Origin of the sequence: Vibrio nereis NBRC 15637, from assembly GCF_001591105.1 — a bacterium.
Taxonomy (GTDB): domain Bacteria; phylum Pseudomonadota; class Gammaproteobacteria; order Enterobacterales; family Vibrionaceae; genus Vibrio; species Vibrio nereis.
In genome coordinates this window covers 1-56,269 of the sequence record NZ_BCUD01000002.1, presented here as the reverse complement: position 1 = coordinate 56,269, position 56,269 = coordinate 1, and the positions used below count along the sequence as shown (strand labels likewise).

Here is a 56,269-nt window from a genome sequence, read left to right as displayed (position 1 = left end):
AAGGAGGATGTCGTGGCTCCAGTAATTTTTGGGCCAGCCGCCTTTCTTCTTCAACTCGGTAACAAACAATTCGGGCGTGTTTAATGAATGCCATACCGAAGGGAGAAACACCGCGCGGTGAGTATCATCTTCGAGCAGCAGTCCGTCAATATTGGGTTGGAGAGTATTCAGTAAGGCTGGCTCACCTTCGTTTGGCATTGGCACAAGTGGAGATAATATGGAAATTTCTAGGCTCAAATTCGCTCTATCTTCCGTGGTAAGTGGGGGAAAGCGTCTGTCTCTAAATGCGCTCGCGTAGGCGTTCTTGCACGCGTTTTGCCACAATGGTTCACTCGCTTCTAACGAACCGATACAACCACGCAGTTTCCCGTGGTGCAGTAAAGTGACAAAGCAGGCTGCGGGTAGCAAAAGCTCGTCACTGTCGGGAGGCTTGGGTAACAGCAATCCTTTGCCAAGCAAGGCGTTGTCTAACACTGCCCAAATTAGATTCAGTAAGGTGTCACGGGCATTTTTGCTCAAGTTAGTACAAGACGAAACTGGCATAACCCACCACCTTTTTGATCAGTTTCGGAGAACGTTGTTCATGATGCGCAATAATGTCGCCAGAATTGTTATGCGTGACACACTTGATCTGCCAGTGCTGTTCTTTCGCATATTTCAGCAGGCCATTGATGCTGTAACAGCCACAAGCCTGATCAGGGTGAATATCGGTGTTTAGCGCTAGGATATGATCAATAGTGATTGAATCAATGTTGTTGGCTTCCACATAAGGGTGGTAGTGGCTGAGATCGCTACTCACCACAATCAAGGTATCAGGTTGTTGAGCTGCGATTGCCAATATTTGGCGAACGTTTTCAGCGTCAGAACGACCAACTACGATAGGAAGCAACGTAAAATCGTCGAGGCAATATTGTAAAAAAGGTAACTGGACTTCCAAAGAATGCTCCCAATGATGGGCTTTGGCAGATTCGACCGCCAATTTCTCGCGAGTTAGGGATTTGGCGAGCTGCCTATCTATGCTGACTTCGCCCATGGGAGTAACAAAAATATCACTATTTGGTACGGCGCAGCCTTCTAGAGCCACATAATGGCTAGGTCCGAATAAAATGACGCGAGAGAAAGGCCGCTCGGCATTGTTGATTAAGCGGTACGCTGCCGCTGCCACCAGACCAGAGTAAAAATAGCCCGCATGCGGAACAATCAATGCTTTGGGTATTATCGAATCGGAAGGTTCAGCGGCGAAATACTCGGCCATCAGATGCCTGAGATCGGCACTTGCACTGGGGTAAAATTGGCCTGCGACGGCGGCTTCCCGGTATCTCATTTTCTTCCCACGCGATTTGCATCAACTATACTTCCAGTGTAGGTCATCAGATGGCAAATTCACTATGCAAAGTACTCCTCCTGACTATTTCCCCACCAAGTACTGGCACCAACTAGACGATGGCCGAGTGTGCTGCGATGTGTGTCCACGCAAATGTACCTTACGTGAAGGAAAACGTGGCGCGTGCTTTGTACGCATGCACAAAAACGGCGAAATCGTGCTAACCAGTTATGGGCGATCGTCTGGCTTTTGTATTGATCCGATAGAGAAAAAACCGCTCAATCATTTCTTTCCGGGGTCGAGCGTGCTCAGCTTCGGTACGGCAGGTTGTAACTTGAGTTGTCAGTTCTGTCAAAACTGGGATATCAGTAAGTCGCGTGAATTTGATACCTTATGTGACTCAGCCATGCCAGAGGTTCTCGCGCAATCGGCGTCAAGATATGGCTGCAAAAGCTTGGCGTTTACTTACAACGATCCGGTTGTGTTTATGGAGTACGCCGTCGATGCCGCCCAAGCTGCGCGCGATTTGGGGCTGAAAAGCGTGGCGGTGAGCGCAGGTTATATGTGCGAAGCACCAAGAGCAGAGTTCTATCGCTATATGGACGCGGCCAACATTGACCTAAAAGGATTTACCGAACACTTCTACCACAAAATCTGCCATGGTCATTTGCAGCCCGTTCTTGAGACTATTCTCTACTTGAGGCATGAAACCGACGTATGGTTTGAGCTGACTACCTTATTGATCCCCGGAGAGAATGACAGCGACCAAGAGCTCAATGCGATGTGCCAATGGATCGCGGAAAACTTAGGGCCCGATGTACCACTGCATTTCAGTGCCTTTCACCCCGATTTTAAAATGCTCGATAAACCGCGTACACCTCTTAGCACCTTACTGCGCGCTCGCACTATCGCCCTTAACCACGGCTTGCATTTTGTCTATTGTGGCAACGTTCATCACTCCGAGTCTGACTCGACCTATTGTCCTAACTGCGCCACACGGGTGATTGAGCGAGACTGGTATAAGCTTGGCGATTATGCGCTGGACGATAAAGGCCACTGCACCCATTGCGGGCACAAAATACCGGGCCGATTTTCTGGGCCAAGGGATAACTTTGGCCCCCGCCGTATACCCGTAGCCATTCATCAAAACTGATTTTTACTGGGGTTTCTGAAGCGCCTACAGAGTGAGAGCCAACGGCTTATCTCTTATCCAAAGCGGCTGCATTAAGCACTTCAGGGTGACTATTGATCTGATTTATGATCGTGTGCACGAAGGGGAGGACAAATGTCCTCCTTTTTGCTGGCCCCTACGCCATAAGATGAGCACTTCAAAACACAATAATAAAAGGACATCGTCATGGACTTATTTGCCCTACTCGATATCAATAACACCCTAGTTAACATCCCGATTGGTGGCGGTTACGCAATGAGCTGGATTGAAGCGTTCGGCACCGTGTTTGGCTTGCTGTGTATTTGGTTTGCGAGCCAAGAGAAAACCATCAACTACTTGTTCGGCTTACTGAATGTCACCCTATTTGCCGTTATCTTCTTCCAAATTCAGTTATACGGACTCCTTCTTCTTCAGCTGTTTTTCTTCTGCGCCAATATTTACGGCTGGTATGCGTGGACAAGGCCAAACGCTGAGGGTGAAACGCTGGAAGTTCGCTGGTTAAGCAAACAAAAACTGATAGTGACAGGGTCTATTTCTATCGCGGCTATAGGCTTGCTCACACTCTACATTGACCCATTTTTCTTGGCGTTGGCGAACATTGCGGTGGATACGATGAACGTGTTTGGCGCGAACTTGGCCACCCCTGCGCTAGAACCGGATGCGTTCCCATTTTGGGATGCGACCATGACAGTATTGTCTGTCGTTGCACAAATTTTAATGACACGTAAGTACGTAGAAAACTGGATGCTGTGGGTTGTGATCAACATCATCAGCGTGGGTATCTACGCTACGCAAGGCGTGTACGCCATGTCTGTTCAATACGCAATTCTTATGTTTATTGCCGCTAACGGCACGCGTGAATGGGCACGCAGTGCGAAGCGCAATGGCGATAAAACCCTGGTTCAAGCAACAGCTTAAAGGTTAATTATATGGCTAAACAACCACATATCGGAGTCGATGAAACCCAAGTAGCACCACTGGTGATTGTTTGTGGTGAACCGGACCGAGCGAATCGTATTGCAAATCTGTTTGATGAGGCAGAGCTGATCTCTGAAAACCGTGAATACCGAGTATTTACAGGTAAGTACAAAGGTAGGGCAGTTTCCGTGTGCAGTACCGGGGTCGGTGCGCCGTCGATGATTATCGCTGTCGAAGAGTTAAAACAGTGCGGTGTGACTCATGTGGTTCGTGTGGGATCGGCGGGGGCGATGCAATCAGGTATCGAACTGGGTGAGCTGATTGTGGCTGAAGGCGCGGTCAGAGACGAAGGTGGCTCTAAAGCGTATGTCGAGCCATCTTATCCGGCATATGCCAGCTTCTCGCTGTTGAAAGAGTTAGATGGCTGGTTGTCTCAGCAAGCCACGCCATATCACTTTGGTACTGTGCGATCTCACGACAGCTTTTATACCGATGATGAAGACGCGATTTGCCAATACTGGAACAAAAAAGGCGTGCTGGGGGCAGATATGGAAACTTCCGCGCTTTATGCCGTCGGCCGATTGCGCGGCCTGAAAGTGGCTGCCATTTTGAACAACGTGGTGCTCTACCAACAGGATGTGAAAGAAGGCATTGGTCAGTATGTAGACGAAGTACAAGTGACCATGGCAGGAGAAAAACAAGCCTCTGTGGCGGCGCTCGAGGCGTTGATTGCTCAAGTCTAGACGGCGGTAAGACAGTTTTGTTACCAATGATAAAAGCGGCAGGGCACTGTCGCTTTTTGTTTTTCTGGCAAGGTTTAAAACCAGTGGGATACGCTCTGGAGTATAAATAAGTGTTTACTCATTATTATCTTGCGCAGAGCCACTTTTTTAACATATTAATCTGAGCACTTAATGATTCAATTGGTATTATTCACGAGTTCCTGTCTAGAGAAGATTGTATGAAAATCAGTCCTTACCCTACTGGCCGTTTTAAAACCCATTTAGAGCAAAAAAGTGCGGAGTTTCGCGATTTGATTTACCAATGCCAAGTGAGCACTCGCTACTTTGATACTGGCGAAGAAATCTTGCGCCAGGGCGAGCAGTTGCACTACATGTATGTGGTTCCGGTTGGGCGGGTATCGATGAGTATTATCGCCGCGAACGGCCGACGTTTTCAGTTGGGTGAAGCAAACTGTGACTACCACATTTATGGGGAAATGGAATACTTTACCCAAACGCCATGTCAGTGGAATGTGGTGGCAGACGAACACATGCAAGTGGATGTGATTTGTTTGCAGAAGCTGACTGATGCCTTGTATCGGAACCCTGAAATGATGGTTTTCTTTGCTTCTGCATTGGCCGAAGATTATCAAGACTCAATGAGTATCTACACCAACCGTTTGTTGCACTCTATTTCTTACAACATTGCTTACGACTTGCTGACCCAAAAGCAAACCAACACGCTGTTGGGTGGCTTTGAGAAAGTAAACCAAGAAGCGGAACGGTTTGGCACGTCTGGGCGTGTTTACCGCCGAGCGGTGAAAGAGCTGATGGATAAAGGGCTGATCTGCAAAGGAGAGCAAGGGTTAGAGATCTTAGATGAAGTTGCCCTTAAAGCCTTCTTAGACGCGTATGAGTAGAAAGTTTGGGACAATACGATATGGAATAGCACGCCAGTGACCGAAAGCCACTGGCGTTATTGTTTGTGTCACATTGTTTGCACTACAGTTTGTCTTCACTACAGTGTTTAGCCACTGGCTTGTGTCAGAGCCTGCTCGGTCTCAAGGTCAAACAGGTGACAGTGCGTGGTATTGAAACTGAGCATCACAGGCTCGCTATCTTTTACTAGTCTATCGGCGTCAAACGGGATACGAGCAATCATCTTATCGCCACCGAGTTGAAAGTAGAGGTAGAGCTCGTTGCCCATGGATTCCACCACGCTTAAGGTATGGCTTTGCGTGTTAACGTCGGTAGCCAAAGCATCATGGTTTGCTAAGCGAATATGTTCTGGGCGGATACCGAACCAGACCCATTTCCCGCGATGCTGACGTGCCAGAGATTGCTTCTCTGGTGGCAGTTGCCAAAGTGTGCCGTTTTGGCTAATCACATGCATCACATCATCCACTTCATCAATACGTGCTTTGACGATGTTCATCGCGGGTGAGCCGATAAATCCTGCGACAAACTTGTTGGCTGGGTAGTGATACAGGTTCATTGGCGTATCCACCTGCATGATCTCGCCTTGGTTGAGCACGCAGATGCGGTCGCCTAAGGTCATGGCTTCGACTTGGTCATGCGTTACGTAAATCATGGTGGCGTTTTGCCCTTCGGCTTTTAAATCGTTGTGCAGTTGAGCAATGCTGACTCGGGTAGACACACGCAGTTTGGCATCCAGGTTAGACAGGGGCTCATCAAACAAGAACACATCGGGTTTGCGGACCATAGCGCGCCCAAGTGCGACACGTTGCCTCTGCCCGCCTGACATCTCGCCCGGTTTGCTGTCCAGCAAGTGTTCAATCTCTAGAGTTTTCGCCGCTTCAGCAATGCGCTGTTCGATTTCGTGCTTTGGCAGTTTTTGTTGCTTGAGACCAAATGCCATGTTCTCGTAGACCGACATATGCGGGTAAAGCGCGTAGTTCTGAAACACCATCGAGATGCCACGGTCTTTAGGTGGTAAATCATTAACACGCTTATCACCGATGTACACTTCACCGTTAGAAATCTCTTCTAAACCCGCGATCATTCGCAATGTGGTCGATTTTGCGCAGCCCGATGGACCAACAAACACCATGAACTCGCCTTCACGGATATTTAGGTCAACGCCATGCACTGCTTTGAAACCGTTTGGGTAGGTCTTTTCTACCCCTTTTAACGTGACTTCAGCCATTGTCAGTCCTTAAATCAATTCATTAAATGCGTGAGCGTCAAAGTGCGCTACCGAAGGGATCACCAAATCGGCGATCGGCTCCAGCTCGCTTCTTAGCGCGGTTCCGGTTAAAACCCCGACCTTCTTGGCTCCTGCGTTGTGGCCAAACTCCATATCTGACACGGTATCACCAAACATGATCACCTCATGCGGTTCGATGCCACATTGCTGGCAAAACGCGTTAAGTAGCGCGGGGGCAGGTTTAGGCTCGATATCCCCGTCGGAATAGCCAATGTAATCAAACAGGTCGCTCAGCCCTGATTGCGCTAAGGTGTACAAGGTCGAGTCCTTGGTGTCCGCCGTCGCGATGCCTAAAATCATGCCTTGTTGCTTTAACGATCCCAGCTTTTCCGTGATCCCTGGCAGGGCAGCAATCCAGTCTGGGTTATCTTCCACTTGATCATTAAACGCGGCTTTGGTCACGCGGGTAAATGCTTCCAGCGATACGTCCGGTTGCAGCATCTCAAACCAAGCTAACGCCGTGTCTTCTACGGGGTTTGACGCCAGTAAACCGTGGTTATGTACTATGTTACCTTCCACGCCGATGGCAGAGAGTAGCTCGACTATCGTGACAGTTTGATGGCCGCGATTCGCATCACTGTAGTTTTTGATTTGTTCGCAAGCGCTGCGAGACACGTTCAGCCACATATTGTGAAATTCCAGTAACGTGCCGTCTTTATCAAACAATAGTGCTTTAAACTTCATCACTATTTAGTTGCTCCATAAGTTCGCCCCAAGTGTTCACTAAAGGCGTGTTGAATATTGATTGGTTGCCGTTAAATACCGCGTTGATACAGCCTTCTAATTCACCGCGTTCTGCATCGCTTTGGGTGCGGCGAATGTCGATGCGGCACCATAGGTAGCCTTGCTCGACATGGATGTGAGTAGGCGTTTGAGAGAGGGGAACACGCGCGGTGACTTCGCCATCCACGACCACTTCTGCAAGGTAATCTTTTGAGGTGTCTGTGACGGATAGTGCGTAGTCCAGCGCTTGGCCTTGTGAGTCTTGCCCCGGTATCAATTGACCTTGGTTAATCTCAAATTGCAGCCCACAGCGGCGCTCGAAATACACGTGACCATTGCGCAGCCCAGCTAAAATGCCTTCGCCACTTAAACCATGACTGAAAACAAAAGTAGAAGGGTCGCCGTAAATAGAAGGTTCGTCTGCTTTGGGGTTGCGCTCGTGTGGTTCTAAATGAGAATCGCTGCCGCCAATCGCGGTGATTTTATGGCCGCAGTTCCACATCTCATTGAGTACAAGCAGTGCTTGCTCGGTAGCTTTGGGCGAGGTTGACCACGTTGGGTCACAACACACTTCGAAGCTGGATACTTGGCTTAGAGCCATTTCATCATAGTGCCAATGCCATGGCTTCATCATGGGGTGATTGATGCCGATAGACGTGTGGTCGGGCTTAGCCAGCGCAAGGCCTGCTTCGATAGTCGCTTGGCTTGAGTGCTCAATGTTTCTGAGATCGAGCGACTTAACGCCACCATGCACATTGAAGTGGCCTAAGTCGGTGGTGACTTCGACGCCCGGCAGAAATAAGCACTGCTCAGACACGGGTAATTTAGGCTGCGAGATATTGTGCTCGGTGAAAAAGAAGAAATCGAGCCTTTGTGCTTCGACGATGGCTTTCGCGGCTTCTAACGTATTGTGTCCATCTGAAAGTTGGGTATGGGCGTGCAGATCACCGCGATACCAACGCGATTCATCGTTAAGAACGGCGCTGTAATCGAATTCGATCTCATGGCTGCTGGTCACGGTATGGGCTAGCTCAAGCTCAGACGTTGTGTGAGGTTGGTTAAAGCTAACCTCAACCTGATACTGCATAGCGCGTTCAGTGCGAAATTCACCTTCAAGGTTATAAAGTTCGAGATACCACTCTCCGGCTACAATCGAGCCGTCAATAGCGCCTAAACCAGAATGACATGCTTGGATATCCAGCGATTTATTCGGTTTCTCAAGTAGCACTTTGCCGCGAAAGTGATCGTTCGCATCGTACACGGCGGCATAGAGAAAGCCTTTTGTTACCGTGGTGCCGGTAATCACGACAGAGTTGGCATCGGCTGGAACATCAAAATGAAGACGGACTCTGCCGAAAGGTAATTCACCTTGAAATTGGGTCATAATAGTCACCAAATTCGTCCGTTGTCGGACTGGGTCAAAGATAGCCCACCGCTATGATTCATAGAGCTAACCGGTGGGCCATAAAAGGATTATGAGCGGTTGGCTTTATCCAATGCGCGTTGTGCTTTCTTCGCCGCCCTTTTGAGCGCTTTTTCTGCTGGCACGTTCTGGATTTGAATCTGGTCTGCCGCTACTTTCAGCGCGTCCATGATTTTACCGTTCGTTGGGTCCAAGAAGTCTTTAGACGCGAAGCTCGCTTGTTTAAGAGGAATCAATGCTTGTGGATTCTTCTGAGTAAACGCCTTGTATTCTGGGACATTTTCTACGCTCATACGCACTGGGATGTAGCCCGTGAACATCGACCACGCTGCGGTGTTTTTCGCGTTGGTGTAGAACTCCATAAATTCAAATGCGCCTTTGGCGGCTTCTTCATCGGTGCTCTTTGGCATCACAAACACTTGTGCGCCCGCTTGTGGAGCCGATGGGTTTGAACCCCAGCCCGGTTGCGTGGTGGCCGCCAGTTTGGTGAAGTCCAAATCACCCTGGTCACCGGAGGAACCTGTGTAACCAAGCGCGTTGCCTTTCATTACATCGTCAATGGTTTTGTACCAGTATTCCCAGCCTTGGCCGCCGTAGTGAATACGCATGATCTGGTCATCGTGAATCCATTTGCGGAAGCTGTCCCACACCTCGACCCACTCTGGCGAGTCAATTAACACTGTTTTGCCATCATCGCTGATCACTTTCGCACCATTAGAAAACGCCGCATCAATCATGTTGTGCTGGCCCCACATTGGTTCCCAGCCATAAAAGGTGGGGTTGCCTTTATCGTCGCGCTTGGTGACTTTCTCTGCCACTTTCGCCACGCCTTGCCAGGTGCTCAAGTCTTGCTCGGTAAAGCCGTGCTCGGCCAATACATGCTTGTTGTAGTAAAACACTTGTGTGGTGCCGTAAGCGGGTAGGCCAATCACGCTGCCATCTTCAGCCGTAACTTGATCTCTAAAGGCACTTACAAAATCAGCAAAGTTAAATTCGTCATCCATGTAGGTGGAAAGGTCACGGCTTAAGCCACGGCCGTGCATCGCTTCGGCACGTCCTGAATCAAGCAACACCAGTTCCGGCGCGGTTTTAGACGCTAAACCGGCTTGCAGCTTTTGGTAGGTTTCTGTGTAGTTACCTTGCAGTGCTGGCTTGATCTCGTATTCATTCTGGCTTGCGTTGAACTCTTCGATCAGTTCCACCATCATTTGTTGTGGCTTAGTGCCACCTGAATACCAGAAGTTGACTTCTGTTTTAGCCAGTACGCTACCAGAGAACATTGAAGCGCCAGCACACACTAGTGCGAGAGTTTTTAATTTCATTTCCGTTTACTCTTTTACGCCGTTATCGGCGATACCTGAAAGAATCGTCTTTTGACAGATGACGAATAGAATTAACAAAGGCAGTACCGCGATGGTGCTCGCCGCCATAATTTGCGACCAGTTCAAACCGTAGTTGCCTTCAGCGATAAAGTAGTGACGAATACCAGTCGCAATCAGGTTGAGTTCCTGAGAGGTAATAACCAGACTCGGCCACATGTAACTGTTGTAGTTGGTGATGAAAGTGATAAGGAATAAGGTCGCAACTGCGGCACGGCACTGTGGCAGCATGATGACCCATAGGATTTTGAGTTCTCCCGCACCGTCGATGCGCGCGGCTTCAATCAGCGACGGGTGAATTTTGATAAACACTTGGCGCAGGTAAAACACACCAAAAACAGAAGCGGCGTTGGACACCACTAACCCTAAATGAGAGTCCAGTAAGCCGAGTTTTGCCAAGGTGATGTAAGACGGAATGTATGTCACTGCGCCGGGCAGCATGTAACAGCCCATGACCACAAAGTAGAGTAGGGTTTTAGAGCGAAACTTGAGCTGCGTGAGCGCGTAGGCAAACATCGCTGAGTTCACGATCACCAGCAAAGTGGTGAATAGCGCGACGCTGAAACTGTTAAAAATGTACAGGCCGAATGGCGCGCTCTGAAATGTCTCAATAAAGGTTTCCCAACGAAAATGCTCTGGGATTAAGTTCAGCGGATTAGCAAAAATCTCGTCGTTACTTTTCAGTGAACCCGAAAGCATCCACAAAAACGGAAACACCATCATCGTGCCGCATGTGGCGAGAAATAGGTGCTTTGCCCACATTCTCATCGCCTGAGTGTTAATGGTCGCGGTTTGCTTTTGCTCCGCGGTTTTTACTGCATCTACAGCTTGTGTGGTTCTGCGTGGCTGCGCGTTTATAGCCTCGCGCATGACCGGATTTGAATCCATTACATGAGTTGTCATAACGATATCCTTAGTAGTACACCCAGCGCTTGCCGATGTAAGTGTTCACTAGTGCTAGTGCCCCTGTAATGATGAAGATCACCAATGAGGTAGCGGCCGCTGGTCCCATTTCGTAGCGTTCAAAAGCTTGCTGATAGAACAAGTACAATAAAGTTCGTGTGTCACCACCCGGGCCGCCTTGCGTCAATATCTGGAACTGGTCGAAGGCTTGCACCGCGGTGATGATGTTGACCACCACCAAAAAGAAGGTGGTTGGCGAGACCAATGGCAGGGTGATTTTGAAAAAACGGGTGAGGCTGCTGCATCCATCAATTAACGACGCTTCATACAAAGATTCAGGGATCTTGTTTAACGCGCTGATGTAAAACAGCATGGTCCAGCCAATCGCCTGCCAAATGGTGACAATGATCACCGCGACCATGGCTGTATCGCCCTGTTCAAGCCATGCAATTTTGTCAAAACCGGCCGACATCAATAGTTGGTTTGCCAGACCGGATTTGGACTCAAATACCCAAGACCAAACAATAGACACCGCGACTGTCGGGGTGATCCAAGGTGAAAAAATCACCGCGCGATAAAACTGGCTGCCAGCAAAGTTTTTATGCAGCAACAGCGCGAACATTAGACCCAGCAACACGGTTGGAATAACCACGCCCAGCGAGAACCAAAAGGTATTGAGTAGAGCTTGGGTGAACTCAAAGTCTTCGACCATGTATTGGTAATTTTCTAAGCCAATAAAGTCATATTCGGGTGAAATGTAATCCCAATCGGTAAAGCTAATGTAGATAGAGTAACCAAATGGCACCAACCAGAAGGCGGCTAACGGTACCAATAAAGGTGCAGTAAAAAGCAGTACCTTAAAGCGGTTTGTCATCTGTTGAGCGAAAGCACTCATGGCGACCTCGTCTGTGTTTTGTATGCGGTTAAATTAAGCGAGCAATGTGACAAGTCTGTGGGTCTGTTCGTCATATTTTTTATGGCTACCCATAAGAAAATCTTTATGCTCTCTCGTCATCTTCTGTTTGGTGGTGCAGCCAATCACAAAAGAAATTTACTTTCGCGCTACGGTTGTTTTTCGTGATCAGATAGTGGCTTGACTCAGCAGGCATCAAGGCATCTACCGCCAGCACCAAATCACCATTCTTGAGCAGCTCGGAGACAGCCAACGAGCGCACTAGCAACACGCCAATACCTTGTTTGACCGCTTCAAGAGCATGTAAGGAGTTACTGATTTCGAGCTGAACCTTGGGCAAGGTAACGTCAAACTGGTTATGGCTAAGCCACTGTAGCCAGTTTTCTTGGTAGCCTTTGACTTGCACTGCGGGCAGTTGAGAAAAATCTTTTGCATCCAATTGATGTTGATAGTGCTGTTTAAACTCAGGGCTGCATACCAGTTGCCAATGTTCTTGAAATAAACGCTCTGAGTGGCAGTCTTCACTGTCTACCTTTCCGTTGGTCAGCTCGATATCGACGTTTTGACAAGGAGTGGTAGAGGGCCAATCAACGAGCTGAATATCTAAGCGAATAAACGGGTACTTGTGATAAAAGTGCGGCAGTCGTGGTAGCAACCAGTTGTGACACAAGGTGTGGTTGACCCGCAGGCTCAGTACGTCCGATTCCTTCTCGCCAAATAAGGTTTGAGTTTGCAGTTTTAGATGGGTGAGCGAGCCGGAAACAATCGGCTGATATTGCTGGGCGGCCGAAGTGAGCTTGACCCCTTTTTGGCTACGCTCAAACAGCGTGGTGCCGAGAAAAGCTTCTAAACTTTTGAGTTGTTGACTGACGGCCGCTTGGGTCACGCAGAGTTCGCGCGCCGCGGCACCAATAGAGCCCAAGCGAGCGACAGATTCAAACGCGACTAGGGCGCGCAGAGGAGGTAGCATGGTTTCACCTGACTGAAATAAAAGTGAAAAGTACGTCAGTCAGGTTGCAGTTTTTCGATGTTTAGATGACAGATTAGTGACTAATAGACGTAGAGAAAATATTGATAATGGCCGTGCCAAGTAAAATAAACCCCATGCCGATGATGGCGTAAACATCCAACTTTTGCCCGTACACTAGCCAACCAATCGTCGCGACCAGCACAATTCCTGCACCACACCATATCGCGTATGCCACGCCTAAAGACATACTTTGCACCGCAACCGAGAGCAGATAAAAAGCCAATCCATAACCTACTAATACGCATAACGTGGCGGGCAAAGAGGTGAATTGATTGGTTTTGGGTAGCCAGGAGGTGGCAAAGACTTCCAGCACAATCGCCAAAGACAAAGTAACAAAAGGAGCAGATGACAGCATAGATAACTCAAAAATAAGGTAATAAACCGATGAAAAGTAGCGCAACTTTATTGCAAGTTTGTGTCTGATGTCGATAGAAAAACTCATCGCCTTTCTAAGATTATGTACGGCACTCGCAACGTTCGTAGCAACAAATTGGGCGTGATTCATAAAAATGAACCACAATGGTAATAATTAGCATTGAGTCATCAGGCTCGGTGAATCACCGATGCGTTATGGAGCGATCTGGCACATAACCGCTCATGAGTGAATTGCACGATTATATACGTGGTGAAGGGTTGAAATACCTCAACGTCTCCGAAAGCCCATAAGGCGTCGGATGTGGAATAAGGAGAGACTATGAGAGGCGTTGCTTTGCATTTTACCCTGGAAGAGTTCCAGGATCGCTTAACAAAAGTTCGGCAGTCAATGGAAGAGCGGGAGCTGGACGTTCTGCTCATTCACGATCCGTCTAATATGGCCTGGCTGACGGGCTACGATGGTTGGTCATTTTATGTGCCTCAGTGTGTGGTTGTTGGGCCATCTGATGAGCCAATCTGGTTCGGCCGCTGCCAAGATGCGAATGGCGCGTATCGCACCGCCTATATGTCGGCAGAAAATATTACTTACTACCCGGATCACTATGTGATGAATCCGCCGCTCCACCCAATGGATTTTCTGGTGGAATCGGTATTAGCACCGCGTCTGTGGGACCGCGGGCGTATTGGTGTCGAGAAAGACAATTACTATTTCAGTGCTACCGCGTACGAATCTTTGCTGACGCATCTTCCCAATGTGCAGCTTTTGGACGCGACAGGCTTGGTAAACTGGTGTCGCGCGGTCAAGTCGGATCAAGAGCTGGCGTACATGTACCGAGCAGCGCGCATTGTAGAGAACATGCATCGTGTCGCGTTTGAGATGATTGAACCCGGTTTACCAAAACATCACTTAGTCGCGGAGATCAACCGTCAGGCAGTACTGGGGCATGAAGATCATTTTGGAGACTACACCGCGATTGTGCCGCTACTACCGTCTGGATCTGATGCATCCGCGCCACACCTCACTTGGGACGACAGACCGTTTAAGAAAGGCGAAGGCACCTTCTTTGAAATTGCGGGCGCGCACCGCCGTTACCATTGCCCACTGTCTCGTACCATTTTCCTTGGTGAGCCGGATGATAAATTTAAACGGGCAGATGAAGCGCTCACTCGCGGTCTTGAAGCGGGGTTAGAGGTGGCCAAGCCGGGTAATACTTGCGCCGATATTGCCAATGCGCTCAACCAAGTGCTAGATAAAGCCGGTTTTTCACGCGAAGGCGCGCGCTGCGGGTACCCAATCGGATTAAGTTATCCGCCTGATTGGGGCGAACGAACCATGAGCCTGCGTGACACCGATAAAACCATTCTCGAAGAAGGAATGACGTTCCACTTTATGCCAGGGCTCTGGTTTGAGGACTGGGGGTTGGAGACGACAGAAAGCATTGTGATTACTCGATTGGGCGCGAAGACACTGTGTGATTTCCCGCGTCATCTATTTGTTAAACATTAGTTTTTGTTAAATATGAATCTGCTAAGCACTAGCTTGTTAGGCATAGGGGAAGGTAAATAGGCCAATAGAAAGGAGGGCTGCATGCAATTGGATCGCTACGACATCAAGATTCTACAAATTCTTCATGACAATGGCCGAATCACCAAATCTCACCTTGCCGAAGCTATCAATCTGTCGATTAGCCCATGTTGGGAGCGCGTTAAAAAACTGGAAGAAGCAGGCATCATCGAAGGCTATGGCGCGAAAGTGAATACCGATGTGTTATTTAAACGCACGTCTGTGCTGGTGGAGATTTCACTCAAAGAGCACAATGCGCAAGCCTTCAAACGCTTTGAAGAACTAGTACGTCATTCTCCTGAAGTCACGGACTGCTATGCCACTGGTGGTGGCATAGATTACATCCTCAAAATCCAATCAGAAGACATCGACCAATATCAGCGACTTATTGATAACTGGTTGGACTCTGAAGTCGGTATTGAGCGTTATTTTACCTATATCGTAACCAAAACCATCAAACGTGACGCAGGCACGCTCGAAATCAAGCAAAACACCTTGTCTTAGACATTGCCACCTATCGTATGTGCTGGCAGAAAAATCGTATGTTTAGCGCATGCAGAAAAGAAAAAATGCACAGCGTTCTCGCTTGTCTCAGAAATTTTTTAGCCCCAACCACCGCTACAGTTTACTTAAGGGAAACCGTGGTGGAGAAGGTCAATGACAGCAAAACATAGTTTACACGCCGACGAACTTAAAGCGTCACATGACATGATGGCAATTATGGACGATGTTCGTTTGGTGCGCGGTTTGGCTTACGTCGGTGGTAAATGGATTAGCGGTGACGCGTTTTTCCCAGTACACAATCCTGCTGATGGTACGGTCATCGGTTATGTCACCAAAGTATCTCAGCAACAACTCTATCAAGCGATTGATGAAGCCGACCAAGCCTTTCGTCAATGGCGAAAAATGCAAGCAGAAGAACGCGCTGAAATTCTCATGCGTTGGCACGATCTGATTTTAGAATCAAAACAAGATCTTGCTCGTTTGATGGTTATGGAGCAAGGCAAAACATTAAGTGATGCTTTGGGTGAAATTGACTACGGTGCATCTTTTGTTCGTTGGTTTGCAGAGGAAGCACGCCGCAGCTATGGCGAAACCATCCCAAGTCATATTCCGAATGCGCAGCTATCGACGGTACGCGAACCGATTGGTGTCGCAGCACTGATTACACCATGGAATTTTCCTAATGCGATGGTCACCCGAAAAGCCGCCGCGGCACTAGCGATAGGCTGTCCGGTGCTCATCAAACCTGCCAGTGAAACGCCTTTCTCAGCATTGGCCTTGGCAGAATTAGCAGACCGAGCTGGCTTTCCACCTGGTGTATTTAACGTGATCACTGGCGATGCGGTGATGGTGTCACAAACCTTGTGTCACTCCGATAAAGTCAAAGCGCTCTCGTTCACAGGTTCAACTCGAGTAGGTAAGTTGCTGCTGCGTGACGCGGCACAAACCGTGAAGAAATGCAGTATGGAGCTCGGTGGTAATGCCCCTTTCATCGTGCTGCCAGATATGGATGTCGAGCAAGCAGCCAAAGCCGCCGTGGATGCCAAGTTTCAAACCGCAGGACAAGACTGTTTGGCCGCAAACCGTATTTTCGTCCCCGAAGATAAGTACGAAGCGTTTTTGGAAGCGTTTGCCAAAGAAATGAGCCACATCGTTTTAGGCAATGGTTTAGATGAAAAAACCACCATGGGGCCGCTGATCAATCGCACTGCGGTGGATAAAGCGCATGATTTGGTGCGTGACGCACTCGACAAAGGTGCGCGATTGGTAGCGGGCTACCACCAGCCCGTACCAGGCGAAAACTTCTTCGCGCCGACATTGCTAGCCGATGTCACCCCAGACATGGCGGTATATCGCGAAGAGAATTTTTGTCCTGTGGCAGGCGTATTGCTTTACCAAGACTTAGATACCGTGATTGAAATGAGCAACGACACTGAGTACGGCTTAGCTGCCTATGTTTATGGCCACGATATTCACCAAATTTGGCGCTGCATGCGTGGTTTGGAGTTTGGCATGGTGAGCGTGAACTCCGTCAAGATGACTGGCCACCCTATCCCATTCGGCGGTGTGAAACAGTCAGGGCTTGGACGAGAAGGCAGTCGCCACGGCTTTGAAGAATACAGTGAAATCAAATACTGCTGCTTAGGCGCTTTACCAACCGTCAGTGGCAGTTAAGGCACGAAATATGGATATCCAATTATTCGAGGAGAAGGATCATGAGCAACAAAACCCAACAACTTTTAGAGATCGACCGTCAGAGAGTATTTCATGCCTCAACCCACCTGAAGCAGTATGCGGCTGGGGAGCTTTCGGGAAGAATTATCTCGAGCGGAAGCGGAATACGCATCACCGATTCAGAAGGCATCGAGCTGATAGACGGCTTTGCCGGGTTGTATTGTGTGAACATTGGCTATGGCAGGACTGAAATGGCCGATGCCATTTATGAGCAAGCCAAAGAGCTGGCGTACTACCACACTTACGTCGGCCATACGAACGAAGCGCTAGTCACACTGTCAGACCGCATTATCAAAATGGCGCCTGAAGGCATGAGCAAAGTCTACTACGGCATGTCGGGCAGCGATGCGAACGAAACCCAGCTTAAGTTGGTTTGGTATTACAACAATGCTCGTGGTCTACCAGAGAAGAAAAAAATTATCTCCCGTGATCGCGGCTACCATGGCTCAAGTATCGCTTCGGGTTCAATGACAGGGCTGCCTCTGTTCCACGCACATTTTGATTTACCGCTTGAGCGTATCAAACACACCATCGCGCCATATTATTATCGCCGTGAAGACGAGAGTATGTCTGAGCTCGAATTCTCTCAATATTGCGCAGATCAACTCGAAACGATGATCTTGGAAGAAGGCCCAGAAACGGTAGCAGCAATGATTGCAGAACCAGTGCTCGGTACTGGCGGTATTGTGCCACCACCAGCAGGGTACTGGCAGGCGATTCGCAAAGTACTCGACAAATACGATGTACTCTTGATTGCGGATGAAGTGGTCTGTGGCTTTGGTCGCCTCGGCTCCGATTTTGGCTCACTGCACTACGACATGAAACCGGATCTCATCACGGTAGCGAAAGGGTTAACCTCAGCGTATCAACCGCTGTCTGGCGTGATCGTCGGTGAACGAGTTTGGAGTGTGCTAGAAAACGGCACCGACCAATGGGGCGCTATCGGACACGGTTATACCTACTCCGGTCACCCAATGGGAGCGGCAGCCGCGAACTGCAACCTCGATATCATTGAACGTGAAGGCTTGGTGCAAAACGCAGCCGAGGTCGGCGCTTACCTGCAGCAACGTATGGCGGAGACGTTTAACGATCATCCATTGGTCGGTGATACTCGTGGCGTTGGCTTGTTGCATGCGTTGGAGTTTTCTTCAGACAAACTCCGCCGAGCACACTTTGATCCAAACTTGAAAGTAGGTCCGCAAATCGCGGCAGCCTGTTTAGAGCAAGGCTTAATCGCTCGCGCCATGCCACATGGTGACATCCTCGGATTTGCTCCACCGCTTATCGCGAATCGTAATGACATCGACACTATTGTCGACAAAGCGCACCAAGCGGTCAATAAAGTGATGGATAACCTCGTCACGTCTAAACAGTGGCAGCCAAAATCCTAGAGCGCAATTGACCAAAACCACCTAAAGCGTGGTTTTGGTCTTGTTAGATACCTAATAGCATGGCGACCTGTTAAACCAGCTGAGAGAGGCTTTGCGTCGAGTCGACATTGCAATATCCAAAATCTAAGGCTGCCATAAAGGTAGCATGGACTAAATGAGCGGGAACAGTGGTGCCATTAAACTCTAAATCCAGCGTTGCACAAGCATCGTGAGCTAGGTGGCATTCGTAGCCTAAATCGGCGGCGGCACGCACCACTGCGTCAATACACATGTGGCTCATCGCGCCCACAATCACTAGTCGTTCTACGCCTTTTTGTTTTAATACGGCATCCAACTCTGTGCCTTTAAAGCTGTTGATTTCTGACTTTAGCACGACTGGTTCGCCGCCAATCGGCGCCACGCTGGAGTGAATCTTTGCGCCATCGGAGTTGGGGGTAAAGAACGGTGCTTCTTGTGTTGGAAATTCATGGCGAACATGGATCACAGGTAAGCTCTTTTCTCTGAAAAGTGATAGCAGTTGCGCTGCATTTTCTGCCGCGAGTTCAGTGCCTGATAGGGCCCATTTGGCTCCCTCAAATGAAGGGAAGTAATCATTCTGAATATCAATTAACAGTAGCGCAGTGTTATTGCTCATAAATCTCATCCTTATTACATGTGTGTTGTGTTGCATTTCCATTATGGCTATTCTCGATTTTCTATCGCATGTCGAAAATGACAGACTTAATGGCAAAAGTGACAAAGTGTATGAAGGTCGAAATTATCGATTATCCCGGAGCGTTACAAAGCGCTGTTTATGGGTTGAAGGAGTTTCTCCAGCTGGCTAACACACAAGCGTTGGCGGAAAGCGAGTTTGAGTTTTCAGTCACTGTGACGAGGGTAGAAAACCTCATCGACTCTGATAGTGAGATTGTTTTGCTGCCCCCTAATCTGGAGGGCGAGTATTTTATGGCACCCGATCAAGCGTTACTCGATTACCTGAGAGCAGCGCATCAGAAAGGGGCGGTTATTGGCTCGGTATGCGCTGGCGCCTTCATTCTGGCTCAAACTGGTTTGCTGCAAGGAAGAACGATTACGACGCACTGGCAGTTGGAAGATAGATTGGCAGCGAGTCACCCAGACTTGTCTATCGATATCAACAAAATCGTGATCGATGATGTCGACATCATTACGGCTGGTGGTTTGATGTCTTGGATGGATCTGGCCTTCACTTTGATCACACGATACGCCAATCCAGCGCGTACGCGTCAACTCGGTAAATACCTGGTTGTAGATACGGGTGCCAGAGAGCAGCGTTACTACCAAGCCTTTTCGCCAAATTACTCTCACGGCAACGAAAAAATTGCGCATGTTCAGCGCTATATCCAAACCCATTATCATCACCTGTTGGGGATCGATGCGTTAGCGGATCAGGTATGCATGACACCAAGGACCTTTATCAGACACTTTTCTAAAGCCACGGGACTCACTCCTATTCATTACGTTCAACGTATAAGAGTGCAAAAAGCCTGTGAATTACTGGAGAGCACAATCAAACCTGTAGAACAAGTTAGCTACTTAGTTGGCTACGAAGATGTAAATAGCTTTAGAAAAGTGTTCACCAAAATTGTAGGGCTAACACCCAGCGCCTTTCGTAGCCGCTTTTTATCAGAACAACAGCTTCTATAGCTCACTTCTCATGACCGACTGAATAGGTGGAGTGAAAAGTCCATACAAGGCTCACCAGTAAATAAAATTATTTTTTTGACGGCCTTGTCTGGTGATTTTGATAAAGGTGCCTCTATGGACTATTTTGGTGGCTTAAAATAGCCATTTTGAGGGGTTTTAAATTGCTGTTTTTAAAGGTTTTATTTTTGTTGTTTTCTTCTCTGTGATTGGTAGTCTTTCGGTTCAGTTGGAATAAGGGCCGATATATGACTAATAATAATGAAGTTTTTGATCAGGTAGATTTTTCTGGTCAGGATTTAAGTGACTCGTATTTTAAGTCCTGCCGTTTTTATCGGTGTGATTTTAGTAGGGCGAATCTCAGAGATGCGCAGTTTGAGGACTGTGCTTTTATTGAACAAGGAGCGGTAGAGGGCTGCTACTTTGAATACAGCAATTTGCGCGATGCCTCATTTAAAAGTTGCCAACTTTCAATGGCGAACTTTAAGGGGGCAGACTGTTTTGGCATTGAGCTCAGAGAGTGTGACTTAAAAGGTGCGAACTTTGTGCAGGCTAATTTTACCAATCAGATAAGCCACAGTGTGTACTTTTGTTCTGCATATATTACTGGCTGCAATTTGTCTTATGCGAATTTAGAGCGCTTGTGCATAGAAAAGTGTGATTTGTTTGAAAACCGCTGGATAGGCGCGAACCTATACGGGGCTTCGTTTAAGGAGTCAGACTTGAGCCGTGGTGTCTTTTCAGAAGATTGTTGGGGACAGTTTCGCATGCAGGGCTGTAACCTCAGCCACACCGAACTGGAAGGGTTAGACCCGAGAAAAGTCGATTTAAGCGGAGTAAAAATCTGCGACTGGCAGCAAGCTCAGCTACTGGAACCGTTTGGGTTGATTGTTGTGCCAGACTAACCGATAAAATAAATGTCGTCAGAAAATCTAGGTAAATTATGGAATTACAGATCTATCAAGTTGATGCATTTGCATCAGAGTTGTTTAAAGGCAATCCGGCAGGGGTATGTATTACCGATACGGCATTGGAAGAAAGCTTAATGCTAGCGATCGCTGCAGAAATGGCCGTATCGGAAACCGCGTTTCTGGCGCTCGATACCATGCAGTTAAAGTGGTTCACTCCCCAAGTGGAAGTAAAATTATGTGGCCATGGTACCTTGGCGACGGCGCACGTATTGAAATCTCTAGGGATGTACCAACAAGGCGATAGCATTGCCTTTAATACGCTGTCAGGTTTATTGACCGCTGACCTAAACAGAGACAGCATAGATTTGTACTTTCCGGCTCCCAAGCTAGATTTAACCGTTGATATTAATGCAGATTTTCTTCGGCTGTTGGGGTTGAGTGAGGGGGACGTTATCGACTACGGAGAGTTTGATAGCAAACAGTTGATTGTCGTGAATGATGAACAAAAGCTGCTTGCACTACAGCCAGATTTTAATGGCCTAAAAGCATTAAGTGGTCGCGGAGTGCTGGTTACAGCCAGGTCGAGTTCAAGGCAAGACTTCACCTCGCGCTATTTTGCGCCTTGGGTTGGTGTAGACGAAGATCCGGTCACGGGTTCGGCACATTGTGCGCTTGGTGTTTACTGGTCGGAAAAACTCGACAAAGCTAAGTTGCAAGGGTATCAAGCTTCTTCGCGTGGCGGTTATGTTGGTGTGGAACTGGTCGAACCCTCAGTGGTAAAACTATCAGGCTGCGCGGTGACGGCGCTATCCGGAAGCATGACTATCTGAGTAAATAAAAAGAGCCGCGATATGCGGCTCTTGGAAAGATATCAGCTAAAAGTGGCCACAATTACATGGCTGCTTTTTTCGCTTCTTCAAGCCAAGCATCGAACTGCTTACGGTTTGCTTTGACCCAACCATTCACGTGAGACTCGATATCAGCCATGCTGTTTTTGCCTTTGCTCATCATCATGTTTTGCGCACTCACATCGTTGATGTTTAGCTTGATGATTTCGAACAATTTTGCAGCAGCAGGGTTTTTCTCAGTGAACTCTTTGTTGGCAACAATGCGCATTGAGTTCATTTCAAAGCCGTAGTTCTTGCCGTTCTCTAGTGTTGTGTCGATGTCTTTACGCTCGCCAGGTAGGGCAGAGAATGGAACCTCTAGCCAAACCACGTCTTTACCCGGAACAAGCACACCACTTACCCAGTAAGGCGTCCATGTGTAGTAAAGAATAGGGTCACCTTTTTTGTAGCGAGAGATAGTATCGGCAATAATCGCTGCGTAGTTACCTTGGTTGTGATCAACCGTATCGCGTAGGCCATAAGCGGTCATTTGCTCTTCAACCACCAGTTCACAACCCCAGCCTGGGTTACAGCCTGTTAGGTCAGCTTTACCGTCACCATCTGCATCAAACAGTTTTGCTATTTTAGGATCTTTCAACTGACCAATATTAGTGATGCCGTATTTTTCAGCCGTTTTCTTATCAATCAAGTAACCTTGAGCGGCGCCGCTAATGTACTGACCTTTACGGAAGAACTTGTCATCACCACCAGACTGAGAGTATTTGTCTGCGTGTAACGGGAACCAGCCAACCGCTAGGTAGGTAGCATCGCCTTTTGCAATAGAGGTGTAACCTACGTTGTAGTCGACCTCTTTGGTTGGTTGCACGTCATAACCTAACTCTTCCAAAGCTCGGTTTACGATTAAGGTCTGGAAAGTTTCTTCTGCAACAGTCGATTGAACAGGCTGTACAGTCACCCCTTCGCCTGGCAGTTTTTCTGCCCAAACGTTAGATGATAAAGCGAGAGTAGAAACTGCGCCTAGAGTGAACGCTTTCTTCCATGAATTAATCATTAGTATTTCTCCTTAGTGTAAGTTCTTTTTTCTTACTTTTGTTGCGAAGGAATATGCCGATAGGGCCTGTGTGGTACCAGCGTATTTTGGTGTTACCTGCGTTTGCACCTAACTCCTGTGTAATGCGGTCAAGTAAAATGGCGAGGATAACAATCCCGACACCACCGACAGCGGCAAGCCCCATGTCTAGACGTCCGATACCTCGAAGTACCATTTGTCCGAGACCACCAACAGCAATCATTGATGCAATTACCACCATCGATAGAGAGAGCATGAGTGTTTGGTTAACACCAGCCATGATGGTTGGTAGCGCAAGTGGTAGTTGGATGCGATAAAGCATTTGTTTTTTGTTGGCACCAAATGAATGGCCAGCTTCGATGAGTTCTTCTGGTACTTGTTGGATACCCAGGATCGTTAAACGAACGACAGGAGGCAAAGCAAAGATGATCGTAACAACCACCCCCGGCACGTTACCGATACCAAATAGCATCACGATAGGGACCAGATAAACGAATGCGGGCGTGGTTTGCATCGCGTCTAAAATCGGCCTGACAAATCGCGCGGCAGTATCGCTTCTTGCAAGCCAAATCCCCATCGGTAGACCTATGAGTAAGCAGAAGAAGACTGAGGTCATCACCAAAGAGAGTGTCGTCATCGCTTCTGACCATGCGCCGATCAGGCCTATAAATACCAGAGAGACAACAGTAGCGATGCCAAGTCTTAAGCTCGAAAATTGCCATGCCAATAGGAAGAGGATGAGCAGCATAAATGGCGCAGGTGTTGAGACCAGCGCGGTTTCAAATGAACTTAAGATAAAATCGATTGGAATACGGATTGCCTGAAAAACAGGTCTCCCGTGTTCAACCAACCAGTTCAACCCAGTTTCCACCCAAGAATCGAGAGGCAGGACCGCATTATCAAATGGGTTTAAAATATCAAACGGTTTTTCGGCTGCGACTTCATTATTCAGCCAGTCTGAACTGCTAGCGCTGTCCGATGTGGCTTGTCCCCATGGATCACTTTGTTCCGTTGTCGTCTGTGACCATGGATCGTTATTTGTTTGGTCTGATGACATTCTTTAATCCTTATCTAGTGTCTGGAGGAGTCTTGATTTAGTTACAACACCGAAGTAGTTGCCGCTGTCATCAACAACTGGAACCGAGTAAGGTACGCCTGCAACAAGGCTTAAGATGTCGTTAATAGGCTGGTCTGGCTGAAGAGTTAAGCCTTCATTCAGTTGTGCGCTGGCCAATGAACGGTTTTCTTTGTTTGCCGCGCGCAATGAATCTAAAGAGACAATGCCAGAGTATCGGCTGGTCTTATCTACCACGATGCCAAATTCACGGTCACTTTCGATCAATATCTGCATGGCAGAGGCAGGACCGTCGTGTTCAGACTTTTTAAATACGGATGCGGGTTTCTTACGCGCAATATCTTTTGCTGTGAGTACGCTGGCAACGTTTACCCCGCGGAAGAATGCTTTTACGTAGTCATTTGCTGGTTGGTTAAGAATTTCATCTGGAGTACCAACTTGAACCACGGAGCCGTTTTGCATAATGGCGATACGGTCACCGATACGCATGGCTTCGTCTAAGTCGTGAGAAATGAAGACAATCGTCCGTTTGTCATCGTTTTGCAGACGGATAAGTTCGTCTTGCATTTCTGTTCTGATCAGAGGGTCAAGGGCAGAAAAAGCCTCATCCATTAACAGAATATCTGGGTCACAGGCGAGGGCTCGTGCCAAACCAACACGCTGTTTCATACCACCTGATAATTCGTCAGGAAACGATTGTGCGTAAGCATCTAGGCCAACACGTTCAAGTGCTGCTAGCGCACTAGCATTTCGTTTGTCTTGGTCAACTCCCGCAAGCTCTAGGCCGAATGCTGCATTTTCAATGACAGTCATGTGGGGCATCAGAGCGAAGTTTTGGAAAACCATGGAGATGTTGTTTCGGCGGACATCGCGAAGCTCGTCTTCAGAGATATGGGCGATGTCTTTGCCTTTGAGGAGAACGTTGCCCTGAGAGGGCTCAATTAAGCGGTTAAGTAGGCGAACTAAGGTTGATTTACCAGATCCTGATAAGCCCATGATAACGAAAATCTCTCCTTCGCGAATACTGAGAGAGACATCATTTACACCGATGGTGGCTCCGGTTTTTTCAAAGACTGCATCCTTATCAGCACCTTTATTGATCATTTCAAAGGCTCGGTCAGTCTCATCGCCAAACACTTTATACAGTCCCTTAACTTCCAGTATGGGATCCATGTTGTCAGTCCTTTTGTGGCTATGTTTTATTGATGAACGTTTAGTACTCTAAGTAAATTTTTTTAAACATTCAATGAATGGCATCCTGTAAACATAATTTACATTGTGTTTTTACGTCTAAATATTTTCCCTTAAAAATGAGAGTTTAATTTTATATCTTTGATATTTAATAGGTAATTACTAGTTTTCCTGTATTTTTCATTACTTTTTAAGCGAAAAATATAATTCCTTTCCAAAGTTGCCTTACGAGCAATATCACATAGTACTGTTAGGATTTTGTGTCAGATTAGTAATAAAAACTAAAAAATAATTTGAGTACAAATCATTTTTGAGGCATTTTATATTTAACTGAACGTTCAATTAAAAATAAAAGGGACGGAAAAATGCCTAAAGTTGGGATGCCAAAGATTAGGAAACCACAACTTGTGCAAGCAACGATGACGGTCATTGATCGAGTAGGTTTGCATGCGGCAAGTATTTCTTTGATCAGTAAAGAAGCGGGTGTGTCGACAGGGATCATTAACCACTACTTTGGTGGGAAGCACGGTTTGCTAGAAGAGACGATGCGTGAAATTTTGCGCCAGTTGTCTGAAACGATCACCAGTCGTTTACGTGAGCTGCCAGAAGATGCCCACAAACAAAGAATTAACGCGATTATCGATGGTAACTTCGTCGGCTTTCAGGCAGAGAACAAGGTCGCCAAAACCTGGCTTGCTTTCTGGTCATACTCAATGCATGACGAACAATTGAAACGGCTGCAACGCGTGAATGAGAGACGGCTGCTTTCTCATTTACGTATCGAACTCAAAGCGCTGTTTGCAAAAGAACAAGCGGAAGTTGTTGCCCACGGTATCGCGTCTTTAATTGACGGCATTTGGCTTCGCGGGACGCTCAACCCCGACGGAATCGATGCAGATAAGGCGCGCACCATTATTAACGATTACTTAGATAAACAACTTACTTTTTACTCTCAAAAATAAACATAAAGTCAGCACCTTCATATGAAATTAAAATCATTATTTATCAATGGTAAAGCTTGTTCTGCCAGCTCAGGGGAAAGCTTTACAACCTACAATCCCGCCAACGGTGAGCCGCTTGCTGAAATTGATCAGGCGAGCGAAAGTGACTTGCAAGCTGCAATTGAGTCAGCCAAGCAAGGGTTTGCTGTTTGGTCTGCCATGACACCGATAGAGCGTAGCCGCATTCTGCTTAAAGCGGTCGCCATTCTGCGTGAACGTAACGACGAACTGGCTAAGCTGGAAGTCGCCGATACGGGTAAACCACTGCAAGAAGCGCTCGAAGTCGACATCGTAACTGGTGCAGACGTAATCGAGTATTACGCAGGTCTCGTCCCAGCAATGCAGGGCGAGCAACAGCCACTTGGCCAATCGCAGTTTTTCTACACCCGACGTGAACCGTTAGGCATTTGTGCCGGCATCGGCGCGTGGAACTACCCAATTCAAATCGCGATGTGGAAATCGGCACCAGCACTCGCTGCGGGCAATGCGATGATCTTCAAGCCTTCGGAAGAAACCCCTCTGACCGCATTAAAACTGGCGGAAATTTTTAGTGAAGCGGGGCTGCCTGATGGCGTATTTAACGTGGTTCAAGGCGACCATCGTGTCGGGCAAATGCTTACGGCGCATCCGGATATAGCGAAAGTGTCATTCACTGGCGAATCGGGCACGGGCAAATTAGTGATGGCCGACAGTGCCAAAACACTGAAAGACGTGACGATGGAGCTGGGCGGAAAATCACCTATGATCGTGTTTGACGATGCCAAGCTCGACGATGCGGTGTCTGCGGCGATGGTGGCAAACTTCTACACCCAAGGTGAGGTTTGTACTAATGGCACACGCGTATTTGTCCACGAGTCGATTTACGATCAGTTTGTTGCTCAGCTTAAACAGCGCACCGAGAAACTGGTGGTTGGCGACCCAATGGATATGCAAACACAAATTGGCGCACTGATTTCCAACGAACACTTGCACAAAGTCCTTCATGCCATCGAACAGGGTAAAGCCAGTGGCGCGACGTTGCTGACTGGCGGCTACCGAGTGACGGAAAATGGCCTAGACAAAGGCAACTTTGTTGCGCCAACCGTGTTTGTTGACTGTGATGATTCAATGCCGCATGTGCAGCAAGAAATCTTTGGTCCGGTGATGTCGGTACTTAAGTTTTCTGATGAGCAAGAAGTCGTTCAACGCGCTAATGCGACCGATTATGGCCTAGCAGCAGGTGTGTTTACGCAAAACCTGTCACGCGCACACCGCGTTATTCATCAGCTCGAAGCGGGCATTTGTTGGGTAAACACCTGGGGTGATTCACCAGCAGAGATGCCAGTGGGCGGCTACAAACACTCTGGTGTCGGGCGCGAAAACGGTCCGGAAACTCTACGTCACTACACGCAAACTAAGAGCGTGCTTGTCGAGCTTGGCGATTTCGCCAGTCCTTACGCTTAAACGCTAACCTCAACGGAGACAACAAATGCAACAACGCTACGATTATATTATCGTCGGCGCGGGTTCGGCCGGCTGTGTGTTGGCAGACAGGCTGACAGAAAGCGGAGAAAATCAGGTACTGCTACTCGAAGCTGGTGGTACTGATAAAAGTATTTTCATCCAGATGCCGACCGCGCTGTCATACCCGATGAATACCGAAAAATACGCTTGGCAGTTCGAAACCGAGCAAGAAAAAGGCCTCGACGGACGCCAGCTGCATTGCCCGCGCGGTAAAGTGTTGGGTGGCAGTTCGTCTATTAATGGCATGGTGTATGTTCGTGGTCATGCGTGTGACTTTGACGAATGGGAAGAGCACGGCGCGAAAGGTTGGAACTACCAAGCGTGTCTACCGTATTTCCGCCGAGCAGAATCATGGAAAGGTGGCGCAGACGAATACCGAGGTGGCGAAGGTCCGTTGGGTACCTGCAACGGTAACGATATGACGCTCAACCCACTTTACCAAGCGTTTATCGATGCAGGTCAGCAAGCGGGTTACCCACAAACGGACGATTACAACGGTTATCAGCAAGAAGGTTTTGGCCCAATGCACATGACCGTCGACAAAGGCGTACGCGCTTCCACCTCTAACGCGTACTTAAGGCGTGCACTTAAGCGTTCGAATTTAACGCTGATTAAAGGTGTGGTCGCGCGCAAAGTTCTGCTTGAAGATAAAAAGGCCATTGGCATTGAGTTTGAAAAGCGCGGTAACGTGCAGCAGTGCTACGCGACAAAAGAAGTGATCTCGTCAGCGGGTTCTATTGGCTCAGTGCAACTGCTGCAACTGTCGGGTATTGGACCAAAAGCGGTACTGGAAAAGGCGGGCGTTGAGGTCGCACACGATCTGCCAGGTGTGGGTGAAAACCTGCAAGACCACCTTGAAGTCTACTTCCAGTATCACTGCAAACAGCCGATCACACTTAACAGCAAGTTAGGTCTGGTGAGCAAAGGGTTGATTGGGACTGAGTGGATCTTGACCCGCAAAGGGTTAGGCGCGACCAACCATTTCGAGTCGTGCGCGTTTATCCGCTCTCGCAAAGGTCTTAAGTGGCCAAACATTCAATATCACTTTCTACCAGCCGCGATGCGTTATGACGGACAAGCCGCGTTTGACGGACACGGGTTCCAAGTCCACGTCGGCCCGAATAAGCCAGAAAGCCGCGGCACGGTTGCGATTACCTCGGCAAATCCACACGACAAACCCCGTATCGAATTCAACTACATTTCGACCGAGCAAGACCGTCAAGACTGGCGTGACTGTATTCGTCTGACGCGCGAAATCTTAATGCAACCAGCAATGGATGGGTACAGAGGCGAAGAGATCCAGCCTGGCATGGATATTAAGAGTGATGAAGCGATCGATGAATGGGTCAAAGAGAACGTCGAAAGTGCGTATCACCCTTCTTGCAGTTGCAAAATGGGCGCCGGTGATGACCCGATGGCAGTGCTGGATGAAGCATGCCTCGTGCGCGGTATCGAAGGTTTGCGCGTAGTGGACTCATCTATTTTCCCTACGATCCCAAATGGCAACCTCAATGCGCCAACCATTATGGTCGCTGAACGTGCAGCAGACATGATCCTCAACCAAGCTCCACTGCCAACGCAAGATCTTCCTGTGTGGATTGCTCCTCAGTGGCAGGAAAAACAACGAATTAATTCACCAAAAAGAAAATTGGGCTAAGCCCCAAAGTCAGTAATTAATATAAGGAAATTAATATGTCTATGAAGACAAAAATGCTCTCAACCATCGCGCTAAGTACCTTAGCAATGAACGCTTATGCTAACCAATGTGAAACGGTGCGTTTCGCCGATGTTGGTTGGACCGATATTACCGCGACAACAGCGGTAACAAGCGAGTTGCTAAAAGGTATGGGCTACAAAACCAAAACCGACCTGCTTTCTGTGCCAGTGACATACTCGTCAATGGCGAACGGTGATATCGATATCTTCCTTGGCAACTGGATGCCAACAATGGAGGGAGATATCGCTAAATACCGTGAAGCAGGCACAGTGGAAACGGTACGCGCCAACCTTGAAGGCGCAAAATACACCTTAGCGGTTCCGAAATACGTATACGACGCTGGCGTGAAAAGCTTCGCTGATTTGGTGAAGCACGCTGACAAGTTCCGCGATCGTATCTACGGCATCGAACCTGGTAACGACGGCAACCGCCTGATCCAGTCAATGATCGATGAAAACGCGTTTGGTCTAAAAGACTTTAGCCTCGTTGAATCGAGTGAAGCGGGCATGGTGTCTCAGGTATCACGTGCCGCGCGTCGTAACCAGTGGATTGTTTACCTTGGTTGGGCGCCGCACCCAATGAACAGCAATGTTGAGATGGAATATCTTGACGGAGGCGATGACTACTTCGGCCCGAATTATGGTGGTGCGAACGTATACACCAATGTGCGAGCTGACTACCTCAACCAATGTCAAAACGTTGGTCAACTGCTGAAGAATCTTGAGTTCAGCCTAGAGATGGAAAACGAGTTGATGGAAGCGATCCTCAACCAGAAAGTGAAGCCAGCGAAAGCCGCTCAGCAATGGCTGAAAGAGAATCCAGAGCAAATCGAACCTTGGCTGAAAGGCGTCACAACGCTCGCGGGTGAAGATGCGGCTCAAGCAGTAACGAACTATATCAACTCAAAAGCGTAATTTAACTGGGCGAGCGATTTTGGCTCGCCCAACAAAATAAAGGTGTATTGTGAATTTTATTACAGACAACAAAATCCCCTTAGGTCAATGGATGGAAACGGGCGTAGATTGGTTGACGACCAATGCCTCCGGTTTGTTTGACGCGATTTCCATTTTTCTCGAAACCATCATTCTTTTTGTTGTAGACATTTTTAAGTGGATGCCACCGGCGATGCCTATTTTGCTGACAGCGGCGATTGCATGGTATTTGCACCGTAGCATTCCACTGGTGCTGTTTATTGTCGCGGCTCTATTGGCCATTTTAAACCTTGGATACTGGCAGGAGATGCTGGAAACCTTTGTCTTAGTCTTTGCGGCGACAACGATTTCCGTATTAATTGGCGTACCACTTGGAATAATGGCAGCGCATCGTCCTTGGTTGTACACGCTGCTAAGACCCATTCTCGATCTGATGCAGACAGTACCGACCTTCGTTTATCTGATTCCGACCTTGGTTTTGTTTGGTTTGGGGATTGTTCCGGGGCTTATATCGACCATCATTTTTGCTATCGCAGCACCAATCCGTCTCACCTACCTGGGTATCATTAAAGTGCCGGAAGAGTTGATTGAAGCAGGTAAAGCGTTTGGTGCTAACCGTATGAAGCTGTTGTTCAGAGTGGAGCTTCCTGCTGCGATGCCAAGCATTATGGCGGGTGTGACTCAGTGCATTATGTTGTCGCTTTCTATGGTGGTCATTGCCGCACTAGTCGGCGCGGATGGTCTAGGTAAACCTGTTGTTCGTGCGTTGAACACTGTGAACATCTCTCAAGGCTTCGAAGCCGGACTGGCGATTGTGCTTGTCGCGATCATCCTCGATCGCCTATGTAAAACACCTAACCAGAAGGAAGCATAACCATGGACGCAATTACGATTAAAAACCTTGATGTGGTGTTTGGTGACCAGCAACAAAAAGCGTTGGAATTACTCGACCAGGGCAAAACGCGTCAGCAAATTATTGATGAAGCAGGACAAGTCGTGGGCGTGGATAATGTGAGCATGAGCGTTAAAGAGGGCGAGATCTGTGTATTGATGGGGCTTTCAGGTTCAGGAAAGTCGAGCTTGCTAAGAGCGGTAAATGGTTTGAATACCATCTCGCGTGGCGCGCTTGAAATCAAAGACGGCGAGCAGAAAGTTGATCTGGCTAACTGTGACGAAACCACGCTGCGCCATTTGCGCACTCATCGCATCTCAATGGTGTTTCAAAAATTCGCCTTAATGCCTTGGTTGAGCGTGCTCGATAACGTCGCGTTTGGTCTAGAGATGCAAGGCATGCCCAAAGCTGAGCGTCGAGAGAAAGCCAAGCAGCAGCTTGATATGGTCGGGCTCACCGAATGGGCGGACAAGTTTCCGCATGAGCTTTCTGGTGGTATGCAGCAGCGTGTGGGTTTGGCGCGCGCCTTCGCAATGGATACTGATATCTTGCTTATGGATGAGCCGTTTTCCGCGCTCGACCCACTTATTCGCGCTCAGTTGCAAGACGAGCTGATTGTGTTGCAAGAAAAGCTTAATAAGACCATTTTGTTTGTCAGTCATGACCTCGATGAAGCATTAAAAATCGGCAATAACATCGCGATTATGGAATCGGGAAAACTTATCCAGCACGGTAAACCAGAGCAGATCGTGTTGCAGCCAGAAACCGAATACGTGCGTGATTTTGTCGCTCATACCAACCCGCTTAACGTATTGAAAGGGCGCTCTTTAATGCAGCCAGTGAACGAGCTGAAGCAGCAGCAGGACAGGCTGGAAGTGTGTTCAGTTAAGCAAGTGTGGGTTGAGCAGACCTTGGCTGACGTTAAGTTGGTTGAAGGAGAAGACCTTAAACTGGTTGACTGGCAAGCAGGCCAGCTTGATATCAATGATATTGACCAAAATACGATAGTGGTCGCAAGCCCTGAAATAGGCATGAGAGAAGCAATAGAGCTTAAGCAGCGTAGTGGTCAGCCAATTCTGCTAGTGGAAGATGGAAAATTAGTTGGGGTACTCAATGACAGTAATTTTTATGACGCATTGTTAGGTAATTACAATGCTCCGCAAGCCGCGTAAGCTTGCGGAGCAAAATGGGAAGCCCTATTGATGCTCGGCATGCAGTAACATATCGAAGCGAGGGTTCCCATGCAGCCCTTCTAAATCAGGCTCGGTGTTGATCAAGTCTCGGATAGAAGGGCTCGCCTCAATGGCGCGTTCCAAGTCTTCTATCGCTTGCTCTTCTACGCCAAGGCGAGAGTATGCACATGCACGTTGGTAGAGCGCAGGACCATTGGTGTTGTCTAGATCGAGTACTCGGTTACATAAACTGAGGGCCCAGTGGTACTCATTGATCTCCATCGCGGCATCGGCTTTGTACGTCAGCGCCTCTAAATCACCTGGTCGGATACCCAAAATCTCATCGTAGACATCGATTCGCTGTTCCGGCGTTGGCATACTCTGCGCGCGCAGCCATAAGTTGTGGATTTCGTTGATCTTCTCGATCTCTTTGTTGTTCTCACTGATGATGCGTGTCTTGCGCTTCAAATCTCGCTCAAGCACGCTGAATTTCTTCTCGTACTCTTTGGCAATCGCGTCAAGACGCTTGTCAGCCATCTCTCTAGTATTACTCTTGAATTCATTCAAAGATTGCCAGCCAACAAAGGCAATTAACGAAGCGACACCTGCAATGATATAGAAAAAGTACGTTACCGTGACGTTGGCGTAGTTGAGTGATTTGTCGGCAACGGAAAGCTCACGATCGGTGATTTGAATGACCAGTTTTCTCTCTAAATCTTGCTGTTCTTGGCGCAAAGCTTTGAGCTCATCCAGTATGTACCTTTCCATTAAAGGTCGGTCAAGTAAGTCACTTTCTGAGTATGAGTTTTGCTCAGCAAATGTCGGCTGAATAAAGCTAAACAGCCCCAGAAGAACTATCAAAATGCGCATATTTAGTATTCCGGTTAAATCATTGTTTTCTAGTAGGAACAACTTAACAAATAAGTGAGCGTGTGAGTATGACTAATAAGCGCGAATTGCATTTCTAACACGAAAATGACCCACAACCAGATGGCCTTTTACTCTGTTTACAGCAATAAATTTAAAGCTCAATAAATTAGAGGTCTAACTATTTTTATGTGTATTATGGGTTAATTTTGTGATCTTTGTCACATTAATTGGGGTATCTATTGATTTGTTTGGTTCGTTTAGGGCGATAATAAAATGGAAATTTGTTTAGAGTTCAAAGGAAATGTTTTTGCACATGATTACATCAGCGCCTTGGGTGATGTATCCCGAAATCGGTGAGACCCCAAGTAAAAAATGGATTTTTCGTGAACCGAGCAGAGCGGATGGAGGCAAAATCTTCAGTTTAATCGCAGATTGTCCGCCATTAGATGTTAACTCTTCGTACTGCAACTTTCTTCAAGCAGCTCATTTCAGCAACACCTGCATTATTGCAGAGCAAGACAAAGACATCGCGGGTTTTATCTCAAGCTATAAAAAACCCAGTGATCCAGACGTGTTATTTGTTTGGCAAGTTGCGGTTTCCCCCCGCTATCGTGGCAAAGGTCTAGCATACAAAATGTTGGACCAATTAATCCAACGCCAGTCACTGCAAGGTGTCGAAGCAGTAGAAACGACCATCACTAAAGATAACGATGCATCATGGTCGTTGTTCAAAAAGCTAGATTCCAACCATGGTAATCGTGGTGAAGTTAGCACTTTCTTGGACGAAGAAACTCATTTCAAAGGAACGCATGATACAGAGTATTTGTATCGCATCCCTTTAAATAATCCTCAATAAAAAGGAGCCATTACGGTCTTTCACATGGATATTTTTAAAAAACAAGAATCCAAAGTACGTTCATATTCAAACAGTTTTCCAGTGGTATTCAAAAAAGCAAAAGGTTGCTGGCTAGAAACTGAACAAGGCGAACGTTACCTAGACTTTCTTGCAGGTGCCGGTTCTCTTAACTACGGGCACAACAACCCGGTTCTTAAGCAGGCACTGCTTGAGTACATTGAATCAGACGGCATCACACATGGATTGGATATGCATTCCGACGCAAAAGCAGTGTTTCTAAAATCATTGCAGCGTTACATCCTTGCTCCACGAGACCTAGAATACAAAGTCCAGTTTACTGGCCCAACGGGCACCAACGCTGTAGAAGCGGCGCTAAAACTTGCGCGTAAAGTAACTGGCCGCAGCAACATCGTTGCTTTCACAAACGGTTTCCACGGTTGTACAGCAGGTGCGCTGGCAGCGACGGGTAACCAACATCACCGTGGTGGTAACGGTGCACCGCTTAGCAATGTAACCCGTATTCCATTTGACGGTTACGCGAACATTGATGGTTTGGCATTCTTTGAAACCATGCTCTCTGACAATTCAAGCGGTATGGATAAGCCTGCAGCCGTTTTACTTGAGACGGTACAGGGCGAAGGTGGCTTGAACGTTGCGTCAAACGAGTGGTTACAGCGTCTAAGCAAGATCTGTAAAGCGAACGATATTTTGCTGATTGTCGATGACATCCAAGCGGGTTGTGGTCGTACAGGTACTTTCTTCAGCTTCGAGCCAGCGGGTATTAAGCCAGACATGGTGACGCTATCGAAATCTATTGGTGGTTATGGTTTACCAATGGCGGTTGTACTGCTTAAGCCTGAATTGGACCAATGGAAACCAGGTGAACACAACGGTACGTTCCGCGGGAACAACCACGCGTTTGTGACAGCGGCTAAAGCACTTGAAATTTATTGGGCTGATGACCAGTTCGAAACACATATCGGTCAATGTTCAGAGACGGTTTCAAATACGATTCAGCGTTTAGTTAAGCGTTACCCTGAATTGTTTGTTCAGCAGAAAGGTCGCGGCATGATGATCGGCATCGAGTGTCGAAATGGTGATTTGTCTGATGAGATTGCTAAGACATGTTTCGAGAATGGAATGGTCATCGAAACGGCGGGTCCTGACGACGAAATCGTTAAGTTTTTCTGTCCATTAACGATCACAGACCAAGAGCTAGAGCAAGGCATGAGCATCTTTGAAAATGCAGTGGAAAGCGTTGCGAGCAAATACTTTAAAAAAGCATCATAACAAGGAAGAAAAAGATGATTGTTAGAACACTAGATGAGTGTCGAGACAGTGAGCGTAGAGTAGTATCTGAGACATGGGAAAGTGTCCGTATGTTGTTGAAAGATGACAAAATGGGTTTTTCTTTCCACATCACTACCATTTATGAGAACACGGAAACGCATATTCACTACCAAAACCACTTAGAGTCGGTTTACTGCATGAGTGGTGAAGGTGAAATCGAAGTGGTTGGCGGTGAAACGTACCCAATCAAACCGGGCACCCTATATATCCTCGATAAGCATGACGAGCATTATCTACGTGCTTATAAAGATAAAGAAATGGTCATGGCTTGCGTATTCAACCCACCAATCACGGGCGCAGAAGTGCACGATGAAAACGGTGTCTACCCTCTGGTTGACTGACAGAGCGGCATATTAAGTGGGGCATTGCGCCCCGCTATCTCAAATTTTCCTCACTCCCATGTCATAAAATAATCGAGGTTATCTAACATGACTTATACCGTAGAAAAAATCGGCGGTACCTCAATGACAGCATTTGATGCTGTACTAGAAAACATCATCCTACGTCCAGAAGAGCACTACAAACGCGTGTTTGTGGTGTCTGCATACGGCGGTATTACCGATGCGCTACTGGAGTGCAAAAAGACCAGTAAGCCAGGCGTCTACCAGCTGATTGCTAAACGGGATGAGAAATGGCGAGAGGCTCTGGACTATGTTGAGAAGCGCATGCTGTTGACCAATGAAAACATCTTTGCTGACCCAATGAATCGTATGCGAGCTGATAAGTTTATTCGCTCTCGCATTTCAGAAGCGAAGAACTGTGTCACTAACATTATGGAAACCTGCCAATACGGTCAGTTTTCACTAAGGCAGTACCTGCCACAAATCCGTGAGTTTTTATCATCGCTTGGTGAATCTCACAGTGCGTTCAATACCGCGCTAAAACTTAAAAATATGGGTGTGAATGCTAAGTTTGTTGATTTGTCTGGCTGGGATACACAAACACCCAAAAACTTAGATGAAACCATTCAAGATGCGTTTGCTGGCATCGATATGGACAATGAATTGCCGATCGTGACAGGTTACGCTTATTGTAAAGAAGGTCTGATGACGACCTACGATCGCGGCTACAGTGAAATGACATTCAGCCGTATTGCCTCGATCACGAATGCTGATTTAGCGATTATCCATAAAGAATATCACTTAAGCTCTGCGGACCCGCGCGTGGTTGGCCCAGATAAAGTACTGCCAATCGGGTATACCAATTATGATGTTGCAGACCAGCTAGCTAACTTAGGTATGGAAGCCATCCATCCGAATGCGGCTGCAGGCTTGCGCGAAAGCGGGATTGAGTTGCAGATCAAGAATACCTTTGAACCGGAGCATCAGGGTACGTTGATCTCTAATCAATATAAGCCGGATGAAGACAGAGTAGAAATCATTGCGGGTAAAGAAAAAGTGTTTGCCCTGCATGTGTTTGATCAAGCAATGGTCGGTCAGGTTGATAACGTCAGCTGTGAATTAATGGAAATCATCTCTGATGCACGCGTGAATTTGATCGGTAAAGAGATGAACGCGAACTCCATTACGTATTACCTCGGCGGCAGTACAGAAAGCTTGAATAAAGTGCTTTATAAAGCGGAAAAGCGTTATCCGAAAGCATCGATCAAAGGCCGCATGGTGGCATTGATTTCAGCAATAGGCTCTCAAATTGATACGAACAAAGCCCTAGCTCAGGGCGTGTTATCGCTGATGAAGAGCGGCATAACGCCGGTGGCGTTGCACTCATCCATCCGTAATGTAAACGTGCAGTTTGTGGTGAGCGACAAAGAATATCAGAAGGCGATTTGCGCGCTTCATGAAGAGTTGTTTGCTAAACAAGATCATACCGTGATCGAAGAAGTGGCTTAGCGTCCTTCTCCTCAAATCAACGCAATTAAAAAAGGCGATACCGAGAGGTATCGCCTTTTGTTTTTCTTGGCGTTTACTTATATATCGCGGTTTTCGGCGAATTTTTCTAACCCCAGTACAAGCCCAATCGCGCACAGCATCAAGACTATCGCAATGCCTAACTGAGCAGGCTGTGAAGTGACAGCTTCAAAATCAAACGGTGATAGATTCTCTTGTAGCAGTGGAACCTGCTCTCCTTTCGAGTTGGTGCGCCAGGTAAGTGTTTCTTTCCAAGGCCAGATCTTAGGTAGCGTACCTAACATCAAACCCGTTAAAAATACTAAAGTGAAATCTCGGAAGTGACGTAGCAGCCAAGATAAAAGGTGTGAGAACGTCAGTAATCCGATCACACAGCCTGACAGAAACAGTGTCAGGATATTTACATCAAATGCTTTTACTGCACCTAATACTGGGGCGTACATGCCAATTAACAGCAGAATAAAGCTGCCCGAAATGCCCGGTAGGATCATGGCGCAAATGGCGATTGAGCCAGCAAGTAGAACGTTTAGGCTGCTTGGTTCCATATGTAGTGGTTTCAGCACAGTAATGCTGTAAGCAAAGGCGACGCCTAGCAGTAGAAATACAAAGCGGCTAATGTTGCGTTGCTCGATTTGCTTCAGCATGTGAAAAACAGACACTAAGATAAGGCCGAAGAAGAAAGACCACAGAGGAATAGGGTGGGTTACCAGCAACCACGAGATCAGTTTAGCCAGCGTCGCAATACTGAAAAAAATGCCACCAAACAATGAAATGAGGAAAAAACCATTGATGTGGTTAAAGGCTCCTTTGAAGCCGTTTTGCTTCCAAATGCCGACTAAACTTGGATTTACACGTCTGATGCTTTCTAGCAACGTGTCGTAGATGCCTGTAATGAAGGCGATGGTACCGCCTGATACGCCGGGTACTACATCGGCAGCCCCCATCGCTATCCCTTTGAGAAACGTCGTAAAATAATTCATGTTAACTGGTGGATAAATTTAGGTGGTACGAGTATATCGACTCTTTGGCGTAAAAAATATCGCAAAAGTGAAAATGACAATCTTGTTTATAAGAATATAGTTTTATATTGTTTTGCGACTCGTTTGCAAAATGCAATTTCAATTTGCGGTTTGGAAATGGGGAATAGTTGAATATGGCGATTTTTTCCACAAAAATGCCCCAAAAAAGTTGGCACGCATACTGCATTATAAATACTGACCCTTTTAAGCCGAGGGTCACCTAGCCAACTGACGTTGTTAGTGAATGCTTTTTGTTCACACAAAATATAAGCCAATCGCCCTTTTTGCGATTGGCTATTTTTTTGCCTTCGATCCGCGTTACATCCACAATTCGCCCTAATATGAGTGATTTAAATTGCTTTTGGCTTTTTTTATCTAGCCCACGATTTTGGTGCTTGAACTCGACAAAGTGGCAAAAATCCATTAATAATGTCCGCCTTCTTCGCACAAGCCAGTGTTTCGTTCTGGTTTTACTGTTGAAATGGAGTGGGATACCCCGCTGTAGAGAGGAAACTTTTCAATAGAGAAATTTTTACTAATCGCACAGGAAAGCCGTTTTTGAAATTTGCGATGCTTAGTCCTGTTGCTGAGCCAATAGTGGGCTCTTAACTCATTAGGGAAGATGAGTGACACATAATAAAGAGGTTTTATGAATCAAGTAATTTCAATTGGACCGCTAGAATCTTTCTTAGTCGCCATCAGTGTTCTATTCTTAGGTCACTTCATCAACTCCAAGCTACCTATTCTAAAAAAATTCAACATTCCTGAACCCATTGTTGGTGGTTTGATCGTCGCTGTTGGTATTACCATGATGCACTTTAATGGCATCGACCTAGAGTTTTCTTTACCGCTGCAGAACGTGTTTATGTTGATGTTCTTTAGCACGGTAGGTTTGGCTGCCAACTACACCCAGCTTATGAAGGGTGGCGCTAAGGTGTTTTTGTTTCTTGCGATTGCTTCGTTTTACATCATCATCCAAAACGGGGTGGGGGTGTCTATGGCCAGCGCATTAGGGCTTGATCCACTGATGGGCTTGATTGCAGGCTCGATTACACTGTCTGGTGGGCACGGCACTGGCGCGGCTTGGTCTCAAACGTTTTCCGAAAACTATGGTTTAACTAACACGCTAGAAATCGCGATGGCATCGGCCACGTTCGGTTTGATTATCGGCGGTATTATTGGTAGCCCGGTCGCCCAAAAGTTAATCGACAAGAATAGCTTTGAATCGGAATATGGCCGAGGGACACAAACCCACCAAAAATTCCCTGAAGTGATCACGTACAACGAGTATGAAGAAGACAAAGTGACGGCGAAGAAAGTCATTGAGGTACTCTTTATACTGCTAATTTGTGTCACGGGCGCTAAGTACTTAGAGCAGTGGGTAAGTAGCTTCGAAATTAGTTGGCTGATGATTCCAGATTTTGTCTACGCACTGTTTATCGGCGTATTTATCACCAACGTGCTAGAGGTAACAAAGCTGCATAAAGTGAATGCAGAAACGGTAGATATTTTGGGTACGGTGTCGCTATCACTGTTCTTAGCGATGGCACTGATGAGCTTAAAGCTTTGGAATATCTTCGATTTAGCGATTCCATTCTTAACGATACTGGCTGTTCAGTCCGTGGTACTGGGTATTTTTGCTTACTTTGTTACGTTTAAGGTCATGGGCTCTAACTATGATGCCGCTGTGATGGCTGGTGGACACTGTGGCTTTGGCTTAGGTGCGACCCCGACAGCTGTAATGAACATGGGATCGTTAGTGAACAAGTTTGGTCCTTCTCCTCAAGCATTTATGGTGGTACCTATCGTCGGTGCTTTCTTTATCGATATCGTGAACCTAATCATCCTGCAAGGATACATTTCGTTTATCGGTTAGATAACAGAAAACCATAAACAATGCCCTGCTCACTCAGCAGGGCATTTTTGTATCACTCTTGGCGTAGCGTAAGCTTTGTGCCATTAAACTTAAGATGGCTAAGCAGGGTTTTAGCGTTACTCTTGCCGGGTTCATTGAATTGAACACCATATTTAGAATACTGATTAGAACGCTGAAGATTACACACTTTGCCAAACAGTGGGTCAAAAGTAACTTGTTTCCCTAGACCCGTTTTGATTTGAACGATCAGGGCAACTTTGTCACCGACTTGAAAGGGGCGACTTAACGGCGCAGTAATAAATCTGCATCCACTCTTTGATAGGTCGCGTATTTCGCAATCGAGCTTCGTCTCATTCATCGCAACCTTAGCGTTCAGGTTAACGTCAAAGCGCGGTTCTTTACGCAGTTGAGAGACTTGCATCGTCTTGGGTATGGAGAGCATCACCATCGGAATAGGCTCTTTGACGATATACTGCAACTGACTACGAAATTGAATCACTGCCCCTTCACCACGCGGAGAAATCGCTCTGACGGTGCTCCAGAACCCTTCCTGGAAATAGAAGTTAAGATCATTGTCAGACACTTTCGGCAGCTCGGCCAAAATAATGCTGTCTGAATGTGTACCAATAAAAGCCGTTTTACACCTAAATGTCATCCCTACTGGGGTGGTAATACCCATAGTAAACTCGCCACCGTGCTCAATCATGGCCAGTGCGTCTAGGCTATTCACTGTGGCAATATTTCTCTCTTTACTTAACGCGCGTACGTTATTGTCCTTATTATCTACCGCTTGGGTATTCATCTAGTCTCCGTGTGTGCCACGTGTTATGTTTTTCTAACGGGTAGTTGTATCGATGAGGTTAATCATTCATACAACTTTGATTTTATGTACGCATGACTATTTGTTCAAATAGCAAATTCAAGGATTTGTTTGAGCTGCGTATCATTTTTGGGAGCAGAGTATGTCTCATAACTTATATTTTGAACCAGAAAAATCGCAATTTCGTGTTCATTTAGAGTCTGAGCTCTACGCAGTGGTAAAGTTTAAAGTAGAAGATGGTGTATATGCCATAACTTCCACACATATTCCTGAACAATTAAGAGGTAAAGGTTACGGTAAAGTTATGATGGAAGCCGTATTACCTGAGCTGGAACAAATGGGTGTTAAAGTGAAACCAGTTTGTAGTTACGTGATCCACTATCTTGAGCGCAACCCTCAGTGGGCACATTTGAAAGCGTGACTTGGTTATTTGCCTGACGGGTTAACTTGCTTTAGGAATTCCACTTGAATGAAACAAGGAGAAAAAATGGAGCGATTTTCAAATAAGGCGGTATTGTGGCTCGGTTTGAGTCTAATACTCGGCCTAGGTTTATTGGGATTTTTCATTCAGCAAACTGCGGTTAAATATAAGGCTTATGAGCGCGTTGTCACCGTCAAAGGGCTGTCTGAGCGAGAATACGCCGCTGATACGGTGATTTGGCCGATAAAGTTTACTGTTGCGAGTAACGATACGAGCGCAATGTTTGATGATATCGAGCAACAAACGCGGCTGATTAGAGACTTTCTGACGGCTAAGGGGTTAGAAGCTGACAATATTTCCCTTTCCTCTCCGGCGGTCATTGACAAAAAAGCTCAGCAATATGGCGGCGAGCAAAATATGCCATTTCGTTACTTGGCTTCGCGAACGGTAACGGTATACAGCGAGAATGTAGATGTTGTCAGGGGAGCCATTGAAGAGATAGGGAAGTTGGGTAAACAAGGGGTGATCCTCAATCAAGACCCATACTCGAATCGTGTGGAGTACAGTTTCACTAAGCTCAATGACGTTAAACCTGATATGGTTGAAGAAGCAACGAAAAATGCTCGTGAAGTTGCTGAGAAGTTTGCCAAAGACTCGCAAAGTTCTTTAGGGAAGATTAAGTGGGCGACACAAGGCCAGTTCTCTATTTATGATCGCGACAGTAATACACCGCACATTAAAAAAGTCCGTGTGGTTTCTACCGTACAGTACTATTTGTCGGATTAAAATCGCGTAGTAGAGTATTGTAGGTGGCGTACTGCCGCCTACACCTCTCTATGTGTTACATTACCTTCCATTTCAACCAACAGCAGTATCGCTTGAAACTGAACATGGAATTAGATCACTATTTATCTGTTATCAATAAACTTGGCTTAAATACAATTCTTCGAGCCGAAAAGTTGCAAGTATTGTGGGGCGGCTACGGTGAACTGGTGCGACTGTTTGTTGATGACACTAGTATCGTAATTAAGCATGTCCGCCTACCGAAACCAGAATCACACCCGCGAGGTTGGAATACGGACTTATCTCACCAGCGTAAGCTAAAATCTTATCAAGTTGAGCTTTACTGGTATCAAAACTATGCCAGCCAAATGAACAGTGAAAGCCCAGTGCCAAATGCTTTACTCGTGGAGCAGAAGCCCAATGAGTGGCTGCTGGTGATGGAAGATCTTCACCAGCGCGGTTTTACTCAGGTGTGTAAAAAGGCGACTAAAACACACCTTGGCGCATGTTTGCGTTGGCTGGCGTATTTTCATGCCCAGCATATACAGAATAAAGGCGAAGGGATTTGGCCAAGTGGCACATACTGGCATCTTGAGACACGACCAGATGAATTTGACGCTTTGACCGATCTGCCGTTAAAAACTATGGCTGAAAAGATCGACTCTGTGCTTAAACACGCGCCGTACCAAACCTTAGTCCATGGTGATGCTAAGCTAGCGAACTTTTGTTTTACGGAAAGTGGAGAGCAAGCCGCTGCAGTAGACTTTCAGTACGTAGGTAAAGGGTGCGCGATGAAGGATGTGGCGCTATTTATGAGTAGCGCGGTAGAACCTGAGTACTGCACGCAGATGGAAAGCTGGGTATTGGACGAATATTTCTCTCATCTTAGAGCTGCACTAAAGGAAATGAGACCAGATATACAAGCTGATGAGGTAGAAAAAAACTGGCGGCCATTATTTGCTATTGCATGGGCAGACTTTCAACGTTTTGTTAAAGGTTGGAGCCCAGAGCATTGGAAGATTAATGAATATACTGAAAGTTTAAAAAATAAAGCACTAAAACAATTAAAGGCTTACTAGTAGTAAGCCTTAATTTTATTATGGTTTAATACGCGCCATATAATAGGTGTTTATATACTCTCCATCACGGTAAGAGCCATATTTCGCTTCTCCTTCAATTTCAAAGCCAAATTTCTTGTAGCACGCGATCGCTTTTTCGTTGTCGCTGTTCACTTCAATTTGGATTCTTTTCACTTGTAGCCAGTTGTCGGCGAGATCAATCACGGTTTCAATCAACTTGCTGCCGATGCCCAAACCATGAAAGTCATCGTGAACACCAATTCCAAACGAGGCGCAGTGCGCGATTCTAGGTCGTTGTGAATGCTCAAAGCCAATGTTCCCGACGACGCGTCCGTCCACTTCGGCGACGAAGCTATAAACGCCTTCAGGCATGTTTTCCAGTCGTTTCGTCCACATCGCGAGAGAGGGTTTTGGCAACTGTAACGTTTCACGTTGTGCGCCAGGTTGTGAGTAGATATCACATAATGCTGCTGCATCGCTGATCTGAGTAGGACGAATGATTATTTCCATATTATTATTCTCGACTGGTTATACATAAATCCACAATAACCACTAATTTGGAAATGTTAAAGCGTTGTTTTAAATTATTTTTTTATTGATGTTTTATGACTTTAATATTCTTGATGTGTATTGAAATAAAAAGGCTGATTGTTTATTACTTATTAAGGCTATAATGTAAAAGAAAATAATAGTTGGATATATAAATGAATCAGTCAGCCAGTTGGAAAACACCCCAAAACTTTCTTTTAATTATTTCTATCGTCGTACCGATTGCCTTTTCAAGTTGGATGGCATTGTTGAATAACTTTGTTATTGAAAAGGCCAACTTTGATGGTGCCGATATCGGATTACTGCAAAGCGTGCGCGAAATTCCAGGGTTTCTTGCCTTTACCGCCGTTTTTGTCCTTTTGTTTATTCGCGAACAGCGATTTATGCTCATTGCGCTTTCCGCATTAACTTTGGGTACGGCGATCACTGGCTTTTTCCCATCACTTTTTGGTCTGCTGTTTACCACCTTGTTAATGTCGACAGGCTTTCACTACTTTGAAACGCTCAAACAGTCACTCTCGCTGCAATGGTTGTCAAAAGATGAAGCGCCAGAAATGCTGGGTAAATTCATTTCGTTTGGTGCGCTCGCCTCGTTATGTACCTATGGCGCGTTGTGGGTGTGTCTGGAAGTGCTCAAGATGGACTTCAAATGGGTGTATCTGAGCTTTGGCGGTGTGGGTTTTCTGTTGGTATTGTGGATGACGTTTGCCTTCCCACAATTTAAATCGGAAGTACCACAAAACAAAAAGCTGGTATTAAGAAAGCGTTACTGGCTTTACTACGCGCTGACGTTTATGAGTGGCGCGCGTCGTCAGATCTTTACCGTATTCGCGGGTTTCTTGATGGTGGAAAAGTTTGGTTATTCCGCCGCCGATATCACCATGCTGTTTTTGATCAACTACTCGTTCAACTTCCTGTTTGCGAAAAAAATTGGTCGTTTTATCGGTAAGGTGGGTGAGCGTAAAGCGTTGATGTTCGAATACACTGGCTTGATTTGTGTCTTTGTCGGTTATGCGTTGGTGGAGTCTGCGGAATGGGCGGCGACTTTGTACGTGGTGGATCATCTGTTCTTCGCCTTAGCACTGGCGATTAAGACCTACTTCCAAAAAATCGCTGACCCGGCTGATATGGCATCGACCGCTGGGGTGGCCTTTACTATTAACCACATTGCGGCAGTCTTCATCCCAGTCTCGTTTGGTTTGATTTGGTTGGTATCACCGGCAGCGGTATTTTACATTGGCGCAGCGATGGCGTGCATATCTTTTGCATTGTCGATGAATATTCCAGCACAACCTGACGAAGGTAACGAAGTGCGCGTTTTAAGATGGAGCTAAGCTAACCAATCGGCTTTGTAGAAAGTCGATAAATACCTTAATCTGGCTCGGGATGTATTTTGATTGTGCATACTGAGCCACAACTTGCCCTTGATAACGTCCTAACAAACGCCATTCTGGCAACAGTTCGACCGCTTCACCTGACTCAATATAATCGCGAATCGCGAACTCTGGTAACACGGTTACTCCCATCCCACGTAGCATCGCTTCTCGGCGTAACTCACTATGGTTGGCGGCGAAACTGCCGCGAATACCAATCGACAGTTTTTCTTTGTGCCGCAAAAACTCCCAGATACAGTCTTTTGGGTCTTCACCTAAGCGGATGCAATTGTGCTCGGTTAGCTCGCTCGGGTGGGTAAGCTCACCGTGTTGCGCGAGATAGCTTGGGCTGGCGCACAACACTAACTTACTACTGCCTAGCGGTTTAGCGATCAGCCCCGCCACTGGAGATTCGGTGATATGGATAATGACGTCGACTTCATCGCCGATTGGGTCAATGTAATGGTCGGCGACTTTCAGTTGCAGCTCAACTTGAGGGTACGTGGCGCTGAAATCGAGGATGTGCGGCATCAAGACTTGTCTCGACCACGCTTTTGGTGCAGCGACTCGCAGCGAACCAGAGACCGTCGCTTTGTCGACCTGAGCCGCGGATACCGCCAGCTTCGCCGCACTAAGCATATCGCGACAAAGGTTAAAGACTTGCTGACCGGTGGCACTTAAGCGCATCTGGCGCGTGGTGCGTTCAAGTAGTTTCTCTTCCAGCGCCCCCTCTAACCGTGCAATTGAGCGGCTTATTGAGGACGGAGCAACGCCGAGCTTCGTGGCTGCCGCGGAGAAGCTTCCTGATTCCACCACCTGCACGAAAACCGCCATCTCAGATAATAAAGGGATGAGCTTATTTGTATCCATAGTGCAATTATCCTTTGCGTAATGGCTATATTGTTTCGACATGGTTACTTATAGATACTGCTTAAGTCAATATGTAAGCCAAAAGGAGACGGCGATGACCACGGCAGAGAGTTCATATTTAAGGAGAGGATTTCGCCTACCGATAACCGAAGGGCTGTTATTGTTGGTGGCGGTATTTTGGGGAACCAGTTATGGGCTCACCAAAAGTGCGTTGCTGTATACCAGCGTTTTGGTGTTTATTGCGATTCGTTTCTCAATCACTTTTTTATCCATCTTACCTGTGGTGATTCGAGATTTTCGTCGAGGTCTGAATCAAGACTGGTTAATAGCGATACCGACTGGCTTGATTCTCTCGGCGATTTTTTTATGCGAAGTGTTCGGGGTGTCGCAAACCTCGGCGTCTAATGCGGCTTTTTTGATCAGCTTAAGCGTGATTCTAACGGCGTTTGCGGAGTTGGTGATCAATAAAAAGCGTGTGAGTAATACCTTGTTAGTACTCGCGCTATGCAGTGTTATCGGTGTATTGCTGCTGACCAGCAAACAAGGTTTTGAGTTGTCGTTAAATCGCGGTGACTATTTGATCCTTACCGCCGCACTATTGAGGGCGTTGATGGTCACGTCAACCAAGCGCTTTACCGAGGGCAAAAGGATAACAACCTCGACGCTGACCTGTTTTCAGTCATTAGTGGTCGCGCTGGTAGCATTGGTTGCGGCGTGGGGCTATTTGCCGAGTACACAATTTGTGTTGCCAGTAGAGCAAGAGTTTTGGTTGATCGTCGCCTATCTGGTGCTGTTTTGTACCTTGTTTGCTTTCTACGTGCAGAATTACGCGGTGAGAAAAACATCACCAACGCGAGTTTCGTTATTGATGGGTAGCGAGCCGTTGTTTGGCGCTCTGTTTGCCATGTTGTGGCTGCAAGAGTCATTATCGGCGCTGCAATTGGTGGGAGGAGGGTTAATTCTTGTGAGCGTAGTTGTTACATCTGTTCGTGAAAATTAACATCGCTAAGATTATACTGGATGGTCATTCGGTCGAGCCCGCAAGCAATGGAGATGTCAATGACCAAACCCCTCAACGAGTGCATTATGCCAATGTACCCGACCATCCAAGCTTTGGATGTGAATACGTTAAACGCCGGAGAACATAAGTTCTGGTTTGCCGTTGCAACCGACGCGATTGGCCACCCACAAACCTTGCCTGTCAGAGTGTTCAAAGGGGCAAAAGAGGGGAAACGTTTTGTGATTACCGCGGGCGTCCATGGTGACGAGCAAAACGGCATCCTGACCGCGCAACGCTTAGCGCGCGAGTTGGTGGGTAAAGAGATCGCTGGCGTAGTGACGATTGTACCAACGGTGAACTTGTCGGGGATTGCCCGTCATAGTCGTGACTTTCATTCTGCAGCGCCAGACAGCTCTTCTGCCAACTTAAACCGTGTATTTCCCGGCAGCCCAACTGGTGACGATGCCAGTCGTTACGCCAACAGCTTGTGGGAGAATTTACTCAAACCCAACGCGGACCTAGCGATTGATCTTCATTCTCAAACCAGCGGCTCTGCGTATCCGCTTTATGCGTTTGCCGACTACCGATTGGAAGACGCGATTCGCATGGCAAGATTGATCAATCCCGATGTGATTCTCAACGACCCGGGCGACCCTGGGATTCTTGAAACCGTCTACAACCGAGCGGGGATCGCTTCTATTACCATCGAAGTCGGTATCGGGCGTTACACCGACCTAGAGATGGTCGACAGAGCGACACGCGGCGTGCTCAATATTCTGAAAGCCTATGAGGTGATTGCTGGCAGTGTCGATTCTGCGCCTGCTCCTTGCGTGGAAGGTAACGAGATTGTCAGCGTACGTGCGAGCCAAGGCGGATTTGTGATTTGCCACGTTGAATTGATGGACCGTGTGAGCGAAGGACAAACACTGGCAACGCAATACAACAGCTTTGGTGATGAAGTTGAAACTTATTGTTCGCCAATTGATGGCACAGTGATCAGCCACAATGTGGAATCGGTTAGAGCGCCGGGTTCGCTGGTGGTGAGATTAATTCGCTAATCGACGAGTAAATAAAAAGCGCCGATTTATATTGGCGCTTTTTTGTGTCTAGGTGAGTGACACTTCGACGTCACTTTGTATCTGGCTTGAACAGGCGAGCGTATAACCTTGCGCCAGCTCTTCTTCAGTCAGAGTTTCCGTACTGGTTCGGCTCACTTCGCCTTTGGTCACTTTGCACTTACAAGAGCCACACATGCCGCTGCGACAGGCGATAATGATCGGCACACCATTTTCTTCCAACACATCGGCAAGCGTAGCGCCTTGTTCGACCTGCGTAGCAACGCCAAAGGCGGGAACTTCAAACTGTACCACACCACCGCCGCTGTTTTCCGTATGAGCTTCAATCGGTGTAAAACTCTCTTGATGGAATTCAGATGGCTCAACGCCAAGCGATAGAGCATTTTGCTCCATATCCTGCATAAACTGGGTTGGACCACACAGATAAACGGTGCGTTCGCTTAAGTCAGGGCAGAGTGCGCGAAGCCACTCTTGGTCCAAACGTCCTTGAGGATGCTCTGTGCCAGCATTGTCTTTGAGTAGCAGACGCAAATGGAAGTTGGGATAAAGCGAATGCAATGTCTCGAGTTCATCGAAATAAATCGCCTGTGTGCTGCTTTTCGCCATATGGATAAAGGTAATGTCGATGTCTGCTTGTTCTTTTAACCAGGTCTTCGCCATCGACATCACTGGCGTAATACCACAACCTGCGCTGAGTAGCGCGACTTTGGACTTTGGCGCGCAATCCACGGCGTTAAACGGCCCCGTTGGTGCTAAGACGGAGACATTGTCACCAATGTTGAAGTGGTCGATCATGTGGTTCGATACCAAACCGCCATCAACGCGTTTAACCGTCAGTTGCAGATAGTGTTCTGCCGGCGTCGAGCTGATCGAGTAGGCGCGATATTCCATCTTGCCAGCCAGTTCAAACCCCAATGAAACAAACTGTCCCGGTTTAAAATCGAATGTGAGTGTAGCATCGGATTGGGTGCTCGCTAGCTTAAAACTAAAGGTATCAGAAGTTTCCTGCCACTTGTCGATGCAGCGCAGCGTCGTCGGCTGATTATTTTGCCATTCATTAATCATGGAGTTCTCTCATACAAAAGTGCCCAGCCAAAAATTTGGCCAGGCAAAGGACAGCAGGGATTTAAGCTGCAAGGATGGTTTTTAGATCGTCTTCAACGTTGCCGATACTGCGCATATCGAACTTATCTTGGATGATCTTAATTAGGTTATCAGTCAAGAACGCAGGCGCGGTAGGGCCGGTGTAAATGCCTTTTACGCCCAGTGCAAACAGCGTTAGCAGGATTACGATGGCTTTTTGTTCGAACCAAGACAGAACCAGCGTTAACGGTAGTTCATTGATGTCGCAGTCAAACTCTTTTGATAGCGCAAGAGCCAATTGGATTGCTGAGTAAGCGTCGTTACACTGGCCTACATCTAACAGGCGAGGGATGCCGTTGATATCGCCAAACTGGTTTTTGTTGAAGCGGAACTTACCACACGCCAGCGTTAGGATCAGCGTGTCATCAGGTGCACTTGCAGTAAAGTCGGTGTAGTAGCTACGTTCAGATTTATCACCATCGCAACCGCCGACAAGGAAGAAGTGTTTGATGTTACCTGCTTTCACTTGCTCAACCACCGCAGGTGCCGCGCTCATCAGTGCATTACGACCAAAACCAACCGTGATCATCTGTTCGATCTCGTTGTGTTGGAAGCCCGGCTGTGCCAACGCACATTCGATCACTTGGCTGAAATCGTCACCTTCAATGTGTGCCACACCCGGCCAACCTACGATGCTACGAGTGAACAAGCGATCTGCGTATTGGCCGACATTTGGGTTCAGCAAGCAGTTTGACGTCATCACAATCGCGCCAGGGAAGTTGGCGAACTCCTTCTGTTGGTTTTGCCATGCGCTGCCGTAGTTGCCCACTAGGTGCGGGTATTTCTTAAGCTCAGGGTAACCGTGTGCTGGTAGCATTTCGCCGTTGGTGTAGACGTTGATGCCTTTACCTTCGGTTTGCTGAAGGATTTTCTCTAGGTCGTGCAAGTCGTGGCCAGAAACCAGAATGCACTTGCCCTGAACGGTTTTTACGTTTACTTGAGTTGGCTCTGGGTGACCAAAGGTTTTGGTTTCACCGTGATCGAGCATTTCCATGACTTTGTAGTTCATCAGACCGATTTGCATCGAGCAATCTAGTAGTGCGCCTAGGTCTTCTGGGTCTGTGCCTAACCAAGCCATGATTTGGTGGTATTCAGCGTAAATGTCGTTGTTGGTTTGTTCCAATACGCGTGCATGCTCCATGTAAGCTGCTGCACCTTTTAGACCGTACAGACACAGTAGGCGTAGGCCGATTACGTCTTCGCTAATGCTTTGGTAGCCGCGGTTTACTGCCACTTGAGGCGCGAATGCGAGAATTTCTTCAGCGCTTTGCGGTAGCTCGAAGTCTGCGACGGCAGGGATGTTGTCGATGCTGGTGTCCGTCAGTTTAGCGGCAGCAAGAGTTTGTTCTTTTAAGCGCGCTTTGAAAGTCGCCGCTTGCGCAGACAATTCAAGAATTCGCTCAGGGTCAAAGTTAACATTGGTTAATGTAGAGAAGAACGCTCTTGGCGCCCATTGGTTGACTTCGTCGTCAACAATATCAAAGCGCAGCGCTTGTTCTGCCCAGTAAGAAACACCTTGTAGGGTGTAAACCAGTACGTCTTGTAGGTCGGATACTTCAGAAGTTTTACCACACATGCCTTGTGCGAACGAGCAGCCTTTAACAGTAGGGGTTTGAATAGTCTGTTCACATTGAATACAGAACATTGCGCTTCTCCAATAACAGTGAGTTCTTTATTTGCGGTCGAGCCGCTTCTCTTTTCGATGCCACTGTTAGAGCAGATTGCGTGCCAATAGTTAATTTTATGAATTTAAAGGGTTTTATCTTATTTTTATCATGCATACGATGTAAAAAAGACAACTATTGCGTTGTCTTTTTTACATCAAAAATACTTAAGGGTTAGTTTGAAAGGTCGAACTTTTTACCCATGCGATACAGGTTGCCTCGATCCATTTGTAGAAATTCTGCCGCTTTTGACCAAGTTCCGTTCGATTTTTCAAGCGCATAAACAATCAAATCTTTCTGATAGTTCTCAACCAGCGAGCGCATACCGTGGCTGTTATCCGGAAAATACTTGGATGTATTTTTGACATCTTGCTTGGTTAGGCTGCTATCAAAATGACTGACTTTGATGATCTGTTGCTGTTCTTGAATCGCTCGCAATGCCGCACGGGTTAAGGTGTGTTCCAGTTCGCGCACGTTGCCCGGCCAAGGCTGTTTTTCTAGCAAAGTGAGTGACTTAGAATGTAAGTGCAGATTCGGGATATTGAATTGGCTACGAACTTTTTCCAGCAAGTAGCCCGCCAGTACTGGAATGTCACCTTCGCGTTTACGCAGTGGTGGCACCGAGATGGGGAACACGTTGAGGCGGTGGAATAGATCGGCGCGAAACTGACCCTGCTCGACCTCTCGTTCCAGTGAGCGGTTGGTCGCTGCGATAATACGCACGTTGACCAACAGGTGTTGGTCGCTACCGACGCGTTGTAGTTCACCTTGTTGAATCACGCGCAGCAATTTAGCCTGCAGGACCAAAGGCAATTCGCCGACTTCATCGAGGAAAATCGTTCCGCCGTCTGCCAGCTCAAACTTACCCGCGCGGTGGCTGTTTGCGCCAGTAAATGCACCTTTAACGTGGCCAAACAGTTCGCTTTCCGCGAGCCCTTCTGGCAGTGCGGCGCAGTTGACATAAATCATCGCTTTATCGCAGCGACTGGATTGGGCGTGGACGCTGTGCGCGACCAGTTCTTTACCAACCCCCGTTTCTCCAGTGATCAGTACCGCGTAATCAGACTTGGCGACGGTTTCAATATTATTGCGCAGTTGCTGGATCTGCGGGCTTAAGCCAACCATCTCACCTTGCTTGGAACGTGCTTGTTGGATCAAAGCTTGAGTAACGTTCTTTTGTTTTTTGTTCTGCGCTTTTAATGCTTTGATCTGCCCAATGTTACGTAGCGTTGCTGCGGCGAGGGCGGCGAAAGTTTCAAGGGTAACAGGTTCAATCACATCAAACGCGCCAACAGTCAGTGAATCGAGCGTCAACACGCCCACCAGTTGTCCATCAACATACAGGCTGCAACCTAAGCAGTCGTGCACATCCAATTCGGCTTCTTCGCTGAGTAACACGCCGCTGAAAGGGTCAGGCAACTCGCAGTCTGCGCCAAAGCGAACTGGTTGCTTGGATTGCATAATGGCTTCCAGTCTTGGATGCGCTTTGGGAAAAAATCGACGACCCAGAACACTGGCAGAGAGCCCCTTAACGGCGACGGGAGTGAGAAACCCGTCTTCGTCCAACACAAATAAGGCACTGGCATCACAAGGAAACACTTTATCGATGCCGTTGATGAGATGTTGGTACTGGGCTTCACTGTTCAGGTTTGAGCTAAGATTGAGTGCTATCTCAAGCAGCACGTTATTGAGATTCGGATTCATTGACTTTACTAGCGAAACAAACGTGCCAGAATCCTATCAAGCTGATGTCTTTTTTACATCGCTCGAAAGGGTATAACCGCTTTATCATTGATTGAGGTCAAATTGCCTAGCTGACTGATGCTTAAAAGGTAGCTAATAGAGATGTTAATTAAGTGTTTAATCTTGAGACGAATATTGAGCAATTTGGCCGTATTTCCATTATGATAGGTGCACAGTTTCTTAACATCTCCCTCAAATATGTTCACTGAATGGATCACTACTGAAGCATTGATTGCTGCGTTACTAGTATTTCTCGGTTCGTTTGTTCAAACCGCGATTGGCTTTGGTTTAGCCGTTGTGGCCGCGCCTCTTCTGTTTTTGATTTCGCCAGACTACGTTCCCGCACCAATTTGTTTACTCGCGTTATTTATTTCGCTGCTTAATGCGTTGAAACACAGAGATAGCGTAGAGATCGGTGGCTTGAAGATGGCGCTGATCGGTCGTGTGCCGGGATCGTTGGCGGGTGGCGTGCTGTTAGTGATGGTCTCAACGGATATGCTGGCGTTATGGCTGGGAGGACTGGTGTTGTTCGCAGTGGTGGTGAGTTTACTGCCATTTCGGATTGAGCCAACGCCAACTCGTATGACCATCGCGGGCTTCTTTTCGGGATTTTTTGGTACCAGCTCGTCGATTGGTGGGCCACCGATGGCTCTGCTGCTGCAACATCAAGAAGCGAACCAATTGCGTGGTAACCTGTCGGCGTTCTTCGTCTTCAGTTCGATCATTTCTCTTATTATTCAAATTCCAGCTGGCTTTCTGACGTGGCACCATGTTTGGATCACTATTCCGCTCTTTCCTGCGTCTTGGTTTGGGTACAAACTAGCGCGCATGACCACGCATTCATTACCCAAGGAGCAGATTCGTATGGGCGCGTTACTACTTTGTATAGTCAGCGGCGTGACCGCGGTCTGGAAAGGATTAATATAAGATGTTTATGTTATGTAATATATTCATCTTATGTAACGTGTTCATCTGGGGTTAAGGAAAACACATGATACTAGAAGTGGCGGTTTTGGATGTGAAGCCAGGTTTAGAACAACAATTTGAGCACAACTTTGATAAAGCGCAGGCGATCATTGCCTCAATGAAAGGGTATGTGTCTCATCAACTACAACATTGTATTGAAAAGCCCAGTCGCTATATTTTGTTAGTAAACTGGGAAACATTAGCCGACCACGAGCAAGGTTTTAGACAGTCGGCGGAATATCAGGAATGGAAAGCGCTTTTGCATCATTTTTATGATCCATTCCCAACTGTAGAGCACTACGAACCGGTCTACAGTTAAATTCGTTAAGGAGTAGTAAGGTGTTAAGAGTACTCGGAAATATTATTTGGTTTCTGTGTGGCGGTGTTGTCATGGGATTGATGTGGTGGCTTTTCGGTCTGCTCGCATTCGTCAGTATTGTCGGTATCCCGTGGGGACGTGCGTGTTTTGTGATGGGGAATTTCTCGTTCTTCCCGTTTGGTAAAGAGGTGATTGAGCGTGATGAACTGATGCGACGTAAAGATATTGGTACGGGCGCGTTGGGATTTATCGGTAATGTGATCTGGTTTATTCTGGCTGGCATCTGGTTAGCGATTGGTCATATTTGCTCAGCAGTGGCGTGTTTTATCACCATCATCGGTATTCCATTTGCGCTTCAACACCTAAAACTGGCGTATATCTCGCTTGCGCCGATCGGTAAAGCAGTGGTGTCTAAAGAAGAAGCGGCGATGGCGCGTTACCCTCGCTAATCGAATCAACCAAATTCAAGCTAATAAAAAAAGCCCCGTGTTGGGGCTTTTGTTGTTTTAAAAGGCTGGTAATTACAGCTCTTCACCGTAGATATCAAACGTGAAGTATTTACTTGCGATTTTATCGTATGTTCCGTTAGCGCGAATCGCTTCGATGGCTTGGTTAAACTTCTCTGCCAGTGCCTTATCTTTCTGTCTAAGCGCCAGAGCCGTACCTTCACCGATGTAAGCTTTGTCTGTCACCGCTTCGCCAACAAACTTGAAGCCTTTCCCGATGTCTTTCTCTAGGAAGGCTAGGGCCAGTTGGTCTGAGTTGCCGAATGTCGCATCCAGACGGCCGTTTTGCATATCGATGTACACTTCATCCTGCCCCGAGTAGCGCTTTATATCGGCAACGTCACCAAACATATCCGTCACGTAACGGTCGTGGATCGTACCTGTTTGTACGCCGATGACTTTATCTTTCAAGCCTTCTTTGCTGATAACCAGTTTTTGCTCGCCGTTCGCCACAAAGCGCGCAGGCGTTTGGTAATACTTGTCGGTAAACAACACACGTTTTTTACGCTCTTCAGTAATACGCATCGACGCCATGATTACGTCAGATTTGTGTGCCATCAACGCAGGAATCAATGAATCCCAGCTTTGTGAAACCCAAGTACATTCCAGCTTGGCTTCTTGGCAAAGTGCATCCGCGATTTCGATATCAAAACCCGCTGGATTGCCGCTTGCGTCCATGTAGTTAAACGGTGGATAGGTAAAATCTGAAGCCAGTCTGACCGTTTTTGCCATGCTCGGCGCAGCGAAAAGAATAGTTGAACAAGCCAGTACGCTAAGTAGTTTTTTCATAGTTAGTCCCTTATTTACTTCGATGTTGTCTGCGTTTTGTTGTAGTTACAGATAGTTTGAGCGACTTCTTGCATGCTCTGTTCTGAGCCAATAGTGATACGAACACAGTGTTTCAGACTCGGCTCATGAGCCTGATTGCGCGTCACAATTCCTTGTTCAGCTAAGTAACTAAACAGATCAACATCCGCGTGTGTACGAATTAAAACAAAGTTTGTTGCTGAAGGGTAGATGGTCTCTATCCAAGGCAGCTCTTTAATATTGTTGATAAAGCGTTGCTTGGTTTCGACAAGGGCTTGCGTGCTGGCCGCGACTTTCGCTAATCCTTGCTCACTCAATGCCTTAAGAACGATTTCAGCTGAGCTGTCAGGCATTGGGTACGGGGGAATCAGCTTCATCACGTAGTCCATCACCTCTTGCGCCGCGACGATAAATCCGCACCTTACCGCCGCCAAACCGAACGCTTTTGACAGGGTACGAATCACCACTAGATTTGGGTATTGGTCGATTAAGCTCACCACGTTCTGTGCCAGTTCGAATTCGATGTAGGCTTCGTCGACCACCACCAACGCGTCTTGCTTGGTCTGATCCAAGATCTCGATGACCTGAGCTTTATTCAGAAGTTGCCCCGTCGGGTTGTTTGGCGAACAAAGAAAAACGATGTTTGCGTGTTTCGCGGCTTTGACTACGCCGTCTACATCCAACGTAAAGTCTGGTGCGAGCAATGGTACGTCGATGGTCTCAACAGCTAGGGATTCGGCGCAAAACTCATACATCGCGTAAGTCGGTGAGCAGATCGCGATGCTGTCTGCGCCCGGTTTACAGAAAGTACGAATCAACAGGTCAATGGCTTCATCTGCGCCTCGCACCGCGAGTACAGGTTGCTGAGTTTGGCAGTATTGCTGGTATGCGCTGGCAATCTCATGTGGAAGAAAGTCTGGGTAGCGGTTGTAGTCAGATTGCTGCTCACTAAACGCGATGGATTGCTCGAGTTCGTTCGCGTTGAGCCACAGTCTTCCCGAACCTCCTATGCGACGTGCAGATTGATAAGGTATTAA

55 protein-coding genes (1 of these 55 cut by a window edge) are annotated in these 56,269 nt (G+C 47.2%); 31 read left to right on the top strand and 24 right to left on the bottom strand.

The genetic code is table 11. From position 1 onward, the window contains the following. Positions 1-543, bottom strand: partial view of an AmmeMemoRadiSam system protein A gene (amrA, locus tag VNE01S_RS03140; protein ID WP_053395918.1) — the 5' portion only. The gene continues 36 nt to the left of window position 1, outside the view; only the first 543 of its 579 coding nucleotides appear in the window; the start codon lies at positions 541-543; its stop codon lies off the left edge, out of view. Continuing rightward, positions 521-1,324 carry an AmmeMemoRadiSam system protein B gene (gene amrB / locus VNE01S_RS03135; protein WP_053395917.1) on the bottom strand — a complete coding sequence of 268 codons (804 nt, stop codon included), beginning with the start codon at positions 1,322-1,324 and terminating at the stop codon, positions 521-523. The genes amrA and amrB overlap by 23 nt, the downstream gene beginning before the upstream one ends. Before the next feature lie 64 nt (positions 1,325-1,388). Between amrB and amrS the strand changes: the two genes are divergently transcribed. The 4 genes from amrS (at position 1,389) to VNE01S_RS03115 (ending at position 5,055) form a co-directional block, all read left to right on the top strand. After that, on the top strand, positions 1,389-2,477 hold the full coding sequence (amrS, locus tag VNE01S_RS03130) for an AmmeMemoRadiSam system radical SAM enzyme (RefSeq protein WP_053395916.1): 1,089 nt from the start codon (positions 1,389-1,391) through the stop codon (positions 2,475-2,477). 204 nt (positions 2,478-2,681) lie between these two features. Beyond that, positions 2,682-3,413 (top strand): nicotinamide riboside transporter PnuC, encoded by a 732-nt coding sequence (gene pnuC / locus VNE01S_RS03125; protein ID WP_053395915.1) that lies wholly within the window; start codon positions 2,682-2,684, stop codon positions 3,411-3,413. An 11-nt stretch (positions 3,414-3,424) separates the two neighbouring features. Further along, positions 3,425-4,156: a nucleoside phosphorylase gene (locus tag VNE01S_RS03120; RefSeq protein WP_053395914.1), complete on the top strand. Its 732-nt coding sequence runs from the start codon at positions 3,425-3,427 to the stop codon at positions 4,154-4,156. A 218-nt stretch (positions 4,157-4,374) separates the two neighbouring features. Continuing rightward, entirely contained in the window at positions 4,375-5,055 is a 681-nt protein-coding gene (locus VNE01S_RS03115) for a Crp/Fnr family transcriptional regulator (protein ID WP_053395913.1), read from the top strand. Between the two features lie 107 nt (positions 5,056-5,162). Here VNE01S_RS03115 and VNE01S_RS03110 read toward each other — a convergent pair whose 3' ends face one another. The 8 genes from VNE01S_RS03110 to VNE01S_RS03075 all read right to left on the bottom strand — a co-directional run bounded on the left by VNE01S_RS03110 (position 5,163) and on the right by VNE01S_RS03075 (position 13,088). Beyond that, entirely contained in the window at positions 5,163-6,302 is a 1,140-nt protein-coding gene (locus tag VNE01S_RS03110) for an ABC transporter ATP-binding protein (RefSeq protein ID WP_053395912.1), read from the bottom strand. 9 nt (positions 6,303-6,311) lie between these two features. Next, on the bottom strand, positions 6,312-7,046 hold the full coding sequence (locus VNE01S_RS03105) for an HAD family hydrolase (protein ID WP_053395911.1): 735 nt from the start codon (positions 7,044-7,046) through the stop codon (positions 6,312-6,314). After that, on the bottom strand, positions 7,036-8,469 hold the full coding sequence (locus tag VNE01S_RS03100) for a CehA/McbA family metallohydrolase (protein WP_053395910.1): 1,434 nt from the start codon (positions 8,467-8,469) through the stop codon (positions 7,036-7,038). The genes VNE01S_RS03105 and VNE01S_RS03100 overlap by 11 nt, the downstream gene beginning before the upstream one ends. 89 nt (positions 8,470-8,558) lie before the next feature. Further along, positions 8,559-9,830, bottom strand: a complete 1,272-nt coding sequence (locus VNE01S_RS03095; RefSeq protein WP_053395909.1) for an extracellular solute-binding protein — start codon at positions 9,828-9,830, stop codon at positions 8,559-8,561. 6 nt (positions 9,831-9,836) lie between these two features. Further along, positions 9,837-10,790, bottom strand: a complete 954-nt coding sequence (locus VNE01S_RS03090) for a carbohydrate ABC transporter permease (RefSeq protein WP_053395908.1) — start codon at positions 10,788-10,790, stop codon at positions 9,837-9,839. 10 nt (positions 10,791-10,800) lie between these two features. Beyond that, positions 10,801-11,685, bottom strand: a complete 885-nt coding sequence (locus tag VNE01S_RS03085) for a carbohydrate ABC transporter permease (protein ID WP_053395907.1) — start codon at positions 11,683-11,685, stop codon at positions 10,801-10,803. 103 nt (positions 11,686-11,788) lie between these two features. Beyond that, positions 11,789-12,673 (bottom strand): LysR substrate-binding domain-containing protein, encoded by an 885-nt coding sequence (locus VNE01S_RS03080; RefSeq protein WP_053395906.1) that lies wholly within the window; start codon positions 12,671-12,673, stop codon positions 11,789-11,791. Between the two features lie 73 nt (positions 12,674-12,746). Beyond that, positions 12,747-13,088: a DMT family transporter gene (locus tag VNE01S_RS03075; RefSeq protein ID WP_053396139.1), complete on the bottom strand. Its 342-nt coding sequence runs from the start codon at positions 13,086-13,088 to the stop codon at positions 12,747-12,749. Between the two features lie 339 nt (positions 13,089-13,427). Here VNE01S_RS03075 and doeA point away from each other — a divergent pair, with 339 nt between their 5' ends. The 4 genes from doeA to VNE01S_RS03055 all read left to right on the top strand — a co-directional run bounded on the left by doeA (position 13,428) and on the right by VNE01S_RS03055 (position 18,301). Beyond that, entirely contained in the window at positions 13,428-14,615 is a 1,188-nt protein-coding gene (doeA, locus tag VNE01S_RS03070; RefSeq protein ID WP_053395905.1) for an ectoine hydrolase DoeA, read from the top strand. An 81-nt stretch (positions 14,616-14,696) separates the two neighbouring features. Continuing rightward, a complete protein-coding gene (locus tag VNE01S_RS03065; protein WP_053395904.1) occupies positions 14,697-15,176 on the top strand; it encodes an Lrp/AsnC family transcriptional regulator in 480 nt (159 codons plus the stop codon). A 153-nt stretch (positions 15,177-15,329) separates the two neighbouring features. Then, positions 15,330-16,850 (top strand): NAD-dependent succinate-semialdehyde dehydrogenase, encoded by a 1,521-nt coding sequence (locus VNE01S_RS03060; protein WP_053395903.1) that lies wholly within the window; start codon positions 15,330-15,332, stop codon positions 16,848-16,850. Between the two features lie 41 nt (positions 16,851-16,891). Then, the gene (locus VNE01S_RS03055) at positions 16,892-18,301 is read left to right on the top strand and encodes an aspartate aminotransferase family protein (protein WP_053395902.1); all 1,410 of its coding nucleotides are present in this window, start codon (positions 16,892-16,894) and stop codon (positions 18,299-18,301) included. A 70-nt stretch (positions 18,302-18,371) separates the two neighbouring features. Here the strand turns inward: VNE01S_RS03055 and VNE01S_RS03050 are convergent, their stop codons facing one another. Beyond that, entirely contained in the window at positions 18,372-18,935 is a 564-nt protein-coding gene (locus VNE01S_RS03050) for a cysteine hydrolase family protein (protein WP_053395901.1), read from the bottom strand. Positions 18,936-19,024: 89 nt separating this feature from the next. Here VNE01S_RS03050 and VNE01S_RS03045 point away from each other — a divergent pair, with 89 nt between their 5' ends. The 3 genes from VNE01S_RS03045 (at position 19,025) to VNE01S_RS03035 (ending at position 21,704) form a co-directional block, all read left to right on the top strand. Continuing rightward, the gene (locus tag VNE01S_RS03045) at positions 19,025-19,966 is read left to right on the top strand and encodes a GlxA family transcriptional regulator (RefSeq protein WP_053395900.1); all 942 of its coding nucleotides are present in this window, start codon (positions 19,025-19,027) and stop codon (positions 19,964-19,966) included. 245 nt (positions 19,967-20,211) lie between these two features. Further along, on the top strand, positions 20,212-20,868 hold the full coding sequence (locus VNE01S_RS03040; RefSeq protein ID WP_053395899.1) for a Qnr family pentapeptide repeat protein: 657 nt from the start codon (positions 20,212-20,214) through the stop codon (positions 20,866-20,868). A gap of 38 nt (positions 20,869-20,906) precedes the next feature. Then, positions 20,907-21,704, top strand: a complete 798-nt coding sequence (locus tag VNE01S_RS03035; RefSeq protein WP_053395898.1) for a PhzF family phenazine biosynthesis protein — start codon at positions 20,907-20,909, stop codon at positions 21,702-21,704. 61 nt (positions 21,705-21,765) lie between these two features. On the opposite strand, the gene proX is transcribed toward VNE01S_RS03035, so the two are convergent. The 3 genes from proX to proV are packed head-to-tail and all read right to left on the bottom strand — an operon-like array spanning position 21,766 to position 25,039. Further along, entirely contained in the window at positions 21,766-22,773 is a 1,008-nt protein-coding gene (gene proX, locus VNE01S_RS03030) for a glycine betaine/L-proline ABC transporter substrate-binding protein ProX (protein ID WP_053395897.1), read from the bottom strand. Beyond that, positions 22,766-23,848 carry a glycine betaine/L-proline ABC transporter permease ProW gene (gene proW, locus VNE01S_RS03025; RefSeq protein ID WP_053395896.1) on the bottom strand — a complete coding sequence of 361 codons (1,083 nt, stop codon included), beginning with the start codon at positions 23,846-23,848 and terminating at the stop codon, positions 22,766-22,768. The genes proX and proW overlap by 8 nt, the downstream gene beginning before the upstream one ends. Before the next feature lie 3 nt (positions 23,849-23,851). After that, positions 23,852-25,039 carry a glycine betaine/L-proline ABC transporter ATP-binding protein ProV gene (gene proV, locus VNE01S_RS03020; RefSeq protein ID WP_053395895.1) on the bottom strand — a complete coding sequence of 396 codons (1,188 nt, stop codon included), beginning with the start codon at positions 25,037-25,039 and terminating at the stop codon, positions 23,852-23,854. Between the two features lie 383 nt (positions 25,040-25,422). Here proV and betI point away from each other — a divergent pair, with 383 nt between their 5' ends. From betI to choV, 6 genes are read left to right on the top strand one after another with little or no spacing between them, the layout of a single operon-like run. Continuing rightward, positions 25,423-26,019, top strand: coding sequence for a transcriptional regulator BetI (gene betI / locus VNE01S_RS03015; protein ID WP_053395894.1), 597 nt, complete (start codon positions 25,423-25,425; stop codon positions 26,017-26,019). A 21-nt stretch (positions 26,020-26,040) separates the two neighbouring features. Further along, positions 26,041-27,501 (top strand): betaine-aldehyde dehydrogenase, encoded by a 1,461-nt coding sequence (gene betB, locus VNE01S_RS03010; RefSeq protein WP_053395893.1) that lies wholly within the window; start codon positions 26,041-26,043, stop codon positions 27,499-27,501. A 25-nt stretch (positions 27,502-27,526) separates the two neighbouring features. After that, positions 27,527-29,218: a choline dehydrogenase gene (betA, locus tag VNE01S_RS03005; RefSeq protein WP_053395892.1), complete on the top strand. Its 1,692-nt coding sequence runs from the start codon at positions 27,527-27,529 to the stop codon at positions 29,216-29,218. A gap of 35 nt (positions 29,219-29,253) precedes the next feature. Further along, entirely contained in the window at positions 29,254-30,192 is a 939-nt protein-coding gene (locus tag VNE01S_RS03000) for a choline ABC transporter substrate-binding protein (protein ID WP_053395891.1), read from the top strand. Positions 30,193-30,241: 49 nt separating this feature from the next. Further along, positions 30,242-31,084, top strand: coding sequence for a choline ABC transporter permease subunit (gene choW / locus VNE01S_RS02995; RefSeq protein WP_053395890.1), 843 nt, complete (start codon positions 30,242-30,244; stop codon positions 31,082-31,084). 2 nt (positions 31,085-31,086) lie between these two features. Beyond that, positions 31,087-32,274, top strand: a complete 1,188-nt coding sequence (gene choV / locus VNE01S_RS02990) for a choline ABC transporter ATP-binding protein (RefSeq protein WP_053395889.1) — start codon at positions 31,087-31,089, stop codon at positions 32,272-32,274. Positions 32,275-32,298: 24 nt separating this feature from the next. Here choV and VNE01S_RS02985 read toward each other — a convergent pair whose 3' ends face one another. Next, a complete protein-coding gene (locus tag VNE01S_RS02985; protein ID WP_053395888.1) occupies positions 32,299-33,144 on the bottom strand; it encodes a tetratricopeptide repeat protein in 846 nt (281 codons plus the stop codon). Positions 33,145-33,457: 313 nt separating this feature from the next. Between VNE01S_RS02985 and ectA the strand changes: the two genes are divergently transcribed. The 4 genes from ectA to VNE01S_RS02965 all read left to right on the top strand — a co-directional run bounded on the left by ectA (position 33,458) and on the right by VNE01S_RS02965 (position 37,200). Beyond that, a complete protein-coding gene (gene ectA / locus VNE01S_RS02980) occupies positions 33,458-34,000 on the top strand; it encodes a diaminobutyrate acetyltransferase (protein WP_053395887.1) in 543 nt (180 codons plus the stop codon). 24 nt (positions 34,001-34,024) lie between these two features. Next, the gene (ectB, locus tag VNE01S_RS02975) at positions 34,025-35,290 is read left to right on the top strand and encodes a diaminobutyrate--2-oxoglutarate transaminase (RefSeq protein WP_053395886.1); all 1,266 of its coding nucleotides are present in this window, start codon (positions 34,025-34,027) and stop codon (positions 35,288-35,290) included. A 14-nt stretch (positions 35,291-35,304) separates the two neighbouring features. After that, entirely contained in the window at positions 35,305-35,691 is a 387-nt protein-coding gene (locus tag VNE01S_RS02970; protein ID WP_053395885.1) for an ectoine synthase, read from the top strand. 87 nt (positions 35,692-35,778) lie between these two features. Next, positions 35,779-37,200: an aspartate kinase gene (locus VNE01S_RS02965; protein WP_053395884.1), complete on the top strand. Its 1,422-nt coding sequence runs from the start codon at positions 35,779-35,781 to the stop codon at positions 37,198-37,200. Between the two features lie 77 nt (positions 37,201-37,277). Here the strand turns inward: VNE01S_RS02965 and VNE01S_RS02960 are convergent, their stop codons facing one another. Further along, positions 37,278-38,198, bottom strand: a complete 921-nt coding sequence (locus VNE01S_RS02960) for a polyprenyl-phosphate transporter (protein WP_053395883.1) — start codon at positions 38,196-38,198, stop codon at positions 37,278-37,280. A gap of 688 nt (positions 38,199-38,886) precedes the next feature. On the opposite strand from VNE01S_RS02960, the gene gltS reads away from it, so the two are divergent. Further along, positions 38,887-40,113 (top strand): sodium/glutamate symporter, encoded by a 1,227-nt coding sequence (gene gltS / locus VNE01S_RS02950; protein ID WP_053395881.1) that lies wholly within the window; start codon positions 38,887-38,889, stop codon positions 40,111-40,113. 52 nt (positions 40,114-40,165) lie between these two features. Here the strand turns inward: gltS and VNE01S_RS02945 are convergent, their stop codons facing one another. Next, the gene (locus VNE01S_RS02945) at positions 40,166-40,915 is read right to left on the bottom strand and encodes a flagellar brake protein (protein WP_053395880.1); all 750 of its coding nucleotides are present in this window, start codon (positions 40,913-40,915) and stop codon (positions 40,166-40,168) included. Positions 40,916-41,075: 160 nt separating this feature from the next. Here VNE01S_RS02945 and VNE01S_RS02940 point away from each other — a divergent pair, with 160 nt between their 5' ends. The 3 genes from VNE01S_RS02940 (at position 41,076) to VNE01S_RS02930 (ending at position 43,216) form a co-directional block, all read left to right on the top strand. Beyond that, on the top strand, positions 41,076-41,354 hold the full coding sequence (locus VNE01S_RS02940; RefSeq protein WP_053395879.1) for a GNAT family N-acetyltransferase: 279 nt from the start codon (positions 41,076-41,078) through the stop codon (positions 41,352-41,354). Positions 41,355-41,420: 66 nt separating this feature from the next. Beyond that, complete coding sequence (locus VNE01S_RS02935) at positions 41,421-42,140, top strand: SIMPL domain-containing protein (protein ID WP_053395878.1); 720 nt, start codon at positions 41,421-41,423, stop codon at positions 42,138-42,140. Positions 42,141-42,244: 104 nt separating this feature from the next. Then, entirely contained in the window at positions 42,245-43,216 is a 972-nt protein-coding gene (locus tag VNE01S_RS02930; protein WP_053396138.1) for a phosphotransferase, read from the top strand. Between the two features lie 18 nt (positions 43,217-43,234). Here VNE01S_RS02930 and VNE01S_RS02925 read toward each other — a convergent pair whose 3' ends face one another. Beyond that, complete coding sequence (locus VNE01S_RS02925) at positions 43,235-43,726, bottom strand: GNAT family N-acetyltransferase (protein ID WP_053395877.1); 492 nt, start codon at positions 43,724-43,726, stop codon at positions 43,235-43,237. Between the two features lie 194 nt (positions 43,727-43,920). Here VNE01S_RS02925 and VNE01S_RS02920 point away from each other — a divergent pair, with 194 nt between their 5' ends. Next, on the top strand, positions 43,921-45,099 hold the full coding sequence (locus VNE01S_RS02920; RefSeq protein ID WP_053395876.1) for an MFS transporter: 1,179 nt from the start codon (positions 43,921-43,923) through the stop codon (positions 45,097-45,099). Here the strand turns inward: VNE01S_RS02920 and VNE01S_RS02915 are convergent. Beyond that, on the bottom strand, positions 45,085-46,008 hold the full coding sequence (locus VNE01S_RS02915; protein ID WP_053395875.1) for a LysR family transcriptional regulator: 924 nt from the start codon (positions 46,006-46,008) through the stop codon (positions 45,085-45,087). The two genes, VNE01S_RS02920 and VNE01S_RS02915, sit on opposite strands and share 15 nt — an antisense overlap. 94 nt (positions 46,009-46,102) lie before the next feature. Between VNE01S_RS02915 and VNE01S_RS02910 the strand changes: the two genes are divergently transcribed. Next, complete coding sequence (locus tag VNE01S_RS02910) at positions 46,103-47,008, top strand: DMT family transporter (protein ID WP_053395874.1); 906 nt, start codon at positions 46,103-46,105, stop codon at positions 47,006-47,008. Between the two features lie 59 nt (positions 47,009-47,067). Further along, entirely contained in the window at positions 47,068-48,066 is a 999-nt protein-coding gene (locus VNE01S_RS02905; RefSeq protein ID WP_053395873.1) for a succinylglutamate desuccinylase/aspartoacylase family protein, read from the top strand. Between the two features lie 48 nt (positions 48,067-48,114). Here the strand turns inward: VNE01S_RS02905 and VNE01S_RS02900 are convergent, their stop codons facing one another. From VNE01S_RS02900 to norR, 3 genes are all read right to left on the bottom strand, one after another. Beyond that, positions 48,115-49,149, bottom strand: coding sequence for a hybrid-cluster NAD(P)-dependent oxidoreductase (locus VNE01S_RS02900; RefSeq protein ID WP_053395872.1), 1,035 nt, complete (start codon positions 49,147-49,149; stop codon positions 48,115-48,117). A gap of 61 nt (positions 49,150-49,210) precedes the next feature. Beyond that, positions 49,211-50,872, bottom strand: a complete 1,662-nt coding sequence (hcp, locus tag VNE01S_RS02895) for a hydroxylamine reductase (RefSeq protein ID WP_053395871.1) — start codon at positions 50,870-50,872, stop codon at positions 49,211-49,213. A 193-nt stretch (positions 50,873-51,065) separates the two neighbouring features. After that, a complete protein-coding gene (gene norR / locus VNE01S_RS02890; protein WP_053395870.1) occupies positions 51,066-52,595 on the bottom strand; it encodes a nitric oxide reductase transcriptional regulator NorR in 1,530 nt (509 codons plus the stop codon). 237 nt (positions 52,596-52,832) lie between these two features. On the opposite strand from norR, the gene VNE01S_RS02885 reads away from it, so the two are divergent. From VNE01S_RS02885 to VNE01S_RS02875, 3 genes are all read left to right on the top strand, one after another. Beyond that, positions 52,833-53,561, top strand: a complete 729-nt coding sequence (locus tag VNE01S_RS02885; protein WP_053395869.1) for a sulfite exporter TauE/SafE family protein — start codon at positions 52,833-52,835, stop codon at positions 53,559-53,561. A gap of 64 nt (positions 53,562-53,625) precedes the next feature. Then, a complete protein-coding gene (locus VNE01S_RS02880) occupies positions 53,626-53,919 on the top strand; it encodes an antibiotic biosynthesis monooxygenase family protein (RefSeq protein WP_053395868.1) in 294 nt (97 codons plus the stop codon). A gap of 20 nt (positions 53,920-53,939) precedes the next feature. Continuing rightward, positions 53,940-54,368, top strand: a complete 429-nt coding sequence (locus VNE01S_RS02875) for a YccF domain-containing protein (protein WP_082331700.1) — start codon at positions 53,940-53,942, stop codon at positions 54,366-54,368. 72 nt (positions 54,369-54,440) lie between these two features. On the opposite strand, the gene VNE01S_RS02870 is transcribed toward VNE01S_RS02875, so the two are convergent. Continuing rightward, on the bottom strand, positions 54,441-55,214 hold the full coding sequence (locus VNE01S_RS02870; protein ID WP_053395867.1) for an ABC transporter substrate-binding protein: 774 nt from the start codon (positions 55,212-55,214) through the stop codon (positions 54,441-54,443). 14 nt (positions 55,215-55,228) lie between these two features. Next, positions 55,229-56,269 (bottom strand): histidinol-phosphate transaminase (gene hisC / locus VNE01S_RS02865; RefSeq protein ID WP_245649865.1); only part of this gene is annotated, 1,041 nt, incomplete at its 5' end.

What these genes read in the sequence shown, in the direction of transcription:
- amrB (WP_053395917.1), bottom strand. Translation starts at nt 1,324, where the DNA reads ATGAGATACCGGGAAGCCGCCGTCGCAGGCCAATTTTACCCCAGTGCA.
- amrS (WP_053395916.1), top strand. Translation starts at nt 1,389, where the DNA reads ATGCAAAGTACTCCTCCTGACTATTTCCCCACCAAGTACTGGCACCAA.
- pnuC (WP_053395915.1), top strand. Translation starts at nt 2,682, where the DNA reads ATGGACTTATTTGCCCTACTCGATATCAATAACACCCTAGTTAACATC.
- VNE01S_RS03120 (WP_053395914.1), top strand. Translation starts at nt 3,425, where the DNA reads ATGGCTAAACAACCACATATCGGAGTCGATGAAACCCAAGTAGCACCA.
- VNE01S_RS03115 (WP_053395913.1), top strand. Translation starts at nt 4,375, where the DNA reads ATGAAAATCAGTCCTTACCCTACTGGCCGTTTTAAAACCCATTTAGAG.
- VNE01S_RS03110 (WP_053395912.1), bottom strand. Translation starts at nt 6,302, where the DNA reads ATGGCTGAAGTCACGTTAAAAGGGGTAGAAAAGACCTACCCAAACGGT.
- VNE01S_RS03105 (WP_053395911.1), bottom strand. Translation starts at nt 7,046, where the DNA reads ATGAAGTTTAAAGCACTATTGTTTGATAAAGACGGCACGTTACTGGAA.
- VNE01S_RS03100 (WP_053395910.1), bottom strand. Translation starts at nt 8,469, where the DNA reads ATGACCCAATTTCAAGGTGAATTACCTTTCGGCAGAGTCCGTCTTCAT.
- VNE01S_RS03095 (WP_053395909.1), bottom strand. Translation starts at nt 9,830, where the DNA reads ATGAAATTAAAAACTCTCGCACTAGTGTGTGCTGGCGCTTCAATGTTC.
- VNE01S_RS03090 (WP_053395908.1), bottom strand. Translation starts at nt 10,790, where the DNA reads ATGACAACTCATGTAATGGATTCAAATCCGGTCATGCGCGAGGCTATA.
- VNE01S_RS03085 (WP_053395907.1), bottom strand. Translation starts at nt 11,685, where the DNA reads ATGAGTGCTTTCGCTCAACAGATGACAAACCGCTTTAAGGTACTGCTT.
- VNE01S_RS03080 (WP_053395906.1), bottom strand. Translation starts at nt 12,673, where the DNA reads ATGCTACCTCCTCTGCGCGCCCTAGTCGCGTTTGAATCTGTCGCTCGC.
- VNE01S_RS03075 (WP_053396139.1), bottom strand. Translation starts at nt 13,088, where the DNA reads ATGCTGTCATCTGCTCCTTTTGTTACTTTGTCTTTGGCGATTGTGCTG.
- doeA (WP_053395905.1), top strand. Translation starts at nt 13,428, where the DNA reads ATGAGAGGCGTTGCTTTGCATTTTACCCTGGAAGAGTTCCAGGATCGC.
- VNE01S_RS03065 (WP_053395904.1), top strand. Translation starts at nt 14,697, where the DNA reads ATGCAATTGGATCGCTACGACATCAAGATTCTACAAATTCTTCATGAC.
- VNE01S_RS03060 (WP_053395903.1), top strand. Translation starts at nt 15,330, where the DNA reads ATGACAGCAAAACATAGTTTACACGCCGACGAACTTAAAGCGTCACAT.
- VNE01S_RS03055 (WP_053395902.1), top strand. Translation starts at nt 16,892, where the DNA reads ATGAGCAACAAAACCCAACAACTTTTAGAGATCGACCGTCAGAGAGTA.
- VNE01S_RS03050 (WP_053395901.1), bottom strand. Translation starts at nt 18,935, where the DNA reads ATGAGCAATAACACTGCGCTACTGTTAATTGATATTCAGAATGATTAC.
- VNE01S_RS03045 (WP_053395900.1), top strand. Translation starts at nt 19,025, where the DNA reads ATGGCAAAAGTGACAAAGTGTATGAAGGTCGAAATTATCGATTATCCC.
- VNE01S_RS03040 (WP_053395899.1), top strand. Translation starts at nt 20,212, where the DNA reads ATGACTAATAATAATGAAGTTTTTGATCAGGTAGATTTTTCTGGTCAG.
- VNE01S_RS03035 (WP_053395898.1), top strand. Translation starts at nt 20,907, where the DNA reads ATGGAATTACAGATCTATCAAGTTGATGCATTTGCATCAGAGTTGTTT.
- proX (WP_053395897.1), bottom strand. Translation starts at nt 22,773, where the DNA reads ATGATTAATTCATGGAAGAAAGCGTTCACTCTAGGCGCAGTTTCTACT.
- proW (WP_053395896.1), bottom strand. Translation starts at nt 23,848, where the DNA reads ATGTCATCAGACCAAACAAATAACGATCCATGGTCACAGACGACAACG.
- proV (WP_053395895.1), bottom strand. Translation starts at nt 25,039, where the DNA reads ATGGATCCCATACTGGAAGTTAAGGGACTGTATAAAGTGTTTGGCGAT.
- betI (WP_053395894.1), top strand. Translation starts at nt 25,423, where the DNA reads ATGCCTAAAGTTGGGATGCCAAAGATTAGGAAACCACAACTTGTGCAA.
- betB (WP_053395893.1), top strand. Translation starts at nt 26,041, where the DNA reads ATGAAATTAAAATCATTATTTATCAATGGTAAAGCTTGTTCTGCCAGC.
- betA (WP_053395892.1), top strand. Translation starts at nt 27,527, where the DNA reads ATGCAACAACGCTACGATTATATTATCGTCGGCGCGGGTTCGGCCGGC.
- VNE01S_RS03000 (WP_053395891.1), top strand. Translation starts at nt 29,254, where the DNA reads ATGTCTATGAAGACAAAAATGCTCTCAACCATCGCGCTAAGTACCTTA.
- choV (WP_053395889.1), top strand. Translation starts at nt 31,087, where the DNA reads ATGGACGCAATTACGATTAAAAACCTTGATGTGGTGTTTGGTGACCAG.
- VNE01S_RS02985 (WP_053395888.1), bottom strand. Translation starts at nt 33,144, where the DNA reads ATGCGCATTTTGATAGTTCTTCTGGGGCTGTTTAGCTTTATTCAGCCG.
- ectA (WP_053395887.1), top strand. Translation starts at nt 33,458, where the DNA reads ATGATTACATCAGCGCCTTGGGTGATGTATCCCGAAATCGGTGAGACC.
- ectB (WP_053395886.1), top strand. Translation starts at nt 34,025, where the DNA reads ATGGATATTTTTAAAAAACAAGAATCCAAAGTACGTTCATATTCAAAC.
- VNE01S_RS02970 (WP_053395885.1), top strand. Translation starts at nt 35,305, where the DNA reads ATGATTGTTAGAACACTAGATGAGTGTCGAGACAGTGAGCGTAGAGTA.
- VNE01S_RS02965 (WP_053395884.1), top strand. Translation starts at nt 35,779, where the DNA reads ATGACTTATACCGTAGAAAAAATCGGCGGTACCTCAATGACAGCATTT.
- VNE01S_RS02960 (WP_053395883.1), bottom strand. Translation starts at nt 38,198, where the DNA reads ATGAATTATTTTACGACGTTTCTCAAAGGGATAGCGATGGGGGCTGCC.
- gltS (WP_053395881.1), top strand. Translation starts at nt 38,887, where the DNA reads ATGAATCAAGTAATTTCAATTGGACCGCTAGAATCTTTCTTAGTCGCC.
- VNE01S_RS02945 (WP_053395880.1), bottom strand. Translation starts at nt 40,915, where the DNA reads ATGAATACCCAAGCGGTAGATAATAAGGACAATAACGTACGCGCGTTA.
- VNE01S_RS02940 (WP_053395879.1), top strand. Translation starts at nt 41,076, where the DNA reads ATGTCTCATAACTTATATTTTGAACCAGAAAAATCGCAATTTCGTGTT.
- VNE01S_RS02935 (WP_053395878.1), top strand. Translation starts at nt 41,421, where the DNA reads ATGGAGCGATTTTCAAATAAGGCGGTATTGTGGCTCGGTTTGAGTCTA.
- VNE01S_RS02930 (WP_053396138.1), top strand. Translation starts at nt 42,245, where the DNA reads ATGGAATTAGATCACTATTTATCTGTTATCAATAAACTTGGCTTAAAT.
- VNE01S_RS02925 (WP_053395877.1), bottom strand. Translation starts at nt 43,726, where the DNA reads ATGGAAATAATCATTCGTCCTACTCAGATCAGCGATGCAGCAGCATTA.
- VNE01S_RS02920 (WP_053395876.1), top strand. Translation starts at nt 43,921, where the DNA reads ATGAATCAGTCAGCCAGTTGGAAAACACCCCAAAACTTTCTTTTAATT.
- VNE01S_RS02915 (WP_053395875.1), bottom strand. Translation starts at nt 46,008, where the DNA reads ATGGATACAAATAAGCTCATCCCTTTATTATCTGAGATGGCGGTTTTC.
- VNE01S_RS02910 (WP_053395874.1), top strand. Translation starts at nt 46,103, where the DNA reads ATGACCACGGCAGAGAGTTCATATTTAAGGAGAGGATTTCGCCTACCG.
- VNE01S_RS02905 (WP_053395873.1), top strand. Translation starts at nt 47,068, where the DNA reads ATGACCAAACCCCTCAACGAGTGCATTATGCCAATGTACCCGACCATC.
- VNE01S_RS02900 (WP_053395872.1), bottom strand. Translation starts at nt 49,149, where the DNA reads ATGATTAATGAATGGCAAAATAATCAGCCGACGACGCTGCGCTGCATC.
- hcp (WP_053395871.1), bottom strand. Translation starts at nt 50,872, where the DNA reads ATGTTCTGTATTCAATGTGAACAGACTATTCAAACCCCTACTGTTAAA.
- norR (WP_053395870.1), bottom strand. Translation starts at nt 52,595, where the DNA reads ATGAATCCGAATCTCAATAACGTGCTGCTTGAGATAGCACTCAATCTT.
- VNE01S_RS02885 (WP_053395869.1), top strand. Translation starts at nt 52,833, where the DNA reads ATGTTCACTGAATGGATCACTACTGAAGCATTGATTGCTGCGTTACTA.
- VNE01S_RS02880 (WP_053395868.1), top strand. Translation starts at nt 53,626, where the DNA reads ATGATACTAGAAGTGGCGGTTTTGGATGTGAAGCCAGGTTTAGAACAA.
- VNE01S_RS02870 (WP_053395867.1), bottom strand. Translation starts at nt 55,214, where the DNA reads ATGAAAAAACTACTTAGCGTACTGGCTTGTTCAACTATTCTTTTCGCT.